The organism is Streptococcus zalophi (assembly GCF_016481285.1).
Classification (GTDB): domain Bacteria; phylum Bacillota; class Bacilli; order Lactobacillales; family Streptococcaceae; genus Streptococcus; species Streptococcus zalophi.
In genome coordinates, this window is record NZ_JAENBP010000003.1 from 115344 (window position 1) to 171979 (window position 56636).

General features: G+C 34.3%; 64 protein-coding genes, 1 riboswitch and 1 other annotated feature (2 of these 66 cut by a window edge). Of the genes, 7 read left to right on the forward strand and 57 right to left on the reverse strand.

The window, feature by feature from the left end:
* From JHK64_RS03305 to JHK64_RS03325, 5 genes are all read right to left on the reverse strand, one after another.
* Window positions 1–319, reverse strand: the 5' portion of a protein-coding gene (locus JHK64_RS03305) for a GNAT family N-acetyltransferase (RefSeq protein WP_199567699.1). It extends 11 nt beyond the left edge of the window; the window shows 319 of its 330 coding nt (coding positions 1–319); its start codon is at window positions 317–319; the stop codon falls past the left edge of the window.
* 254 nt (window positions 320–573) lie between these two features.
* The gene (locus JHK64_RS03310; protein WP_199567584.1) at window positions 574–849 is read right to left on the reverse strand and encodes an HU family DNA-binding protein; all 276 of its coding nucleotides are present in this window, start codon (window positions 847–849) and stop codon (window positions 574–576) included.
* A gap of 88 nt (window positions 850–937) precedes the next feature.
* Window positions 938–1543, reverse strand: a complete 606-nt coding sequence (locus JHK64_RS03315) for a YpmS family protein (protein ID WP_199567585.1) — start codon at window positions 1541–1543, stop codon at window positions 938–940.
* A complete protein-coding gene (locus JHK64_RS03320) occupies window positions 1521–2357 on the reverse strand; it encodes an SGNH/GDSL hydrolase family protein (protein WP_199567586.1) in 837 nt (278 codons plus the stop codon). The genes JHK64_RS03315 and JHK64_RS03320 overlap by 23 nt, the downstream gene beginning before the upstream one ends.
* On the reverse strand, window positions 2350–3186 hold the full coding sequence (locus tag JHK64_RS03325; RefSeq protein WP_199567587.1) for a DegV family protein: 837 nt from the start codon (window positions 3184–3186) through the stop codon (window positions 2350–2352). The genes JHK64_RS03320 and JHK64_RS03325 overlap by 8 nt, the downstream gene beginning before the upstream one ends.
* Before the next feature lie 75 nt (window positions 3187–3261).
* On the opposite strand from JHK64_RS03325, the gene trhA reads away from it, so the two are divergent.
* On the forward strand, window positions 3262–3900 hold the full coding sequence (trhA, locus tag JHK64_RS03330) for a PAQR family membrane homeostasis protein TrhA (RefSeq protein ID WP_199567588.1): 639 nt from the start codon (window positions 3262–3264) through the stop codon (window positions 3898–3900).
* A 33-nt stretch (window positions 3901–3933) separates the two neighbouring features.
* On the opposite strand, the gene recN is transcribed toward trhA, so the two are convergent.
* From recN to JHK64_RS03365, 7 genes are all read right to left on the reverse strand, one after another.
* The gene (recN, locus tag JHK64_RS03335) at window positions 3934–5601 is read right to left on the reverse strand and encodes a DNA repair protein RecN (RefSeq protein ID WP_199567589.1); all 1668 of its coding nucleotides are present in this window, start codon (window positions 5599–5601) and stop codon (window positions 3934–3936) included.
* A gap of 121 nt (window positions 5602–5722) precedes the next feature.
* Window positions 5723–6541: a TlyA family RNA methyltransferase gene (locus tag JHK64_RS03340; protein WP_199567590.1), complete on the reverse strand. Its 819-nt coding sequence runs from the start codon at window positions 6539–6541 to the stop codon at window positions 5723–5725.
* On the reverse strand, window positions 6534–7394 hold the full coding sequence (locus JHK64_RS03345) for a polyprenyl synthetase family protein (RefSeq protein WP_199567591.1): 861 nt from the start codon (window positions 7392–7394) through the stop codon (window positions 6534–6536). Before JHK64_RS03345 ends, JHK64_RS03340 begins: the two co-directional genes overlap by 8 nt.
* A gap of 12 nt (window positions 7395–7406) precedes the next feature.
* Window positions 7407–7622 (reverse strand): exodeoxyribonuclease VII small subunit, encoded by a 216-nt coding sequence (locus JHK64_RS03350; protein WP_199567592.1) that lies wholly within the window; start codon window positions 7620–7622, stop codon window positions 7407–7409.
* The gene (xseA, locus tag JHK64_RS03355) at window positions 7609–8940 is read right to left on the reverse strand and encodes an exodeoxyribonuclease VII large subunit (protein WP_199567593.1); all 1332 of its coding nucleotides are present in this window, start codon (window positions 8938–8940) and stop codon (window positions 7609–7611) included. Before xseA ends, JHK64_RS03350 begins: the two co-directional genes overlap by 14 nt.
* Before the next feature lie 99 nt (window positions 8941–9039).
* Window positions 9040–9891 carry a bifunctional methylenetetrahydrofolate dehydrogenase/methenyltetrahydrofolate cyclohydrolase gene (locus JHK64_RS03360; protein ID WP_199567594.1) on the reverse strand — a complete coding sequence of 284 codons (852 nt, stop codon included), beginning with the start codon at window positions 9889–9891 and terminating at the stop codon, window positions 9040–9042.
* 90 nt (window positions 9892–9981) lie between these two features.
* On the reverse strand, window positions 9982–10212 hold the full coding sequence (locus tag JHK64_RS03365) for a DUF1797 family protein (protein WP_199567595.1): 231 nt from the start codon (window positions 10210–10212) through the stop codon (window positions 9982–9984).
* Between the two features lie 341 nt (window positions 10213–10553).
* Here JHK64_RS03365 and JHK64_RS03370 point away from each other — a divergent pair, with 341 nt between their 5' ends.
* From JHK64_RS03370 to JHK64_RS03380, 3 genes are all read left to right on the forward strand, one after another.
* Window positions 10554–12803 (forward strand): ATP-dependent Clp protease ATP-binding subunit, encoded by a 2250-nt coding sequence (locus tag JHK64_RS03370; protein WP_199567596.1) that lies wholly within the window; start codon window positions 10554–10556, stop codon window positions 12801–12803.
* 201 nt (window positions 12804–13004) lie between these two features.
* Window positions 13005–13460, forward strand: a complete 456-nt coding sequence (locus JHK64_RS03375; RefSeq protein WP_199567597.1) for an NUDIX hydrolase — start codon at window positions 13005–13007, stop codon at window positions 13458–13460.
* A gap of 61 nt (window positions 13461–13521) precedes the next feature.
* The gene (locus tag JHK64_RS03380) at window positions 13522–13824 is read left to right on the forward strand and encodes a DUF1827 family protein (protein ID WP_199567598.1); all 303 of its coding nucleotides are present in this window, start codon (window positions 13522–13524) and stop codon (window positions 13822–13824) included.
* 83 nt (window positions 13825–13907) lie between these two features.
* Here JHK64_RS03380 and ileS read toward each other — a convergent pair whose 3' ends face one another.
* From ileS to metG, 16 genes are all read right to left on the reverse strand, one after another.
* Window positions 13908–16706, reverse strand: coding sequence for an isoleucine--tRNA ligase (gene ileS / locus JHK64_RS03385; protein ID WP_199567599.1), 2799 nt, complete (start codon window positions 16704–16706; stop codon window positions 13908–13910).
* Window positions 16707–16738: 32 nt separating this feature from the next.
* Window positions 16739–16950 (reverse strand) — a binding site (T-box leader).
* A 4-nt stretch (window positions 16951–16954) separates the two neighbouring features.
* The gene (locus JHK64_RS03390) at window positions 16955–17713 is read right to left on the reverse strand and encodes a DivIVA domain-containing protein (protein WP_199567600.1); all 759 of its coding nucleotides are present in this window, start codon (window positions 17711–17713) and stop codon (window positions 16955–16957) included.
* Window positions 17714–17723: 10 nt separating this feature from the next.
* On the reverse strand, window positions 17724–18521 hold the full coding sequence (locus JHK64_RS03395) for a YlmH family RNA-binding protein (protein WP_199567601.1): 798 nt from the start codon (window positions 18519–18521) through the stop codon (window positions 17724–17726).
* Between the two features lies 1 nt (window position 18522).
* Window positions 18523–18768, reverse strand: a complete 246-nt coding sequence (locus JHK64_RS03400) for a YggT family protein (RefSeq protein ID WP_199567602.1) — start codon at window positions 18766–18768, stop codon at window positions 18523–18525.
* A 3-nt stretch (window positions 18769–18771) separates the two neighbouring features.
* A complete protein-coding gene (locus JHK64_RS03405) occupies window positions 18772–19329 on the reverse strand; it encodes a cell division protein SepF (protein ID WP_199567603.1) in 558 nt (185 codons plus the stop codon).
* 13 nt (window positions 19330–19342) lie between these two features.
* The gene (locus tag JHK64_RS03410) at window positions 19343–20014 is read right to left on the reverse strand and encodes a YggS family pyridoxal phosphate-dependent enzyme (RefSeq protein ID WP_199567604.1); all 672 of its coding nucleotides are present in this window, start codon (window positions 20012–20014) and stop codon (window positions 19343–19345) included.
* A gap of 2 nt (window positions 20015–20016) precedes the next feature.
* Window positions 20017–21315: a cell division protein FtsZ gene (gene ftsZ, locus JHK64_RS03415; protein ID WP_199567605.1), complete on the reverse strand. Its 1299-nt coding sequence runs from the start codon at window positions 21313–21315 to the stop codon at window positions 20017–20019.
* A 24-nt stretch (window positions 21316–21339) separates the two neighbouring features.
* Window positions 21340–22683 carry a cell division protein FtsA gene (gene ftsA / locus JHK64_RS03420; protein ID WP_199567606.1) on the reverse strand — a complete coding sequence of 448 codons (1344 nt, stop codon included), beginning with the start codon at window positions 22681–22683 and terminating at the stop codon, window positions 21340–21342.
* Between the two features lie 173 nt (window positions 22684–22856).
* Window positions 22857–23567 carry a 5'-methylthioadenosine/adenosylhomocysteine nucleosidase gene (locus JHK64_RS03425; RefSeq protein WP_199567607.1) on the reverse strand — a complete coding sequence of 237 codons (711 nt, stop codon included), beginning with the start codon at window positions 23565–23567 and terminating at the stop codon, window positions 22857–22859.
* Between the two features lie 8 nt (window positions 23568–23575).
* Window positions 23576–23863, reverse strand: a complete 288-nt coding sequence (macP, locus tag JHK64_RS03430; protein WP_199567608.1) for a cell wall synthase accessory phosphoprotein MacP — start codon at window positions 23861–23863, stop codon at window positions 23576–23578.
* Entirely contained in the window at window positions 23863–24417 is a 555-nt protein-coding gene (locus JHK64_RS03435) for an NUDIX domain-containing protein (RefSeq protein WP_199567609.1), read from the reverse strand. The genes macP and JHK64_RS03435 overlap by 1 nt, the downstream gene beginning before the upstream one ends.
* A gap of 8 nt (window positions 24418–24425) precedes the next feature.
* Window positions 24426–25805: a bifunctional UDP-N-acetylglucosamine diphosphorylase/glucosamine-1-phosphate N-acetyltransferase GlmU gene (glmU, locus tag JHK64_RS03440; RefSeq protein WP_199567610.1), complete on the reverse strand. Its 1380-nt coding sequence runs from the start codon at window positions 25803–25805 to the stop codon at window positions 24426–24428.
* A gap of 59 nt (window positions 25806–25864) precedes the next feature.
* Window positions 25865–26830: a Gfo/Idh/MocA family protein gene (locus JHK64_RS03445; protein ID WP_199567611.1), complete on the reverse strand. Its 966-nt coding sequence runs from the start codon at window positions 26828–26830 to the stop codon at window positions 25865–25867.
* A gap of 12 nt (window positions 26831–26842) precedes the next feature.
* On the reverse strand, window positions 26843–27541 hold the full coding sequence (locus tag JHK64_RS03450; protein WP_199567612.1) for a 3-oxoacyl-ACP reductase: 699 nt from the start codon (window positions 27539–27541) through the stop codon (window positions 26843–26845).
* Complete coding sequence (locus JHK64_RS03455) at window positions 27534–27770, reverse strand: DUF2829 domain-containing protein (RefSeq protein ID WP_199567613.1); 237 nt, start codon at window positions 27768–27770, stop codon at window positions 27534–27536. The genes JHK64_RS03450 and JHK64_RS03455 overlap by 8 nt, the downstream gene beginning before the upstream one ends.
* A 114-nt stretch (window positions 27771–27884) precedes the next feature.
* A complete protein-coding gene (gene metG, locus JHK64_RS03460; protein ID WP_199567614.1) occupies window positions 27885–29873 on the reverse strand; it encodes a methionine--tRNA ligase in 1989 nt (662 codons plus the stop codon).
* 180 nt (window positions 29874–30053) lie between these two features.
* On the opposite strand from metG, the gene JHK64_RS03465 reads away from it, so the two are divergent.
* Window positions 30054–30881 (forward strand): exodeoxyribonuclease III, encoded by an 828-nt coding sequence (locus tag JHK64_RS03465; protein ID WP_199567700.1) that lies wholly within the window; start codon window positions 30054–30056, stop codon window positions 30879–30881.
* A 37-nt stretch (window positions 30882–30918) separates the two neighbouring features.
* On the opposite strand, the gene JHK64_RS03470 is transcribed toward JHK64_RS03465, so the two are convergent.
* The 5 genes from JHK64_RS03470 to serC all read right to left on the reverse strand — a co-directional run bounded on the left by JHK64_RS03470 (window position 30919) and on the right by serC (window position 34665).
* Window positions 30919–31272, reverse strand: a complete 354-nt coding sequence (locus tag JHK64_RS03470; RefSeq protein ID WP_199567615.1) for an arsenate reductase family protein — start codon at window positions 31270–31272, stop codon at window positions 30919–30921.
* A 98-nt stretch (window positions 31273–31370) separates the two neighbouring features.
* Window positions 31371–31862: a methylated-DNA--[protein]-cysteine S-methyltransferase gene (locus JHK64_RS03475; RefSeq protein WP_373880471.1), complete on the reverse strand. Its 492-nt coding sequence runs from the start codon at window positions 31860–31862 to the stop codon at window positions 31371–31373.
* A 3-nt stretch (window positions 31863–31865) separates the two neighbouring features.
* Window positions 31866–33044, reverse strand: a complete 1179-nt coding sequence (locus JHK64_RS03480) for a 3-phosphoglycerate dehydrogenase family protein (protein ID WP_199567617.1) — start codon at window positions 33042–33044, stop codon at window positions 31866–31868.
* 20 nt (window positions 33045–33064) lie between these two features.
* Window positions 33065–33574 carry a GNAT family N-acetyltransferase gene (locus tag JHK64_RS03485; protein WP_199567618.1) on the reverse strand — a complete coding sequence of 170 codons (510 nt, stop codon included), beginning with the start codon at window positions 33572–33574 and terminating at the stop codon, window positions 33065–33067.
* Window positions 33571–34665 carry a 3-phosphoserine/phosphohydroxythreonine transaminase gene (serC, locus tag JHK64_RS03490; protein ID WP_199567619.1) on the reverse strand — a complete coding sequence of 365 codons (1095 nt, stop codon included), beginning with the start codon at window positions 34663–34665 and terminating at the stop codon, window positions 33571–33573. The genes JHK64_RS03485 and serC overlap by 4 nt, the downstream gene beginning before the upstream one ends.
* A 125-nt stretch (window positions 34666–34790) precedes the next feature.
* On the opposite strand from serC, the gene JHK64_RS03495 reads away from it, so the two are divergent.
* Entirely contained in the window at window positions 34791–35432 is a 642-nt protein-coding gene (locus JHK64_RS03495) for a copper homeostasis protein CutC (RefSeq protein ID WP_199567620.1), read from the forward strand.
* A gap of 55 nt (window positions 35433–35487) precedes the next feature.
* On the opposite strand, the gene rsmI is transcribed toward JHK64_RS03495, so the two are convergent.
* From rsmI to JHK64_RS03570, 15 genes are all read right to left on the reverse strand, one after another.
* Entirely contained in the window at window positions 35488–36354 is an 867-nt protein-coding gene (rsmI, locus tag JHK64_RS03500; RefSeq protein WP_199567621.1) for a 16S rRNA (cytidine(1402)-2'-O)-methyltransferase, read from the reverse strand.
* Between the two features lie 5 nt (window positions 36355–36359).
* Window positions 36360–36680, reverse strand: coding sequence for a DNA replication initiation control protein YabA (gene yabA / locus JHK64_RS03505; RefSeq protein ID WP_199567622.1), 321 nt, complete (start codon window positions 36678–36680; stop codon window positions 36360–36362).
* Between the two features lie 70 nt (window positions 36681–36750).
* Complete coding sequence (locus JHK64_RS03510) at window positions 36751–37632, reverse strand: DNA polymerase III subunit delta' (RefSeq protein ID WP_199567623.1); 882 nt, start codon at window positions 37630–37632, stop codon at window positions 36751–36753.
* Window positions 37629–38270 carry a dTMP kinase gene (gene tmk / locus JHK64_RS03515; protein ID WP_199567624.1) on the reverse strand — a complete coding sequence of 214 codons (642 nt, stop codon included), beginning with the start codon at window positions 38268–38270 and terminating at the stop codon, window positions 37629–37631. The genes JHK64_RS03510 and tmk overlap by 4 nt, the downstream gene beginning before the upstream one ends.
* Window positions 38271–38355: 85 nt before the next feature.
* Window positions 38356–39027 carry a CBS domain-containing protein gene (locus JHK64_RS03520; RefSeq protein ID WP_199567625.1) on the reverse strand — a complete coding sequence of 224 codons (672 nt, stop codon included), beginning with the start codon at window positions 39025–39027 and terminating at the stop codon, window positions 38356–38358.
* Between the two features lie 147 nt (window positions 39028–39174).
* A complete protein-coding gene (gene lacB / locus JHK64_RS03525; protein WP_199567626.1) occupies window positions 39175–39690 on the reverse strand; it encodes a galactose-6-phosphate isomerase subunit LacB in 516 nt (171 codons plus the stop codon).
* A 19-nt stretch (window positions 39691–39709) separates the two neighbouring features.
* The gene (gene lacA, locus JHK64_RS03530) at window positions 39710–40138 is read right to left on the reverse strand and encodes a galactose-6-phosphate isomerase subunit LacA (RefSeq protein ID WP_199567627.1); all 429 of its coding nucleotides are present in this window, start codon (window positions 40136–40138) and stop codon (window positions 39710–39712) included.
* Window positions 40139–40344: 206 nt separating this feature from the next.
* Window positions 40345–41100, reverse strand: coding sequence for a DeoR/GlpR family DNA-binding transcription regulator (locus JHK64_RS03535; protein WP_199567628.1), 756 nt, complete (start codon window positions 41098–41100; stop codon window positions 40345–40347).
* A gap of 168 nt (window positions 41101–41268) precedes the next feature.
* The gene (locus JHK64_RS03540; RefSeq protein WP_199567629.1) at window positions 41269–42720 is read right to left on the reverse strand and encodes a PTS transporter subunit IIC; all 1452 of its coding nucleotides are present in this window, start codon (window positions 42718–42720) and stop codon (window positions 41269–41271) included.
* Window positions 42721–42747: 27 nt separating this feature from the next.
* The gene (locus JHK64_RS03545; RefSeq protein ID WP_199567630.1) at window positions 42748–43053 is read right to left on the reverse strand and encodes a PTS sugar transporter subunit IIB; all 306 of its coding nucleotides are present in this window, start codon (window positions 43051–43053) and stop codon (window positions 42748–42750) included.
* On the reverse strand, window positions 43046–43516 hold the full coding sequence (locus tag JHK64_RS03550; protein WP_199567631.1) for a PTS sugar transporter subunit IIA: 471 nt from the start codon (window positions 43514–43516) through the stop codon (window positions 43046–43048). Before JHK64_RS03550 ends, JHK64_RS03545 begins: the two co-directional genes overlap by 8 nt.
* 315 nt (window positions 43517–43831) lie before the next feature.
* A complete protein-coding gene (locus tag JHK64_RS03555) occupies window positions 43832–44353 on the reverse strand; it encodes a folate family ECF transporter S component (RefSeq protein ID WP_199567632.1) in 522 nt (173 codons plus the stop codon).
* A 100-nt stretch (window positions 44354–44453) separates the two neighbouring features.
* Window positions 44454–44562: riboswitch (THF riboswitch) on the reverse strand.
* Window positions 44563–44674: 112 nt separating this feature from the next.
* Window positions 44675–45565, reverse strand: a complete 891-nt coding sequence (locus JHK64_RS03560) for an aldose 1-epimerase family protein (protein WP_199567633.1) — start codon at window positions 45563–45565, stop codon at window positions 44675–44677.
* 18 nt (window positions 45566–45583) lie between these two features.
* Entirely contained in the window at window positions 45584–46564 is a 981-nt protein-coding gene (gene lacD / locus JHK64_RS03565; protein ID WP_199567634.1) for a tagatose-bisphosphate aldolase, read from the reverse strand.
* 2 nt (window positions 46565–46566) lie between these two features.
* On the reverse strand, window positions 46567–47496 hold the full coding sequence (locus tag JHK64_RS03570; RefSeq protein ID WP_199567635.1) for a tagatose-6-phosphate kinase: 930 nt from the start codon (window positions 47494–47496) through the stop codon (window positions 46567–46569).
* Window positions 47497–47783: 287 nt separating this feature from the next.
* On the opposite strand from JHK64_RS03570, the gene JHK64_RS03575 reads away from it, so the two are divergent.
* Entirely contained in the window at window positions 47784–48554 is a 771-nt protein-coding gene (locus JHK64_RS03575) for a DeoR/GlpR family DNA-binding transcription regulator (RefSeq protein ID WP_199567636.1), read from the forward strand.
* 56 nt (window positions 48555–48610) lie between these two features.
* On the opposite strand, the gene JHK64_RS03580 is transcribed toward JHK64_RS03575, so the two are convergent.
* The 9 genes from JHK64_RS03580 to JHK64_RS03620 form a co-directional block, all read right to left on the reverse strand.
* The gene (locus JHK64_RS03580; protein ID WP_199567637.1) at window positions 48611–50008 is read right to left on the reverse strand and encodes a C69 family dipeptidase; all 1398 of its coding nucleotides are present in this window, start codon (window positions 50006–50008) and stop codon (window positions 48611–48613) included.
* Window positions 50009–50019: 11 nt separating this feature from the next.
* Window positions 50020–50931, reverse strand: coding sequence for a DNA-binding protein WhiA (gene whiA, locus JHK64_RS03585; RefSeq protein ID WP_199567638.1), 912 nt, complete (start codon window positions 50929–50931; stop codon window positions 50020–50022).
* Window positions 50928–51905, reverse strand: coding sequence for a YvcK family protein (locus JHK64_RS03590; RefSeq protein WP_199567639.1), 978 nt, complete (start codon window positions 51903–51905; stop codon window positions 50928–50930). Before JHK64_RS03590 ends, whiA begins: the two co-directional genes overlap by 4 nt.
* A complete protein-coding gene (gene rapZ, locus JHK64_RS03595) occupies window positions 51902–52792 on the reverse strand; it encodes an RNase adapter RapZ (RefSeq protein ID WP_199567640.1) in 891 nt (296 codons plus the stop codon). The genes JHK64_RS03590 and rapZ overlap by 4 nt, the downstream gene beginning before the upstream one ends.
* A gap of 83 nt (window positions 52793–52875) precedes the next feature.
* A complete protein-coding gene (locus JHK64_RS03600; RefSeq protein ID WP_199567641.1) occupies window positions 52876–53433 on the reverse strand; it encodes a TlpA family protein disulfide reductase in 558 nt (185 codons plus the stop codon).
* A 15-nt stretch (window positions 53434–53448) separates the two neighbouring features.
* Window positions 53449–54162, reverse strand: coding sequence for a cytochrome c biogenesis CcdA family protein (locus JHK64_RS03605; protein WP_199567642.1), 714 nt, complete (start codon window positions 54160–54162; stop codon window positions 53449–53451).
* A gap of 60 nt (window positions 54163–54222) precedes the next feature.
* On the reverse strand, window positions 54223–55413 hold the full coding sequence (locus JHK64_RS03610) for an MFS transporter (RefSeq protein ID WP_199567643.1): 1191 nt from the start codon (window positions 55411–55413) through the stop codon (window positions 54223–54225).
* A gap of 139 nt (window positions 55414–55552) precedes the next feature.
* A complete protein-coding gene (locus JHK64_RS03615) occupies window positions 55553–56164 on the reverse strand; it encodes a CPBP family intramembrane glutamic endopeptidase (RefSeq protein WP_199567644.1) in 612 nt (203 codons plus the stop codon).
* Window positions 56165–56412: 248 nt separating this feature from the next.
* A protein-coding gene (locus JHK64_RS03620) for a helicase BlpT (protein ID WP_199567645.1) crosses the window boundary here: on the reverse strand, window positions 56413–56636 show its 3' portion. Its footprint extends 112 nt past the window's final position; the window shows 224 of its 336 coding nt (coding positions 113–336); its start codon lies beyond the right edge, outside the window; it ends in the stop codon at window positions 56413–56415.

Consider the following 56636-nt stretch of genomic DNA (forward strand, 5'->3'; position numbering starts at 1 on the left):
GTTGACTTCTAAAATAGTGATTAATGGGGTAGCCATCAAGAATTTTAGAAAATCCTAACGATTGGTAAAAAGCATTAGAAACATCATCATTTTTGTCGGTGATTAACATCAATTGACGAATGGTAGGGTATTGCAAAGATAAGCGTCTCATCAATTCTCTACCAATTTCTTTTCTATGGTCTAAGGGTTTGACAATAATATCATGAACGTAAAGGATAAATTCTCCATCACCAATACACCTCGCAAAACCAACCAATTGATTCTTTTCTAAAGCGCCTAGAATACAAAGAGAATGCTCAAAAGCACGAGAAAGTTTTATTTTATTGCTTAAATAATTTGACTAGTGATTTTCACGATAAATCTGGTATACCTCATCAATACGTTCTGATCTAAATGTTTTATAGTCAATCATTCTTTCCTCAATAGTGCAGTTCTTTCATTTTAATATTAAGAAGACTATTTATAAAATAATTCTAGCTCTTTTACTATTCACTAGAATCTGCCCCTTTTCCAATAAAAAAAGCCAATCACACAAGCGATAAAGCTTGATATGATAGGCTTTTTAATGTTCTATTATTTAACAGCGTCCTTAAGAGCTTTACCAGCTTTGAAAGCAGGTACTTTTGAAGCTGCGATTTGGATTTCTTTACCAGTTTGTGGGTTACGACCTTTACGAGCTGCACGTTCACGAACCTCAAAGTTACCAAAGCCAATTAATTGAACTTTTTCACCTTTTGCAAGGTATTCTGAAACTGCTCCGAAAACAGCATCTACTGCTACTGCAGAGTCCTTTTTAGTTAATTTAGTAGCTTCTGCCACTTTTGCAATCAAATCTTGCTTGTTAGCCATTTAACAATTCCTCCAATATATTTATGAGCCTACTGCTCTAACAAGTATTATCATACCTAAAAATTACTATTTGGTCAAGTATTTAATGTTATTTTATTATTTTTTTATAAATATCAAAATTAATAGTATCATTAATCAAATCCAAGGCTGCCGCTTTTAAATAAATTTTATTATCAATTATCATCGATTGAATATTGACATTAATAGTTGCTTCATCTGGTAGTATCTCAACGAACTCAGGAATATCATAGGTATTATTAATATACTTTAAAACATCTTTTTCTGGCAGGGGTAGCGTTCCAGCAGAAATAGATGTGATTTTTAGTTGAATAGCACCACTAGATAATTTATAGGGTTCAAAATAGACATAAAGTGGCACATCATAACCCAAAATTTTATAGGTTCCTTCAAACAAAATAGATTGAGATCTGATATAAATATTATAGGTTAAATCTGACGTTTGATAATCTTTAAGATAAGCAGTTAAAGTTTTATTTAGTTGATCTTTAGTGGTTGAAATTTGACCGATTTTAAAATCATCAGTTGTTTGTATAGAGACTGCTCTTTTTTCTGGCTCCCTATCTTGTAAAACTCTCGAAGCGATGACACCAATAAAACTGAGATTTAAAGCAAGTAGGATTAAAAAACCATACTTCCAATAATTTCTTAATTTACCATCTGTCTCTTGTTTCATTAATTTTCTCCATCATTGCATTGGCTATTATTTGATAGCCTATATTATTGGGATGAAAATGATCCTCCTCAAATAGGGCATTATTAATCACAGGTGTTGATGAATCATCTGTTTCAACAATTCCTTCTTTTCCATTATATCCTTTATAAAGCAACTCATTAATTGGCACAAAGTAAATGTTTTCGTATTCTGAAACGACAGTCGCCGTTGCTTCATTCCATCTGTCAATAATTTCCTGCATCTCAACAATTTCAGGGAAATTAAGATAAAAAGGATTATAAATACCAAGAATATAAATGGGCAAATCGTCATTTTCTTTTCTTGCTAAGTCAATGATTTGACGTAATCGTTCTTGATAATCTTCTTGAGGTTGATCAAATGAAGAAATCTCAAGATGACTTAAATTCTTTTTGATCACAGCCATTACATCATTTCCACCAACTGTGAGTGTCATAAAATCTGCCTCTTTAATAGCTGGTAATATAGTCTCGTCTTTGGTCATTCTTTTCAAAATTTGTTGACTAGTATTTCCAGCAACACCAAAATTACTAGAAGTGACTTGATACTTATTATCTGATTCTAAGCGATCAGATAGTAAAGAAACAAAGCCTCCTTGATTGGTAGTATCACCCGTTCCCTGTGTTAAAGAGTCTCCTAAAGCCACATAATGAAGCTGTACTGTTCCACTCTCTAAAAAATCATTTTTTGTTAGCTGAGCATCTGATTGAGGGATAAAAATGGATAATAAACTAGAAAAGACAACTATAAAACTGATAAAAAAGAGAATGTCTCTGACTACTGTTTTTTTATTCATAACGAATCATGATGGCAAATGCACCTTCTCCTGTATGGGTTTGGATGATAGAGCCAGTTTCTAAAACAACAATATCAGTTTCAACTAGTTTTTGTAATTGTTCTTTTAATTGATAAGCAAATTCATCAGTACCAGCATAAGAAATTGTAATTTCAGCAACAGCTTTATTTTCCAATTTCTGGCTTAACTCTGTTAACCATTTAAAGAAGGTTTTAGTCCCTCTTCCTTTAATCACTGGATGTAGTTCATAGTTTTGCAATGCCATAATAATTTTAATATTAAAAAGAGAACTAATCATGCCTGCAACTCTGCTCACACGACCACCTTTGATAAGATTTTCAAGTGTTGACAAGCCAATAAACAATTCTGTTTTATTTTTGACTTCTTCTATTCTAGCCAAAATATCTTCACGGCTTCTACCTTCTTGAATGAGTTTGGCTGCCTCAACCACTTGATATTTCATTGCTTGATCAGTAAAAGATGAATCTAAAACAATAATATCTCCACCAGCAAGAGTTGCACCTTGACGAGCTGCTTCAACCGTTCCAGACAAGGAGTGTGTAATGTGAATTGAAATGATAGTGTCGTAGCCTTCTTTAAAAATATTTTCGTAAGTCTCGGCAAATAAGCCTACTGGAGGTTGACTAGTCTTAGGAAGATGAGTACTGTTTTTCATCATGTTCAAAAATTGACCTTCTTTAAGATCATTATCAGAATAAAGTGTTCCATCAACCATTACAGATAAGGGAACTACAGTAATATTGTATTTTTCAAGAAGTTCAGACTCTATTGTGATAGAAGAATCTGTCACTATTTTAATATTTGCCATTTTAACCTCTTCTTTATGCTTTTTTTGTTGTTTATGTTATCATTATAACAAATAAATATTAAATTGGGGGATTTTATGGCATCTAAACGTTATAACATCATTAACGAAGTCTTAAATACCATTACTCACTCATTTGGTGTTATTCTAGCAATTATCGGCTTAAAATTGTTACTAGATAAAGCATCAACTCACCAATCTCAATTAGAATTAGTTGCTTATAGCATTTACGGTGCTACCCTCATTGTTTTATTTCTTTCTTCAACACTTTATCATGTCTTATCTTTTAGTAAATACAAAAGTCTTTTTAAGGTGTTTGACCACTCTGCTATTTTTTTGTTAATTGCTGGCACTTATACACCATACTGTTTAATAACTCTAAAAGGGTGGATTGGCTGGACACTACTTAGTCTCGTTTGGATCTGTGCTATTAGTGGCGTTACAATGAAGATTATTTTCTTAAAACCTCAAAAAAATATTTCCAGACTATCTACTTTATTATATATTATTATGGGATGGTTGATTGTTTTTGCTGCAAAACCTCTCTGGGATAGCCTGCCTTTTGATGGCGTTTTGCTTCTCTTTTTTGGAGGCGTCACTTATACAGTAGGAGCCATCATTTATGCCATAAAATTTCCCTTTAATCATGTGGTTTGGCATTGTTTTATCCTAGTTGCTGCTTATTTAATGTGGGTTTCTATTTATTACTATGTTTAATGACATTTCCATCAAAACAACCTCTAAGTTTTCTTAGAGGTTGTTTTTTTCTAGTAATTCTTTTGCCTGAGCTCGTGCTGTATCGGTCACGTCACTACCCGCTAACATTTTGGCAATTTCTTCAATGCGTTCTTCAGTGTTTAATAATCTTACTGTTGAGACGGTTGAGGTGGCATCACTCATTTTTTCAATGAAAAATTGATGATCTGCTCTAGCAATGACTTGTGGCAAGTGAGAAATGGCTAGTACTTGACCGTATTGAGAAATGAGATGAATTTTTTCAGCAATAGCTTGTGCTACCCTACCTGAAACGCCTGTATCTACTTCATCAAAAACAATACTGGTTCTTTCAAGTGTTTTAGAAAAAACAGCCTTGATGGCTAACATCAAACGAGACAATTCTCCACCAGATGCAATTTTAATAAGAGGTTTAAAAGTTTCTCCAGGATTTGTTGAAATATAAAATGCAACACTTTCATTACCCAAACGATTAAATTTACTTTCAGAAAAAACAACCTTAAAATCAGCTTTTTCCATATAGAGATCTTTTAATTCTTGTTTGATATTTTTTTCCAATTCTTTCGCAAGTTCATGACGTTTTTGACGCAACGTTTTAGCCGTTAAAACGAGTGATTGTTCCAAGGCTTTTAATTTTGCTTCACTATCATCCATTGTCTCATCATTAGCTGTTAAGAGTTGATATTCCAAAATGATATTAGAAAGATAATTCAGTACATCATTAACACTACCACCATATTTTCGTGTGATGGTATTGATAATATCTAGGCGACTATCAATCCTTAGTAAATGATTGGCGTCATAGTCCAAATCATCAATAATATCAGACAAACGCTTTGAAACATCCTCTAAAACATAATAGGATTCCTGAATGTCTTTTGAAATTTCTTGATAACGACTATCATAATTTTCAATGCTTTCCATTTCATTCATGGCAGATCTAATATTAGCCAAACTCGAAAATTCGTCATTATCCAATTGTTGATAGGTTTCAGAGAGAGCATCAGCAATCTTTTTATGATTCATTAAGCGATTTCGTTCTTCTTGTAAGAGCTTATCTTCGTCTTTTTTTAAGTCAGCACTTTCTATTTCAGAAATCTGATAAGCTAACATTTCAATTCTAGCTTTATTATCACTTTCATTCTTTTTTTGAAGAAGAACATGTTTTCTCAATTCTTTATAATCATCAAAGAGTTTTTGGTAGTTTTCTTTGATATCTTGAAATACTTTTGAGCCAAACTGATCTAACATGATAATGTGCTGTGATTGTTTCATTAATTCTTCTTGATCATGTTGACCATGAATATCTACCAATTGTTGTCCAATAGTTTTTAAAATAGCTAGATTAACCATTTGACCATTGATACGGCTAATGCTTCTGCCATTACTATGAATTTCTCTACGAATAATAAGCTCATCACTGCTGTCAATACCATTATCAGCCAATAACTGCTTAAGCCCAGTTTTATGACTAATATCAAATAAGCCTTCTATTTCAGCCTTTGGCGAACCATGACGAACAGCATCAGAGTTAGCTCTAGCGCCAAGCATCATATTCATGGCATCAATGATAATTGATTTTCCTGCTCCAGTTTCACCGGTTAAAACAGTCATGCCATTGGCAAAATGTAGAGAAATATCTTCTATAATGGCAAAATGACGAATAGAAATTTCTAATAACATGCTATTCTCCTTGTCGTTGTGATACTTTCATCCATATCTTAATTCATTAGACTAAAATCAAACTTTGCTATTGTCACTAATCAAATTAATAACACTTTTTACAGAGAACACTTTAGATTATCTAGTTATTGTTAAACACCTTGTGCGCTTTTTCAATAACTGTCTTGATATCATCTTTCAGAAAATTAAGAGGTGAATTCGCTTTTTCTAAAAAAAGAAGAAATTCTATATTGCCGTGACCACCTTGGATAGGTGAAAAATCTAATTGTTTCACACTGAAACTATTTTCTAAGGCAAACTGACAAACTGAAATAATCACTTTTTCGTGAATCGTTTTATCTTTGACAATACCATTTTTTCCTATTTGCTCTCGACCAGCTTCAAATTGTGGCTTCACTAAAGCAACAACCTGAGCATTTTCTGGAAGGATTTGAGACAAGGCAGGTAAAATTAAACCTAGCGAAATAAAACTGACATCAATAGAAGCAAATACTGGTTGATTTTCTATAAAATCTTTGGGATCTGCATAGCGAAAATTGTACTGTTCCATACTTTTAACACGCGCATCCTGTCTTAGTTTCCAAACCAACTGATTTGTACCAACATCAACAGCATAAACCATACGAGCCCCATTTTGAAGCATGACATCTGTAAAGCCACCAGTAGAAGCACCAATATCAAGTGTTGTCTTATCAGCCACAGAAAGATTAAAAACCTGTAAAGCTTTTTCTAATTTTAAACCACCACGACTGACATATTTTAATTTTTCACCTTTTAATTTTAATTCAGTGTTCTCATCAATTTTTTCACCTGGTTTATCAAATCGCTCACCATTTAAAACGGAAACCACTAAACCAGCCATCACACCACGTTTAGCTTGTTCTCTTGTGTCAAAAAGACCTTGACGATAAGCTAGTACATCTACTCTTTCTTTAGGCATGAAGTCGTAACCTTTCTATAATGGTTTTGATTGCTTGACGATCAAATTGATAGGCCTTCTCAAAACTTTCAAAAATACCTAAGGCATCATCCAAGGCTTGATTTAAAATGCTGGTTGACTTTTCTAAGCCAAATAAACTAGGATAAGTGGTTTTCTCAGCAAAAATATCTTTTTTAGGTGTTTTTCCCAATTCAGAAAAATCAGCAGTCACATCTAAAATATCATCTCTGACTTGAAAAGCTAAACCAACCAATTGACCTGCTTTTTGTAGTAAAGTCATCCCTTTTTCATCTAAATCAGAAACAATTCCTGCAGCAATAAATGGAAAAGTTAACAATTTTCCTGTTTTATTGGTATGAATGGCAACTAAGTCTGCTTCTTTTAAGGCTTGATGTTCTCCTTTAACATCAAGCATTTGTCCTCCAACCATACCTCTACTACCTGAAGCATCTGATAAAAAACTAATCAGTTGTACCACTTTATCAGGAGCTAATTTGGAAGAAGCTAATAAGCCAAAAGCATCTAAAAACAAAGCATCCCCTGCTAAAATAGCAGTGGCTTCATCAAATTTTTTATGATTGGTTAATTGGCCACGACGATAATCATCATTATCCATAGCTGGTAAATCATCATGGATTAAACTCCCAGTATGAATCATCTCTAAACTAGCTGCAATACTATAGTGATCATTATTTAGAGCAATGCCAAAACCTTCTAAAAGCATCAAAAATAAAAGTGGACGAAGGCGTTTACCGCCTGCATCAACAGAATAAAGAATAGCTTTAGTTAAATCAGATGAAACGATTAGTTCTTTATAGTAATTTCTAATGGCTTCATTAGTATGTTCAATCACTCTACGTCTCCTTTAATCCATTTCTTTTTCAGTATCATCAGTTTGCATGACTTTAACTAATGTTTTTTCAGCTTCATTGAGTGTTTTTTGCAATTCTTTTGATAAAATCATTCCTTTTTGGAATTCTGAAATGGCTTCTTCTAATGGCACATCACCATTTTCTAATTTTGAGACAATAACCTCTAAATCTTGTAAATTTTCTTCAAATGTTTTATTATTTTTTGACATTTTTAACCTCCACTTCAATTTGACCATCACGCATATTGATGTCTAAACTATCTCCTTTAACTATTTTTTCAACAGAACCTATCACTTGGTTTCCCTTATGAACAATAGCATATCCTCTTGCAACAATCCTTGACGTATCAAGAGACAACAATGCTTCTTGAGATTTTTCAAATCTTGTTAATTTTTGCTGATAATGAGTTGTTATCTGGTGTGACAACAAACGATTGGTCTGCTCAATATAATCTTGAAAAGTTTTAATTCTTTTTAATAAATCAATTGCCACTAAGCGATTAACCAACAAATGCGTTTGATGCTCTTTTTGACGGTAAGATTCCTTAAAAAGATTAGCCATTTGATTGGTCAATTTATCGAGTTTTTGCAGATAACTATCATAAAGTCTTTCAGGCTGTCTGAAAATAACTGATCCTGCCAATTGGTTGAGACGGTCTTTTTTTATTTTCAACTGTTGCATCATGATATTATAAAGACGTGTCTGTCTCTCATTTAAGTATTGATAAACATCTGCCTTTGTAACTGGTGTTGCAAGTTCAGCCGCTGCAGTTGGTGTCGCCACTCTTTGATCTGCCGCAAAATCAGACAAGGTAGTGTCCGTTTCATGACCAACACTTGAAATAATTGGAAGTCTAGATTCAAAAATCGCCTCTACAACTATTTCCTCATTGAAACTCCACAAATCTTCAATCGAGCCACCACCACGACCAATAATCAATATGTCTAAATCACTTCTTAAATTAGCTTTTTTAATATTGTCAACAATTTCTTCGGCACTACCAGGCCCTTGAACCTTAGTTGGAAATAACAAGATTTCAACACCAGGAAAACGTCTTTGGACGGTCGTAATAATATCTCTAATAACCGCACCACTTTGACTGGTCACCACGCCAATTTTTTTAACAAATTGGGGAAGCTGTTGCTTGTGTTTTTGATCAAAATAACCTGCTGCAGTTAGTTTTTTCTTGAGTTGTTCAAACTGAACAGCAAGTGCACCAACACCGTCAGGCTCAGCTTTTTCAATTAAAATAGAATAAGACCCATTTGGCTCATACAATTGAATACGACCAATAACATTTAGCTTCATTCCTTCTTCAATCTCAAACTTAAGAGATTTGAAAACACCAGCCCACATTGTTGCTTGAATAACGGCTTTATCATCTTTCAAAGAAAAATATTGATGCGTAGGCCGTTTTCTAAAATTTGAAACTTCACCTGTCAGATAGACTCTCTCCAAATAAGGATCGCGGTCAAATTTTAATTTTAAATATTTTGTCAAATGAGAAACTGATAAATACTCTGACATGCTCTCTCCTTAATTGTTTTTATTACTCCCATTATATCAAAAAAGTGTCTATTAGACACTCTTTATCTTATTAATGACTAGTCAATTAAAACACTTGATTTATTTGACTTTTCTAAGTGCTGATTCGTAGGTTTGTTCAAGAAGCATAGTAATCGTCATTGGCCCAACGCCTCCTGGAACAGGTGTGATATAGCTGGCAATTTCAGCCACCTCATCATATTTGACGTCACCAATTAATTTACCATTTTCATCACGATTCATACCAACATCAATAACAACAGCACCTGGTTTGACAAATTCTTTAGTCACCAAATGACCTCTACCAATAGCAACAACCAAGATATCAGCAGTTTTTGCTAATGCCGCTAATTGTTGTGTACGAGAGTGGGCGATAGTTACTGTCGCATTTTCATCCATCAAAAGTTGTGCCATCGGTTTACCAACAATATTACTACGACCGATAACCAGAGCGTTTTTACCAGATAAAGAAATATTATATTCCTTAAACATTTCCATAATACCTGCTGGCGTACAAGGCTTCATTACCCCATGACCACTCCATAATAAGCCCATATTAACAGGATGAAACCCATCAACATCTTTTTCTGGAGAAATAGCCATTAAAACAGCTTCTTCATCAATATGACCTGGCAATGGCAGTTGCACTAAAATCCCATGAAAACTCTCATCATCATTGTAGGTTGACACTAAGGCCAATAACTCTTCTTGACTAATTGTTTCAGGGACACGAACAACCTCACTCTTAAAGCCAGCAGCAAGTGCTGAACGCTCTTTATTTCTCACATAAACTTGACTGGCTGAATCTTCACCCACAAGAATAACAACGAGACCTGGTACAATCCCATGCGTTTGTTTTAATTCCTCAACCTTTTGAGCGAGATTCGTTTGCATTTTTTGTGCAAGACCCTTACCATCTATTATTGTTGCCATTATCTACTCCTATTATCTATCTCGTTATAATCTTCTTATGCTATTTTAAAAGACAAAAGCACACTTGTACCCTTGCCTTTTTGTACATTATTAATAAAGTAAATCAAAAATCTCAATTGCAATTAAATCAATACTATCAAACGTATATGTTTCACGAGCAGCAACATCACGAAGGGTAAAAGTAACCCCTTGTTCAGGATCATTGTTATAAGCTACTTCAGCAACAACAACACCATCACGCTCAAAATTACGTTTAAAATTTCCGCCATCATTTGCCATTAATTCAAGACGATTAATAATTCTCACTAAATGTGATTCCATAGTTCTCTCCTATTCACTTTTAATCTCTACTATTTTATCATAAAAGATAGAAAACTAACAAACAAAAGTGATTTAAAAGGCAATTTCTCTATGATTATCCTTCTAAGTAAGCAATTTTAGCTTTGAAATCGTCTTGAGTAAACAATAATAATTATTTTCAAATGACAAATTTGCAGATTAATTCTTTTCAACTTAACAACTATTAGACAATAAAGAGGTCTCAAATCTTTTTACTTGATTTCTTTACTTATGGTGATATAATAAACTTATAAAAAGTTTGACCAAAACTGACCAAAACTTTTTATACTATTTTAAATGTCAAAATGAAAGAGGTAAAAACTATGCTTTGTCAAAATTGTCACTTAAATGAAGCCACTATCCACCTTTTTACCAATGTTAACGGAAAGAAAAAACAAATTGATTTATGTCAAAATTGTTACCAAATTATGAAGACAGATCCAAATAATCAAATGTTACGTAATTTATCTCAAACATCTTCAATCAATCCACTTTTTGATGATTTCTTTGGCGATTTGAATAATTTTCGTGCCTTTAATAACGATCTTCCTAATACGCCAAAAACACAGGCTGGTGGAAATGGGATTAACAACAATGGTAACAATCGTTACCGCAATACTCCACCAACACCACCTAAACCACAAGGCGTTTTAGAAGAATTTGGAATTAACCTAACAGAAATTGCTAGAAATGGTAATATCGATCCTGTGATAGGTCGTGATGAGGAAATCACACGAGTGATTGAAATTCTTAACCGAAGAACAAAAAATAATCCTGTTCTTATTGGTGAGGCTGGTGTTGGTAAAACAGCTGTCGTTGAAGGCTTAGCTCAAAAAATTGTTGATGGCGATGTGCCACAAAAATTACAAGGCAAACAAGTTATTCGTTTAGATGTTGTTAGTCTTGTTCAAGGTACTGGTATTCGTGGCCAGTTTGAAGAACGTATGCAAAAATTAATGGAAGAAATTCGTAACCGTAATGAGATTATTCTCTTTATCGATGAAATCCATGAAATTGTTGGTGCTGGATCTGCTGGAGAAGGCAATATGGATGCTGGTAACATCTTAAAACCAGCACTAGCACGTGGGGAACTACAACTGGTTGGTGCTACTACACTAAAAGAGTACCGTGTGATTGAAAAAGATGCTGCTCTTGAGCGTCGTATGCAACCTGTTAAAGTTGATGAACCAAGTGTTGAAGAAACCATCACCATTTTAAAAGGTATTCAAAGTAAGTATGAAGATTACCACCATGTCAAATACACTGATGAAGCGATTCGTGCTGCTGCCGTTTTATCAAATCGCTACATTCAAGATCGTTTCTTACCTGATAAAGCCATTGATTTACTTGATGAAACAGGTTCAAAAATGAATCTAACTCTAAATTTTGTCAATCCACAAGAAATCGATAAGCGTTTAACTGAGGCAGAAAATCTTAAAAATCAAGCCACTCGTGATGAAGATTATGAGCGCGCTGCTTATTTCAGAGATCAGATTGCTAAGTATAAAGAAATGCAACAAAATCGTGTGGATGAACAAAACACCCCTATCATCACCGAAAAAAATATTGAAAGCATTATTGAGCAAAAAACCAATATTCCTGTGGGGGATTTAAAAGAAAAAGAACAAACTCAATTAGTAAACTTAGCTAAAGATTTGAAAGCGCATGTTATCGGACAAGATGAGGCTGTTGATAAGATTGCCAAAGCCATTCGTCGTAACCGTGTTGGTCTAGGATCACCAAATCGTCCTATCGGAAGCTTTCTCTTTGTTGGACCAACTGGGGTTGGTAAAACAGAGTTATCAAAACAACTCGCAATTGAACTTTTTGGTTCAGCAGATAGCATGATTCGCTTTGATATGAGTGAATACATGGAAAAACACGCTGTTTCTAAACTTGTTGGAGCTCCTCCAGGATATGTTGGCTATGATGAAGCTGGACAATTAACAGAAAAAGTGCGTCGTAATCCATACTCTGTCATTCTCTTAGATGAAATTGAAAAAGCTCATCCTGATGTCTTACATATGTTCCTTCAAGTACTAGATGATGGTCGTTTAACAGATGGTCAAGGACGTACCGTTAGCTTTAAGGATGCCATTATCATTATGACATCAAACGCAGGTAGTGGTAAAACTGAAGCAAGTGTTGGTTTTGGTGCAACGAGAGAAGGACGTAAAAATTCTATTCTCGGACAACTTTCTAATTTCTTTAGTCCAGAATTTATGAATCGATTTGATGGTATTATTGAATTCCAACCATTAAGTAAAGAAAATCTACTCCACATTGTAGACTTGATGTTAAATGATGTTAGTGAACGCCTTCTTAATAATGAGATCAAACTAAGTGTTACTGATAAGGTCAAAGAAAAATTAGTTGATCTTGGCTATGATCCAAAAATGGGAGCTCGTCCACTTCGTCGAACTATTCAAGAATATATTGAAGATGCGATTACTGACTTTTATCTTGATAATCCATCTGAAAAAGATCTTAAAGCTATTATGACAAGTAATGGCAACATCATTATCAAATCAGCAAAAAAAACTGAAAATGATAACGATAGTGATAATGCTTAAGACCAAAAGGCTAGATACAAATTTGTATCTAACCTTTTTATTTATTCTAAATACTATAGTTAAGTCAGACTATTTCATAACATTTTTCTTAGTCATTAATTTTTGTCTAATCATTTTTTAAAGGTCAAAAATAGTCTTATTAACCATAAGACAATAGTCAAACTAAAAAGATTTTAGTATAATGTTAAAAAGGAGTTTATTATGACAAATCCCGTTTTTGGAACCAAAGAAGAAAATATTGACTACGTTGCTAGATATGGTGTTTATGCCGTCATTGCGGATAGTGAAAAAGAAAAAATAATACTCGTCCAAGCACCAAATGGCGCATGGTTTTTACCTGGTGGTGAAATTGAGGCTGGTGAAGACCACTTCCGTGCTTTAAAACGTGAATTAATGGAAGAACTTGGTTTTGAAGCTACTATTGGTAACTTCTTCGGTCAAGCAGATGAATATTTCTACTCATCCCATAGACAAACACATTATTATAATCCTGCCTATCTATATGATGTTATAAATTATGAAAAAGTTTCACAGCCTTTAGAAGATTTTAACAATCTAAAATGGTTTTCCATCAAAGAAGCTATTTTAAAATTAAAGCGAGGTAGCCATCGTTGGGGAATTGAACAATGGCAAAAAAAATACAAAATAGAACACTAATTTAAGTCATATTTATAAAATCGTGCTATAATAATAGAAAAAGATATGACGGAGGAATAAGATGAGATTAATTAATACTACAAGTAGCCATCCTCAATTGGTTAAAAACCAATTGAAACATACTGATGCTAAACTCGTTGAAGTATACTCAGCAGGAAATACCGATGTTATCTTTACGCAAGCCCCTAAACACTATGAATTATTGATTATTAATAAATACCGAGCTATCAAAGATAGTGAATTAGAAGCTATTCGTGAATTTTTCTTAAAACGTAAAATAGACCGTAAGATTACCATCCCAGATAAAATTAAAACTATTCATTCATCTAAGATGATTGAGATATCTATTCCAACGACTATTTAAAGCAGTGTGACACTGCTTTTTATTTATCATTAAATGAAAAAACGATGTATGGCTTTTAGATAGCAACATACATCGTTTTTTCTTTATTTTGTTTCAAAACCTTCTTTTACAGCATCAGGGAAATGGACTTCTAAGATGCTTGCACAAGAATCGCAAATCATACTGAGATTTGGATTAGTATTTGTACCAACTGTCTCATCTAATCGACGACAACGAGCACAGACATCACCTGTAGCATGAGAAACACTAAAAGCAATGTCCTCGAAAATAACAGCATCTTTAGGTGCTTCTTGTTCAGTTAAGGTTAATTGTGACACAATCAATAATTGAGCAATATTACTGTCTAAACTATCCAAGAATGTTTTTGTCTCATCATTTAGATAAATTGTTAAGTGTGCTTCAAGAGATTTACCAATCACTTTTTCATTACGTGCTTCTTCAAGTGCTTTTTGCGCTTGAGTACGAAGGCTCATAAAGCGTTCCCACTTCTTGATAATTTTATCTTGATTATCAAAAGTAAGAGCTTTAGGCATTTCTGATAATTGGACAAACTCTTCTTTTTCAAAGGTTAAGTAAGACCAAATTTCTTCAGCTGTATGTGGTAAAATTGGTGTCAACAATTTCGTTAATTTTACCAAAATATCATAGAAGACAGTCTGCATTTGACGTCTTTCTAGACTATCAGCAGCCTGAATATAAACAACATCCTTAGCAAAATCAAGATAAAACGCAGATAAGTCAACCGTTACAAAGTTAACAACAGCTTTATAGATAGTCATGAAATCATATTGTTCATAAGCATCATTTATGGTTGCTACTAATTGATTAAACTTAATAGTAATGTATTGATCAACTGATCGTAGTTGGTTATAAGGCACACGATTAGTTTCTGGATTAAAATCGCTCGTATTAGCTAACAAGAAACGAAGTGTATTTCTAACTTTTCGGTAGGTCTCTGAAACTTGACCCAAAATATCCATTGACACACGAACGTCATTTGAAGAATCAACAGAAGTCACCCAAAGACGAAGAATTTCAGCACCGTATTGTTTTGCCACATCGTTTGGTGAAATAATGTTTCCTTTTGATTTAGACATTTTCTCGCCCTTGCCATCAAGAACAAAACCTTGTGATAAAACAGATTGATATGGTGCATGATTGTTAACCGCTACTGAAGTGATGAGAGACGAATTAAACCAACCACGATATTGGTCACTTCCTTCTAAATAAAGATCAGCTGGATAAGAAAGACCTGAACGACTATTCATAACACCATTCCATGAACTACCAGAATCGAACCAAACATCCATGATATCTGTTTCTTTTGTAAACTCTCCATTTGGGGAACCTGGATGAGTAAAGCCTTCAGGGAGCAATTCTTTTGCTTCTTTTTGCCACCAAATAGCTGAGCCTTCTTGTTCAAAAAGATCTGCAACATGATCAGTCACTTCTTTAGACATAATCGGTGTTCCATCTTCAGCATAGAAAATTGGTAGAGGGACTCCCCAAGCACGTTGTCTAGAGATAACCCAATCTCCTCGATCACGAATCATATTGTAAAGACGTGTTTTACCCCAAGCTGGATAAAAGATCGTTTTATCAATTTCTGACAGAATGTCTTCTCGGAATTTAGAAACAGAGGCAAACCATTGAGGGACTGCTCGCCAAATAATTGGTTTTTTAGTACGCCAGTCAAATGGGTAGGAATGGGTAATCGTATCAGTGGCTAAGAGTAAATCTCCTAATTGTTCAATAACAATTGGAGTTACTTTGGCATAAAATTGACCAGCAAAAGCTTCTCCGGCATTTTCCATCATCATTCCGCGTCCATCAACCGTAACCGCAACTTCTAAATCGTACTGAATTGCAACGTTGTAGTCATCCTCACCAAAACCAGGTGCCGTATGGACAATACCTGTACCAGAGTCAAGGGTAACATGGTCACCAAGGATAACCAATTCATCAACTTCTTTATCCCAAGGATGTTCTGTTACAATTCTCTCTAATTCTTTTCCTTTGTAGGTTTTTAATACTTCTGGCGATTCCCATAAAAATCGTTGAGCCAAATCATTTAACATATCATAAGCAACAATAAATTGTCTTGTGTCATTAGCTGGTTTGACAAGTGCATAGTCAAAATCAGGACCAACTGTTAAACCACGTGAAGCTGTCACAGTAAAAGGTGTTGTTGTCCAAACAACAATATAGGTATTAGTATCTAAAATACCTTTACCATCCTTGACCTTGTTAGCATAATAGATAGAGGTTGATTCTACATCATGGTATTCAATTTCAGCTTCTGCCAAAGCTGACTCAGATGACCAAGACCAGTAGACTGGTTTAGCACCTCGATAGATATAGCCTTTATCAGCCATGGCACCAAAAACCCTAATTTGTGCGGCTTCATAATCTTTTGTTAGTGTAATGTAAGGATTTTCCCAATCAGCAGAAATACCTAAACGTTTAAAATCTTCCATTTGTTTATCAACTTGGCTCAGTGCATATTGACGACACATTTCAAGATAATCAGTTAGGTTAATTTCTTTACGCTTAACACCTTTTTTAGCCAATACTTGCTCGATTGGAAGACCATGCGTATCCCAGCCAGGAACATAGGGAGCCTTGTAGCCTGACATTGACTTAGAACGTACAATAATATCCTTTGAAATTTTATTTAATGCATGACCCACGTGAATATTCCCATTAGCATAGGGAGGACCATCATGGAGATGGAATTCTGGCTTGTTGGCATTTAATTCTTGTCTTTTTGCATACAAGTTAGCTTCTTGCCATGCTTTTTGCCATTGTGGTTCTTTATTGGGTAAACCTGCACGCATTGGAAATGCAGTATTGCCTAGATTAAGTGTTTCTTTTAATTTCATTTTTTCTCCTCATATATAAAAAAGCCCTCATCGAAAAGGACGAAAGCTCGTGGTACCACCTTAGTTCGAATACTAAAAAGTATTCCTCTTTGCTTGTAAGGTAAGCCAACCTTCTATCTTATAAAACTATTCAGATAGAAACAAACAAGATGATAAATAATTGATAAGGGATTATAGGACTCCCACCATCTCCTACTCGCTTTAAATATTATCAATATTTTGTGTTCTTGTTAATCGTCAATATTAAATTAGAAAGTATTGCTTGCATCATCAGATTGTTCTGAAATGATCTCAATTGTTGGCTTAGACACTTCTTCAGAAGCTTTTTTTGCTGCTTCAAGTTGAGCATTTCCTTCTGCCACACGTCTTTGTAACTCTTCCATTTCTTCAGGACTGAATTGACGAGTAGCATCCATAGAATTAGAATCATCTGTTTCAGGAACATGTTCTTCTAAAACTTTTTCAACAACTTCTTTAAAGGCTGCATCTGAGTTTTGAAGGTAAACAGCTGTAGGTTGTAACAAATCGTGCCATTCTGGTGCATTAACTAAGCCCATTTGTCCTTCAACCACTGATAGTAAGCGTTGGTGGAATAGGCGACTTTGACGTTTTAAGTCCTCCGTTTCAACCGCAACACGTTTAGCATCATCTGTTGCATCACGAATGATTTGATTAGCCTTTGCTTTTGCTTCCTCAATTAAAGTATAAGCATCGTTTTGTGCTTTATTTAAAATATTATCAGCTTCGATTTTGGCAGAACTTTTCACTTTATCTGACGTTTCTTGAGCTAAAATTACAGATTGTGTCAAAGACTCTTTCATATTATCAAAATAAGCTATTTTATCTTCTAAGTCTTTGATACGTTGTTCTTTATCATGGTTAGAGCGAATGATTTCTTCATAGTCATCGATAACCATGTCCAAAAACTCATTGACCTCATCAATACTATAACCTCTAAATTTTACATTAAATGTTTTATCTTTAATTTCGAGTGTTGTTAATGTCATCTACGTTTCCTCACTTATGCACTTTTCGAATAATTGTTAATTTATGTTTTTTTTGCTTTGACAGACCATTATCAGATGCAATAATAAATCGACCATAACCTCTGACACTAATAATATCAGTTGCTGAAATAGTATAGAATGCCTTATTAACAATCATATAGTTAATCTTTACTTTATCAGAAGTAATTAATGCCAATGCTTCATTTCTTGATATTTTTAAAACAGATGAAATCACTTTATCTACCCTGAGACTCGTCGTTAAAATATCAACTGTTTCATCCGAATCATCAGTTTGAATTAAATGATCCAAAGAATCTTCTGATAATATCACACTGGTACGACCAATTTTATGAATATTATTTTTAAAATAAGAGACCATTTTAGAATCCAGTAGGAGCTGAGCCTGACCTTTTTTGATAATAATATCTCCAATAACAGTTCTTTTAATACCAAGAGTATGAAGCAAAGTTCCAAGAATTTGAGCATGGGTTAATTGATTAAATTTATCATTATAACTGATATTCAATAATGAAATTCCAAAATGTGAAAAATCAAACTCATAATAAGGTGACGGAGGTGAAATAATAATTCTAGCATATTCCATAGCATAATAGTCACTACTAACATAAAAGATTGTTTTTCTTGTCGTTAACAGAATCTTTGCGATATAAACTTGCCTAGGATCTAAAAATTCTGTCACTTGAATATAATAGGAATCTTCAACTTTTTGAATTAATTCTTCTATTTTTTCGAGAAATAATTTTTCATCCCGTCTAAAATGCTGAAATAAAGAGTCTTTCTCTACCATTTTATAAAATCATATTGATTAAATTTTTTAAAATTCTTAGAGCAATCAAAGCTGCTACTACAGTGAAATCAATAGTTCCAAACTGAAGATTAAACTTTTTAAATATTTTCAAAATAGGTTCGACAGTTTGATACAAATATCCTGCCCAAGTACTGTTATGTGTTTCTGGGAACCAAGATAGTAAAGCATAAACAACAAGTAAAAAAGAAAAAATGTCAATTGCTTTATTTATTATAAATACTATCATTTATCATCTCTTCATATCATAGTCATAACTGATATCTTGTCCATTATGGGGAATACCAATTTCCTCAAAATCAACAATAACATTAGCTGGAGTTAATAAGAACATAGAAGAACTTACTTTTTGAAGATTACCATAAAGAACTTTACTAGCACCATCAATAAAATCTAAACAGCGACGTGCTTGAGCATCTATCATGTACTGAAAATCAATCAAAATACACTCATTAAGAATCAAAGCATCAACTATTTCTTGAGCATCTTCATATTTTTTAGGATATTTAATCACGATAGTCGTTTTTGCAGATTCTGCTGCCGTTTGAGCCATTTGCTCTCTATTAATCTTAGCATGTGAAGGCGAAACATTTGTCACAGGACGTAAGTGTGCTCTGTCTTTAACTTCACTTTCAGACGCTTCAACTCTAGAGTGATGTTCCCGTCTTTGTTGAGGTTGTTCAATACGAGGTTGTCTTACACTCTGTACAACCGTTTCTTCTTCTACTTCACTGATATCATCTGTATCAAAATAAGAAATAAGTTTGTTAAATTTATCTCTAAGTGCCATATTTTTTCTCCATTTAACTAAAAAATGCTGTTCCAATTCTAACATATGTTGAGTCATTTTGAATAGCAATTTTGTAATCTCTACTCATTCCCATACTTAAATCGGTAAAAGGCATATTTTTAAGTTCTTTGTTCTTTAAGGTTAACCTAAGTTCATTGGCTGTTTTAAAAATGTACGTTAGTTGTTCATCGCTAGCATCAATTGGTGCCATTGTCATAATTCCAACAATGGTAATATTATCATATTCTATTAAAGTATTAATCACATTGTCAATATCTTCAAGTGAAAAACCATGTTTGCTTTCTTCACCTGAAATATTAACTTGTAAAAAACATTTTACAGGATGTTCAGCCCTCTTTTGAATTTCTTTTGCCAAATTCAAAGAATCAAGAGCGTGGAAGTAATCAATTTTATTAATGATTTCTTTCACCTTTCGACGTTGTAAACTTCCAATAAAATGCCATACAATATCATCACTAGAAAGAGCCTCATATTTGGCTAAAAATTTGTCGACACGATTTTCACCAATATGTTTTATTCCTAATGCTATGATTTCTTTTGTTGTGTTTAAATCAACATATTTTGTAACTGCTATAATATTAATGTCCTCAGGAGATCTACCTGCCTCTCGAGCAACTCTTGAGATTTCCTGAAGAACATTAGTTTTATTTTTTTCTAAATCCATTTTTAACGATTTTTAAAGAATGGTGGTGTCTCTAATTCATCATCACCATCAGATTGATCTGAAAATGAAGACATTGTTAATTTTCTGTCTAATTCACCTTCAGTTGGACGAGTAATTGAGTCACGGCGAAGATCCCAGTTTCCAAAACCAGATGATTGTGGTACAGAATCTTGTGGACGACTTGCTCTAGGAACATCAGGTTTATCATTCATATCAAATGATTGATAAGATTGACGTCTCGCATTTATGTGATCTACAGCATATTGTGACCCCGCTTGTCTAAAAGCAGAAGGATTCGAACCATGAGGTTGGGCATGACCAATACCTGAGACACGTTCAACCTTGTCTTGACGAACTCCTGTTGCAACTACTGTAACTCTAATTTCATCAGACATAGTATCATCAATAGAAGTACCAAGCCAAATATTAACACCTTGACCCGCTGCTTGACTAACAATTTCAGAAGCTTCTTCTGCTTCAGTCAAGGTCATATCAAGACCACCAGTCACGTTAACAATGACATCTTCAGCACCATCAATAGTTGTTTCAAGAAGTGGTGAATAAATAGCTTTGCGAGCTGCTTCAACGATACGTTCTTCACCAGAACCAATACCAATACCCATTAAAGCATTGCCTTTGTTTGCCATTACTGTTTTAACATCAGCAAAATCAAGATTGATTAGTCCAGGGTTAGTAATTAAGTCAGATATTCCTTGTACACCTTGACGTAAAACATTATCTGCTTCACTAAGTGCTTCAAGAAGAGGTGTTTTCTTATCAACAATTTCTAAAAGGTTATTATTAGAAATAATTAATAGAGTATCTACTTGATCACGTAATTCGGAAATTCCTTCAATTGCAAAGTTGCTACGTTTATTTCCTTCAAAAGCAAATGGACGTGTTACAACTGCAACTGTTAATGCACCTAAGCTTTTAGCAATTCTAGCAATAACTGGTGCAGCACCAGTTCCAGAACCACCACCCATTCCTGCAGTGATAAAGACCATGTCTGAACCATTCAAGGCTTCTGTAATTGCTTCTTCACTTTCTTCTGCTGCTTTGCGACCAATCTCAGGTTGGCCTCCAGCACCAAGTCCTCTAGTCAATTTAGGACCAAGTTGAATAACAGTCTCAGCTTTTGAACTACTCAAAGCTTGTACATCAGTATTAGCTGCAATGAATTCAACACCAGAAACACCTTCTGTAATCATTCTGTTGATGGCATTGCCACCACCACCGCCAACACCGATAACTTTAATAATTGCACCTTGACTAGCTGCTGTATCAAATGAAAATACCATTTTATTTCCTCACTTATTTTATCTTTAATCAAACATACTTCCAAAAATGTTACGTACCTTATCCCCAATATTTTCTTTAGGTTTAGGTTCATCATTTTCATGTGGTCTTTTTGCATCTACTTTACTATTAGAATTCGAGTAGCTAACCGGCTCACTCATCACAGGAACTCTTCCTGTATCAATAGGTCTGCGACGCAACAACTCTTCACCTGTGACAGCTCTTTGAGCAATAATATCAACATCACTCATAGAACCAACATAATCAACTAATGAAATCACATTAGCAAACATTGGATTTCTAATGCCCATTTGATTTGGTACAAATAGTTTAACATTCACACCAAAAGTTTCCTGAGCCAATTCTACAACACCAGGGATAATCGCACCACCACCAGCAAGAATAATTCCTCCCGGGAATTCGATAGAACGATTGCGTTCTAAGTCTTGTTTGATATGATCAAAAATACTACGCACACGAGCTGAAATAATTTCTGAAATATAACGTTCAGAAACATCAATTGGTTGTGTTTCACCAACCACCTCAACTTGAATGGTTTCTGTAGTACTACTTTCACTAACATTGGCATTACCAAAATTATACTTAATAGCTTCGGCAGTATTAATAGATGTCTTGAGAACTTTTGAAATATCTTTGGTGACATAATCACCACCTTCAGGATAGATATTTGTAAATTGAAGTACTTGGGAGCGCATAGAGGCAACACTTGTTTGTCCTCCCCCCATATCAATAACAGTTGCTCCAAATTCTCTTTCACCTTCGTTAAGAACGTACTTAGTCATAGCAAGAGGTGAAATGATAACATTATCAACAGCAATGCCTGCTTTTTCAACTGTTTTTCTAAGATTATGCAAAATGGTGCTTGGTCCTGTATACAACAAACCACGCATTTCTAAACGAATACCCATCATGCCTCGTGGATCTCTAATCCCTTTAAAACCATCCACAATGAATTCATCTGGAACTAATGAAATGACTTCACGTTCTGGTGTAATACTTTTTGTTAGTGCTGATTTAACAACACTATCAACATCTTCATCTTTAATTTCTTTTGAATCACTAGTTACAGGAATCATCCCTTGAGTAGGTTCAATCTGAAGAAGATTTGCCGGCAAACTAACATTAACCTTATCAATCGAAATGCCTGCTTTTTCTTCTGCTTGATCTACTGCGGTTCTTATCGCTTTTGAAGCGGCATCTATATCAATAATAATCCCATCTCGGACACCTGAACTCTTTACATTACTCACTCCAATAACGTTCATCTCATTATCAACAAATTCAGCAACAAGAACTTTAATCGAGCTTGTTCCTATATCCAATCCTGTAAAAAAGCCATTCCTAGCCATTCACTCGACCTCACTATCTCTCTTATCTATAGTACTGATTAAAAACAGTATTATTCCAAAATATTATAACATAAAAAAACGTAAAATGTTAGTATTTTACGTTTTTGATAATAAAAAATTTATTTAATCGTCATTCTTTAGAAACATTGTAGTTTTTTTAAAATCTACTTAGTTTAAATACCATTATTTTCAGATGTTAATTGTGTTAAAAAAGTGACAAGTATTTCTGCTGAGGTTCGACCTGCTTTTTTGATAAATTCTGCAAAAGTAATATTGGCATCGTGTGAGGCGGTATCACTAATAGCACGAACAACAATAAATGAACACTTGGCATTAAAGGCTGCTTGAGCTACAGAAGCACCTTCCATTTCCACTGCCAAAACTTCTGGAAAATGTTCAATGATGTTATCAATTTTTTCTTGCCCAGCAATAAAACTATCTCCTGTTGCAATCAGACCGATTTTTGAAGAAACAGCTTCATCTTGTAAAACCTTCTTGAAAGCCTTAACCAACCACGGACTTGATTGATAATAGAGTGGTTGGGCTGCCATTTGACCATATTGATAGCCAAAAGCCGTCACATCGACATCATGATAAACCAATCGATCTGATACCACAACATCTCCTATTTTTAGGTCTTTAGCAACTGCACCAGCTGATCCTGTATTAATAATCACTGACACTCCAAAGTGGTCTGCTAAAATAGCAACACTCATAGCACTCATGACCTTACCAATACCACTTTGAACTAGAATCACTTCATGTTGGCCAATTTTCCCAGAAAAATAAGGTTGATTTAAAACAAGGGTTTCTTTTTTTTCTGTAAGATTATTCACTAAACAGTGTATTTCTTCTGCCATTGCAGCAATAATTCCAATTTTCATTTTTTCTCCTAAATCTTAAAAATGGCATACATTAAAACAGCTAATAATAAAATAATAATGATCAAAATTAGATTTAATTTCTTACTAAACGCATGACGCTTAGCATTTTCTATCCGACGACTTTTAATCATTTGTTCTTGTTCTTTAGAAGAATCTTCTTGCGAAAAATAATCAGAATAATTATCAGAAATCACTGGAATAATTTTGGTGTCCTCGTCTTCTATCAACTGACTATCCAATGGTTTTTTGGCGTTGGCGCGTCTAATGATGTCATCAGTTAATAAAGGTTTTCCCATCAGAGTATCCTTTCTTGATTTAGAGTTAGGTATTGAACGGCAATAATCGTTTTGGCATCCGTAATTTGACCGGTATTAATCATTTCTTGACAATCTTTTAAACTTAATTCAAGAATTTCAATCGTTTCGTCATCATCTTTTGGTTTTGGATTTGGTACTTTTTTAAGATTGGTACCTAAATAAAGTTTTATCTTTTCGTTGCAAAATCCGATAGCTGTATAAAATTCGTGAATAAGCGAAAGATCACCAACATAACCCGTTTCTTCTTCTAATTCACGAAGAGCAGCTTCTTTTTCAGAACCATCTTCACCAACTTCTAATTTCCCAGCAGGAACTTCATAACTAATCATTTCAATAGCTTTACGGTATTGCTTAACAATAACTAATTTATTTTCAGGTGTTATTGCTAGAATGGCAACAGCACCTTTATGAAAAATGAGCTCACGTGTTGATGTTCCTAGACCATTTGGTAATTCAACCTTATCGACAGCAACGTCAAAGATATGTCCTTTGAAAATGGTTTCTCTCTCAATTGTTTTTTCAATAAATTCCATAAAAACACCTATTTCTGATTTGAGTGATGTGGTTTACCAATTGCGTAACCTTCTTTATTAACTTGACGGCCGCGACCAATTGCTAAACTATCTTCTGGTACATCTTGATGAATGGTTGAACCTGCAGCAGTTAGAGCATTTTTGCCGATAGTAACTGGTGCGATAATAGTTGAATTACTGCCGATAAAGGCATGGTTTTCAATGGTTGTTTCAAATTTGTTTTGACCATCATAATTAGCAATAATTGTCCCAGCACCAACATTGACATCACTACCAATGGTAGTATTGCCGATATAAGTCAAATGACCTGATTTTGTGTTTTTACCTATTGTTGATGCCTTAACTTCAACAAAATTACCAATATGAACATCTTTTGAGAGATGCGATTGGGGACGAATGTGAGCATAGGGACCAACTGTAACACCATCTTCTATCACAGATTCTTTGATGGTTGAATGAGTGATTGTCACATTTTTTCCAATAGTAGTATCTACTAGGTAGCTACCATTAGTAATTGTACTTGCTTGCCCTACTTTGGTTTTCCCTTTTAATGTGACGTTTGGCTCTAGAACAACTTCTGGTGATATAGAAACATCAACATCAATATAAGTTGTCTTAGGGTCGATGAAAGAAACACCATTAACCATGTGATGATGATTAATTCTATGACGCATAACTTCTTCTGCTTTTGATAAAGCAACGCGATCATTGACACCTAAACTCTCATCGAAATCACGCAGTTTATAGGCACCAACTTTTTCACCTGATTGTTTAAAAATACCAATGACATCAGTCAGATAATATTCTCCCTGAGCATTATTTGTGGTGATATTTTTAAGAGCTTCAAACAGGCGTTTATTATCAAACACATAAGTCCCTGTATTAATTTCTTTGACTTGTTGTTCAAAATCAGATGCATCTTTTTGCTCAACAATTTTAGTGACTTCATCATTTTGATTGCGAATAATACGACCATAACCAAAAGGATTCGCTGCTTCAGCCGTCAAAATAGTAGCAACGTTCTTATGATTACTATGAAAATCGACAAGATTTTTTAGACTTTCACCTGTAATTAAAGGTGTATCACCAGCAATAACTAGAGTTTGCCCATCTAAACCAGCCAACTCTTCTTCAGCCATCATAACCGCATGTCCAGTTCCTAATTGTTCTTTTTGCAATACAAAATGTGCTTGTTCACCCACTACCGCTTTAACTAAATCTGCCTTGTGACCAACAATCGTTACTTTCTTTGCAGGATTGATAGCAGCAACACTTCTAAACACATGTTCCACCATTGAAATACCTGCCACTTGATGTAAAACCTTAGGAAGATCCGATTTCATTCGAGTGCCTTTTCCAGCTGCTAAAACAATTGCATAATTTGTCATTTCTTTTCCTCACAATACTTTTTAAAATCACTCCATTATAGCATATTTAACAAGAGTTGTTAAACAGTTGTTGCTAATGCTTGTTCAAGCACTTCCATCACTTGTCGACTATGTTTAAGTCTTTGTTTTGCTTCTTTCAAATCTTTTAATCTAATGATTTCTTCAAATGCAACAAATTCAGACCATAGACGAGGCTGGTTAGAATTTTTATTAATAAGGCTTGTCTTTTCTCCATTAAGCGTTAGAGCAACTGATGGAATGATGCTTGTGGCACCGTTAATTTCAAGATAGCCTTTATTCCCTTGAATGGTTGTTTTGATGTCAGCGCTTGAGTCTTTAGAACCGATACAAGAGACTTTAAATGTTTGATAATCTAAAAGTAAGATACCTGATGTATCAATACCTTTTTCCATATTTGCCAGATAATGAACTGATTTGGGTAAGCCAAATAAACCAACGACAAAATGAATATTATAGACATTTAAATCACGAAGAGCTCCCCCACCTTTTTCAGGGTCAAAAACAGGAGCTATCTCGCCCTTTTTAAAAGCATCGTAGCGGGAAGAATATTGAGAAAAATTACAGGTAATAATTTTAACATCCCCTACTTTTGGCAATAATTCTTTGATATAAGTATAATTTTCCAAATATTGATTAGTAATAGCTTCTAATAAAATGAGTTGTCTTTCATTTGCTAATTGAGAAAGATCTTCTAATTCTTGAGCAGTCATTGTAAAAGGTTTCTCACAAATGACATGCTTATTTGCCATTAAGGCTTTTCTTGCAAAATCAAAGTGAAGATGGTTGGGCACAGCAATATAAACAGTGTCTATCGTATCACTATCTAAAACTTCTTGATATTGACTTGTAAATGTTTTGATACCATATTCTTGTGATAATGCTTCTGCTAGTTTGATACTACGAGAAGTAGAGACTATCATCTCTAAATCAATGCCGTCAATTGTTTTTAAAACAGGTAGAACTTCTTTGACAATCATGCCTGTTCCAATAATTGCTAATTTCATTGTAAACTCCTTTCATTTCAGACTCCAACCACCATCAATAGTAATAATGTCTCCTTGCATGGCAGAAGCTTTTCCTGAGGCCAAAAACAAACTCAATTCCGCCACTTCTTCCGGTAAAATCCAACGTTTGATTGGTGTTTCATTGGCTACCCATTCTGATAATCCACCTGGTTCAAAATCTGCCTTAGTCATAGATGTTTTAACGGCTCCAGGAGCAATACCAAAAACGGAGATGTTTTCTTTAGCGTAATCAAGAGCTAGTTGTTTTGTGAAACCTGCTAAAGCGTGTTTTGAAGACGTATAAGCAATCCCACCACCCCCTGCTAAAAAAGAGGCGATTGAGCACATGGTAATGATGCAACCAGCTTGTTTTTCCACCATTTTTTTCAAGTAAAAAGATGTGATATTTACCACAGCAAAAAAATTAGTCGCAAAGACATCAGTTATTTCTTGCCTATTTGTTTCTAATAAAGGTTTGTAATCATCTAAAACACCAGCTGTCAAGCACAAAATGTCAACCTCTTTCACTTTTGTAAATAAAGCCGTTAAGTCCCTACTGATATCTAATTGCAAGAAATCAAAGCTACCTTCTAGTATTGGTGCAGGATTCTTATCAACACCATAAACATGATAACCTTCTTTAAGAAATAAACGTGCTTGCTCATAGCCAATGCCACTTGAAACACCGGTTATTAAAACGGTTTTAGTCATTGACTTCAATCCAATCTGTTGCTAAAACATCACACGGTGTTGGACTCCACATCGAAAATCCTTCACCTTCTCCTGAAACATTAATTAAAAAGTAAGGTGTAACCTCTAAAGATTTTCCAGCTTGTTCAATACTATCAAATAATTGAACATAATTTTCAGCACCACCCCAACCTGTTCTAACATACTTTTTCTTTTCTTTTAAGCCTGGTAAAATTTCTTCAAATGTCATGATGTCCTCCTTTATTCTATTGTCATTATATCATAAAAAGATAGCTTTTCTTTGCTTGAATCCGTTATTCAGATATCAAAAAAGAGAACATTGTGATGTTCTCTTTTGACATGATTAACCAATTTGACTGCCATTTGGCACTTTTTGATCCACTGTTAGTATGGTTAGTTGCCCATCGTGTTCTGCTGACAAAATCATTCCTTGGCTTAGTAAGCCCATCATCTTACGCGGTTTGAGGTTGGCAACAATTTGCAGTTTTTGTCCAATTAATTCTTCTGGATTTGGATAGTACTTGGCAATTCCTGAAAGAATTTGACGGTCCTCCCCATCACCAGCATCTAATCTAAATTGTAATAATTTATCAGAACCAGGTACTTTTTGAACGTCTTTTACTTCTGCAACTCGAATTTCCACCTTGTCAAAGAGATCAAATTTAATGGCATCTTTTTCATTGACTAACTCTACTTCAGCAGGATCCCAAGGTTTTTCTGTGGTTTGTTTTCCTGACATTTGCTCTTTGATATAGGCAATTTCTTCTTCCATGTCAAGTCGTGGGAAAAGAGGCTCACCTTTTTTAACAACGGTTAGGTTAGCTGGTAAACTCTCCAATGAAATCGTCTCTAGGTGATAAGTATTATCAAGACCAAGTTGCGTCATAATGCCAGTAGCTGTTATCATCATAAATGGTTGGATAAGGTGAGCAACAACTCTTAAACTGGCTGCTAGATGGCTCATGACACTTGCCAACTCTTGTGTTTTCTCTTCTTTTGCGAGAATCCATGGTGTTGTTTCGTCGATATATTTGTTAGTTCTAGCAATAATTTGCCAAATACTGTCTAGAACTTTTGGAAAATCAACAGCTTCCATATAATTGTGATAGGATTTGATATTTTCTGCTACTGTTTCAGCAAGTGAAGCATCAAATGATGTGACATTTTCTTGATAGCTAGGGATTTCCCCGTCAAAGTATTTATTAATCATCGCTACAGTGCGGTTGAGTAGATTTCCTAAATCATTGGCTAATTCATAGTTGATGCGTCCAACATAATCTTCTGGTGTAAAGGTACCATCACTACCAACCGGTAGACTTCTCATCAAATAATAGCGTAAAGCATCTAATCCATAGCGCTCTACTAGCATTTCAGGATAAACAACATTGCCTTTTGATTTTGACATTTTACCATCTTGCATGACAAACCATCCGTGAGCAATGAGGCGTTTTGGTAAGGGTAAATCAAGTGCCATAAGAAGAACCGGCCAATAAATAGAATGGAAACGCAAAATATCTTTCCCTAGCATGTGGATATCAGCTGGCCAAAACTGATCAAAAGTTTTGGTATCTGATGTGCCATAACCAAGCGCAGAAATATAGTTGCTCAAAGCATCAATCCAGACGTAGACAACGTGTTTAGGATTTGAAGGTACCTTAACGCCCCAAGTGAAGGAAGTGCGTGACACTGCCAAATCTTCTAACCCTGGCTCGATAAAGTTTTTCAACATTTCATTCATGCGGCCATGTGGCTGGATAAATTCTGGATGTTCTTGATAGAAAGCAACTAAGCGATCTGCATATTTACTAAGGCGTAAGAAGTAAGATTCTTCTGAGACCCACTTAACCTCATGCCCACTTGGCGCAATTCCTCCTGTAACCCTACCATCAGCATCACGAAAAACTTCTGCTAGTTGATTTTCTGTGAAAAATTCTTCGTCTGATACAGAATACCAGCCTGAATATTCTCCGAGATAGATATCGTCTTGTGCTAACAAGCGCTCAAAGATTTGAGCGACAACGGCTTCATGGTCCTTATCGGTTGTTCTGATAAATTTATCATGGGAAATATCAAGCAATTGCCATAATTTTTGGACATCTTCTGCCACTTCATCAACATAAGTTTGTGGGCTTTTACCTGCTTCTGCCGCTTTTTCTTGAATTTTTTGACCATGTTCATCAAGACCGGTTAAATAAAAAACGTCATAACCCATGAGTCGTTTGTAGCGAGCTAAAACATCCGAAGCTATGTTAGTATAAGCGTTGCCAATATGAAGTTTTCCACTTGGATAGTAGATGGGAGTTGTAATATAAAATGATTTTTTGTCAGTCATTATAATTCCTTTCTGCGCAAATGAAACGCATGCATTATTTTTTTATTATATCATAAAAGAATGGATACGATAAGGTATTTGATAAGTTTTATCATCATCTTATCAAGCTTTTCAATTAGTCGCAGAAATGGAATTGTTTTGATATAATAAAAATACTAATCAATGAAAAGGAAAAAAATGATGAAATTAATCTCTTGGAATATTGACTCTTTAAATGCTGCCTTAACAAGCGACTCTAGCCGTGCTGTTTTGTCACGTCAAGTCATTGATACCTTAGTTGCTGAAGACGCTGATATTATTGCTATTCAGGAAACTAAACTATCGGCTAAAGGACCAACCAAAAAACATCTAGAACAATTAGATTTTTACTTCCCAAACTATACCAATACTTGGCGTTCTTCTGTAGAACCAGCTAGAAAAGGGTACGCGGGAACCATGTTCTTGTATAAATCAGAACTAACACCAAATATTACTTTCCCAGAAATCGGTGCGCCATCAACGATGGACAGTGAAGGACGTATTATAACTTTGGAATTTGAAGACTTCTTTGTCACTCAAGTTTACACACCTAATGCAGGAGATGGTTTAAAACGATTATCTGACAGGCAAGAATGGGATAGACATTACGCTGATTATTTAGTATCACTCGATCAACAAAAACCTGTTCTAGCAACAGGTGATTATAATGTTGCTCATAAAGAAATTGATTTGGCTAATCCTAGCAGTAATCACCAATCACCTGGCTTTACTGATGAAGAAAGAGAAGGCTTTACTAATCTTTTAGCCAAAGGCTTTGTAGACACTTTTAGACATCTTCACGGTGATATTCCTGATGTTTATACCTGGTGGGCACAACGCAGTAAAACCAGTAAAATCAATAATACTGGCTGGAGAATTGACTATTGGTTAACTAGCCAAAGACTGGTAGATAGAATTAAGAAATCAGAAATGGTTGACTCAGGCAGCCGTCAAGACCATACACCTATTGTCTTGGAAATCGATTTATAATAAAAAACAGGGAGAGAAATCCCTGTTTTTTTATTCTCTAAATGCCTAGATCTTTATAGTTGGTACGATAACCCACTTGTAACAACTGATCATCCTTTATTAACAAAGGACGCTTAATTAACATGCCATCACTTGATAACAAGTCCGCCGCCTCATCAATTGTCAACTGTTGGAGTTTGTCTTTTAATCCTAAAGCACGATAACTCATACCACTGGTATTGAAAAAAGATTTCAAAGGTAGTCCACTATTTGTCATTAATTGCTTCAACATTTCAGCACTCGGAGGCGTTTCTTTAAGATTAATATCATTAAAGTCAACACCCAGTGCTGTTAATTCTGCTTTTGCTTTACGACAAGTACTGCATTTAGGATACTCATAAAAGGTTAACATGGTTATCTCCTTTTCGATTGTTTTTACGATGTACAAAATTCATTTGGTGATTAAATTTTGACATTTAAGAAAATTAGTTCGTAATCATTCTCATTATTTTAAGGGGTAAATGTTATTTTTTCATGTTCTAACAACCAACGTTTCTTATCTAAGCCACCAGCATAGCCAGAAAGTTTACCAGCACTTGATAACACTCGGTGACAAGGAATGATAATAGAAAAAGGATTTCTACCAATAGCCGTTCCTACTGCTTGTGGTGACTGACAACCTAGTTGTTTTGCTAATTCACCATAGGTTCTTGATTGTCCATATGGTATTCTTCTAAGCGCATTCCAAACCTTCTTTTGAAAAGAACTTCCCTTAATGATAAGAGGGAGATTATTTGTTGAGGGATTTCTACCTGAAAAATAATCGTTCAACCAGTCAATCACTAAATCAATTGCTTCAGTTAATCCTTCAATCGGTTTTTCAGAAATACCTTGTTCAAAATAGGTTTGCTCAAAAAACCAAATACCTATCACACCTTCTTTATTAGCAATGATAGACATATCTCCCAAAGGAGAATGATAGATGTGTTTGACAAGCATAATCACTTACTCTTTATTTTCAATTAAACGAACACGGATAATATTGTCATTTTCCTTAAATACACTGACTAACTTGTCTACTTTTTCTTTGTCACTTTCACCTAAGTCAATCAGAGTATAGGCAAAATCCCCTTTTGAACGATTAATAATATTATCAATATTGATTGACTCTTCTGATACCGCCGCTGAAATCTCTGCTACCATATTAGGGACGTTTTTATTGATGAGTGTGATACGATACGGTGATTTTAAAGCTTGATGAACATTAGGGAAATTGACAGAATGGGTAATTTCTCCCGTTTCTAAAAATTGACGAACGGTTTGGCTAGCCATTATGGCACAGTTTAATTCGGCTTCTTGTGTTGATCCTCCGACATGAGGAAAGACCGTAATTTGTTTTTTGTTTAGTAACTCTTCATTACCAAAATCAGTCACATAATGTTTAATAGTTCCTGATGAAATGGCTTCAAAAAGTGCTTCTTGATCAACCAGTTCAGCACGCGCAAAATTAATGAGTGTTGTACCTTTTGGCATCATGGCAAAAGTTTCTTTATTGAAAGTATTTTTAGTATCAGGAGTGAGAGGAACATGGATCGTAATATAATCTGCTTGTGTTAAAATATCCTTGATGTCTGAAACTCTTTTAACATGACTTGAAATACTCCAAGCTGTTTCGATAGAAACATAAGGATCATAACCTAAAACCTTCATCCCTAGACGTCTGGCATCATTAGCAATACGAGCTCCAATGGCTCCTAGACCGATAACGCCTAATGTTTTACCAGAAATCTCAGACCCAGCAAATTGACTTTTACCAGCTTCAATTTGTTTAGGAACGTCCTCTCCAGAAAGCGTATTGACCCATTGATTTGCTGAAACATAATCACGAGCTGATAATAAGAGAGCTGTAATGACAGATTCTTTAACAGCATTAGCATTAGCACCTGGAGTATTAAAAACCACAATCCCTTTAGCTGTCGCTTCATCGATTGGAATATTATTGGTGCCAGCACCAGCACGCGCAATTGCTTTTAGTGATTCTGGAAGGGGATAATCATGTAAATTTTGACTACGAAGAATGAAAGCATCCTCTTGCTTTTCTTCACTATTGACTTCAAAATCTGCTCCCAATTCTTTCAAGCCGATTGGATTAATATTGTTAAATGTTTTAATGTTGTATGTCATTTTGTCTCCCTAATCAATTATTATTTTAGACGATTGTTTGTTTTTATTTTTTGATAAGCAAGACGCTCACCATCTATAGGTACTTTTCCTTGGTAGCTAAAACCCAACTTATCTAGTATATGTTGCATAATCTTATTTTTTTCATGAGTGTCACATCTAAAATCACTCGCTTCAAAACCTTCAACTAAACCTTCCAGTAACGTTTGAGCAATTTGTTGTCCTCTATAAGATTGAGCAACAGCCACACGATGAAAAGTGATATAGTCTTGATTTTGATTTAACCACTTGCCATCATAAATAGCTTCATAAGCAGGTTCTTTACCTTCTATCACAGCTGCATAACCAGCAATAAGGTCATCCACTAAAATAACATAACCTTGACCTTTTAGGATATCCTCAATAATAGTCTCTTCATCAGGATAACCGTTTTGCCATTGATTGCTACCACTTTTTGCTAAGAAAGTTTTGGCTTCTGCCATAATAGCCATGATATCTTTGATTTCATTTGGAAAGGCTAATCTGATAATCATGCCTTATTTGCCTCTTCAAATGCTTTCATAAATTCTATTAAAGCATGCACACCTTCTTTAGGAAAAGCATTATATAAACTAGCTCTCATCCCGCCAACACTACGATGGCCTTTAATATTTTTAAAACCTGCCAAATCGGCCTCTTGATTGAATTTATCATCTAGTACTTTACTTGGCGTAGTGAATGGAATATTTGAGAGAGAACGATTTTCTTTGTTTAAAACTGGGTTTTGATAAAAGTCAGATTGGTCAATAAAATCATATAAAAGAGCCGATTTTTCTTGATTTTGTTTTGTCATTTCAGTGACACCACCAAGATCTTTTAACCATTCAAAAACCAATTTTGCCATATAAATACCAAAAGTTGGAGGGGTATTGTAGAGAGACTGACTGTCAGCTTGAATACGATAATCCAACATACTTGATAAAACGGGTTCTGTGTTTAGCAAATCTTCACGAATAATCACAATGGTAACGCCTGCTGGGCCAATGTTTTTTTGAGCACCTGCATAAATCATACCAAAATCAGAAACTTGATAAGGAAAAGCTAAAATGTTTGAACTCATATCTGCAATAATGGGAACTCCATTTGTATCTGGTAACTCATAAAGTGCTGTTCCTTCAATGGTATTATTCGTTGTTAAATGAAGATAAGCAGCATCTGATGCGATATCTTTAGCACTAATTTCAGGAATATGATTAAAACCGTCTTCTTCTGAAGAAGCTAATAAAATTGGTTCAAACGGAATTGTTTTAGAAAGCTTAACGGCTTCACTATAAGCTTTTTTTCCCCAAGAGCCTGCAACAAGATAATATGCTTTCTTGCCCTTAGCTAAATTCAAGGGAATCATTGAAAATTGAGTTGAGGCGCCACCTTGTAAAAAAAGAACCTTATAATTATCAGGAATTGCCATCAATTCTCTTAATAAGTGCTCGGCATCTTTAATTATCTGATCAAATGCTATAGAACGATGGGACAATTCCATAACACTCATTTGTGTGTCAGCATAGTTTAAAAACTCAGCTTGTGCTTTCTTTAACACTTCTTTAGGTAAAACAGCAGGACCCGCTGAAAAGTTATATATCGTCATCTGATAGCCTCCATAAAAAATTGCTTTTAGTATACCATAATTTTCAGAAAATTCACAACTATTTTACTTTTAAAAATCCAATATTTCATGATATAATAGGCCTAAGAAAAAATAGGAGAAAAGTAATGATTATTAAAGAATTTTGTGCCGAAAATTTAACAGATTTACCAAAATTGGTTGGAACCGATATTACCCGTATTGAACTATGCGATAATTTAGCTCAAGGAGGAACGACCCCTAGCTATGGTGTTATCAAAGAAGCGTGTCATTACCTACATGATAACAACATCACTGTTGCAACCATGATTCGTCCTCGAGGTGGTGATTTTGTTTATAACGATACTGAAATCAGAGTAATGGAAGATGACATTTTAAAAGCTGTTGAGTTAGAGAGTGATGCTCTTGTTTTTGGAATGCTTACTGAAGATAATGAGATTGACATTGATGGTATTGAACAACTTTTACCTGCTTGTCAAGGTGTTGATATGGTCTTTCATATGGCTTTTGATTTGATTCCTGAGGATAAACAAAAAGAGGCTATTGATACCTTAATCAATCTTGGATTTGTTCGCATTCTACTCCATGGTAGCAAGGAACGTCGTGATATTTTTAAAAACGTTGATCATTTATTAGATTTAATTGCTTATGCTAATAACCGTATTGAAATTCTTCTTGGAGGTGGCGTGTCAGATAAAAACTATAAGCAATTACTTAGCTTAACAAAAACAAACCAAGTTCATGGCACTGGACTCCTTGTCAAATCATAAACTAACTAGTCTCACTTGAATTAAAAAAGCGCTCAATTCTGAGCGCTTTTTCGTTTTAGTCCTTTAATTGGTGATAGCTATTATAAACATCTTGACGATTTAGTTGATGCTCTTTTGCTATTTTTTTAATCGCCTGATTAGGTTTCAAACCATCACTTATCAAATGTTTAACCATCTCTGCGATATCTAGATTCTCTATTGCCACTTCTTCAGTGATTTCTTTGGCACCTGAAACAATTATTAAACATTCTCCTTTTAAAGGATTTTTTTCAATAAATGCTATCACCTCAGTGATAGAACCTCTCTGATATTCTTCAAAAAGTTTTGTCAGTTCACGAACCACTACCACCTGTCTGTTGCCATAAACACTCAACATCGTTGTTAACGTCTCTTTGACACGATAGGGAGATTCATAAAAAATCTGTGTTTCTGGATAGTTTTGTTTTTCTAGAAAAAAAGCTTTTTGCTGGGAAGCTTTTCTTGGTAGAAAACCATAAAAAATATGTGGTTGAGGAGCTAAACCACTAGCAATAAGAGCAGTAATCCCAGCACTTGCTCCAGGTAAGGCGACAACATTAATCTCTTTTTCAATCGCAGCAAGTACTAAATCATGACCAGGATCTGAAATACTAGGAAGTCCCGCATCAGATACTTGCGCAATGGATTTACCCGATTCTAAAAAAGCAATTAAATCAGGTATTTTTCGAAAAGCATTATGTTCATGAAAACTGGTCTGTCTAGTTGAAATATCAAAGTGTTTCAATAATATGCCCGTATTTCTTGTGTCTTCAGCAGCAATAAGATCAACCGTTTTTAAAATAGACAAACTTCTAAAAGTCATATCTTCTAAATTGCCAATAGGCGTTGGAACGAGGTACAAAGTACCATATTGAGACGTTTTAAAACTTTTTTGTATTTGCATAGTTATCACTCTCTATATAATAATTCCATACAAAAAACACAATCGGCATTGCCTTCACGATGCTGACCATAAAAAGTATTACATACATGAAAACCTTCGTCATATATTTTTTCTAGATGATTTCTACTTTTTTTAGAGATTGTCTCACTGGTTATGACTTTCGTATGTTCTAATTGTTCTTTCAATTGATGGTTTTCAAGACGTAATCTAGCATTTTCCTCAGCCATTTCTCTAACAGTTTTTTTTAGAGCCTCAACTTCTGCTATTGATAACAACAAATCCTGAGATATCTCATCAAAATGTTCTAATAAATTTTTTTTATCCATTAATTGTCATTTCCTTTTAGACCTTGTTTTTGTTACTTAAATTCCTTAATTTCTAGAGGCTTAAAAGCTACTAATCAGCCAATGCCATAAATTCTAAAGCATTTTGAAAACTAACATTTGCTTGCCACATTTTTTGTGCTTGATAGATTTTTTTTAGCAAAGCATCTTTTTTGAAAAGGTCATCAACTTTACTTGCAAGATAAACCATTAACTTGAAAGTCATTAGTTGCTCATCTTTTTCTTGAATTTTTTCACTTAATTTAGCCATTCTTAAATAGACTTGTGGTTGATTAGTAAGTAAAGCACTTACTACAAGCTCTATTTCCCTCATATTGTCCAACCATTTTTGATTTTTTGATAATTTTTCTGCTTCAGAAATCGTTGAAACAAGTTCTGCTAATTTCATTGCTTGACTAGGAAGTACTCCTAGTGACTCTAAATAATCCTTAATATAATTATGGTCTTTTTTAAAGTAAAAAACTTGGCATCTACTTCTAATCGTTGGCAATATTTTATTAGCATCAGAAGTAATAAGAATGATGTAAACATCTTTTTGAGGATTTTCAATAAATTTTAAAAGACTATTAGCTGCATTAAGATGCATCTTTTCAGCTTCTTTGATAATAAAAACCTGCCTTTTTCCTTCAATACCAGAAAAAGAAAAATCATGAATAAAATCCCGAACCGTCTCTGTTTTAATCGTGTTTCCTGTTGGTTCAATAATTTTTAAATCTAAAAACTCTCGCTCATCAATCAATTGACAAGAACGACAAATCAAACAAGGTTGATTGTCCTTTGAAAGATTAGTACAAAATAAACTCTTAGCCACATATATGGCCATCTCAAAACTAGCAAATTCTCCTGAAAAAAGGTAAGCGTGACTAAGACGTTGTTCTTTTAAAATGGTTTTGAAATAAGCAAAAATTTTAGGTTGTTGTTGTTCTAAGTTCATGATGACAACTCCAAAAAGGCTTCTAAAATAGTCCGCGTTTCTTCAATGACATCTTCTAGACTTTGTGAGGCATCAATCACTTTAAAACGATCAGGTTCTTGGTTTGCTATTGTTAAATACCCTTGTCTAACACGCTGATGCATGTCCAGTTTTTCTAAATCTAAGCGATTCACTTCACGATTATTGTTTTTTTGAATCCTTGCCAGTCCAGTTTCTGATGGCACATCAAATAAGAGTGTTAAATCAGGCTTGATACCATCTGTTGCATAATCATTTAACCAATCAACATCAATAGTGGCAATCCCACGACCATAACCTTGATAGGCAACCGAGCTATCAATAAAACGATCAATTAAAACAAGATTTCCTTTTGTTAGTTCTGGTAAAATTTTCTCTACCAAATGTTGGCGTCTAGCTGCTGCGTAAAGAAGCAATTCCGTCTTACTATCCATACTGGTATGATTGACGTCTAAAATAATGTCACGAATTTTTTCTGCAATAGCTACGCCACCAGGTTCTCTTGTCATAATAACCTGACCATCGTATTTGTTTTGCAATACTGGTAACAAGGACTCTAAAACGGATGTTTTACCGGCACCGTCTGGACCTTCAAATGAAATGATTTTTCCTGTACGCATATGTCATCCTTAACTTTTTATTATTTCCATTTTATCAAAAAAACCGTTAAAAAGACACTGCTATTTTTCTAGCAGTGTTTTATTTTTAAAGTAATTCTTTTTTTGATGTTTGAACAATCGACTCTACATTGATATCAAATGGTTGTAATTTATCATTTAATTTTTTTCTCAATGTCTCAGTGTCAAAAACACCATCAATTTGAACTTCAATGACAACTTTTCCTGAGCCTTTGTTAGCTTCAACGGTACGGCCGATATTGAGATTTTCTTCTGAGATGGCTTGAATAATTTTAGCTAAGACTCCCACTTTGTTCTCTGCTTCAATCCGAATCCGAACACCCTCAACACCATAACCAGAAACTTCTAAGAAAGTTTTAAACACATCTTTGTCAGTGATGATTCCAACTAATTGGTCATCTTCTAAAACAGGAAGAACACCTATCTTGTTAGTCATCATTAGATAAATAGCATCTTCTAAACTTGCTTTTGGATCAATTGTTATGACTTTTTTAACCATCACATCTTTTAAGCGTGTTTTATTTAATAGGTAATTCATTTCATAGATAGATAACGTTGTTGCTTTAGAAGGTTTAGCATCAGCTAGTGTCCCTTCAGTAACTAAACCAACCAACTTACCATTTTCAACAACGGGCAGACGGCGAAAGTTTTTTTCTCTCATCAAATCTGCAGCTTGAGCAACTGTTGTATCTGGTGAGACATGAATCACAGTATCAGTCATAAAATCTCTTACAGCCATAATGTTCCTCCTTATGATTTTGTCACTATTATAACATAAATGACAACTTTTATGATAAAACTCAATAAAATATCACAGATAAAAAATAAAAACTATAAATAAGTTAAATGGTGGCCGATAACTTATTTATAGTCTCATTAACAATAATTAATCGTGATATTCTCCGCGATCCCATTTTTCCAAAAATTCTTCAAAGAATTTTGGATCAGATTGATCTTTGTTGATGCTTTCTACATGAGCGATTTTTGCAATTAATTTTTTATTTTCTGGTGTTTCTTTGTATTCAGCATTGATAAATGCTTCAATAATATCATTCATCAAAAGTCCACCAGTAATTTTACCGCCAAAACCGATAACATTAGCATTTAATTCTTCTTTAGCGTATAAGGCAGTTGTCATATCACGTACCAAAGCAGATCTGATACCAGGAACTTTGTTAACAGCGTTGTTGATACCAACACCAGTTCCACAAATACAAACACCTAAATCAGCTTCTCCACTAGCAACAGCTTCTCCAACTTTTTTACCAAAGATAGGATAGTGAGTACGAGTAGTATCATATGTTCCAAAATCTAGTACTTCATGACCAAGACTTTTTAAGAAGTTTGAAACTTCAATTTTTTCATAGGTAACAATGTGGTCACATCCAATTGCAATTTTCATTTTATATCACCTTTCTTTATTATCCCATTTTGTTAAGCATGTCAACACGAATTTGGTGACGTCCACCATCATAGCTTCCTGTCACAAATCCTTTGACAATATTTCTTGCTAGTTCTCTACCAACAATTTCAGCACCCATAGTAATCATACGTGCATTATTATGACCTCTTGTCATATAGGCAGAGCGTTCATCAGAAACCTCAGCACAAACCATTCCTTTGATTTTTGTACCAACCATGAAACTTCCAGCACCATAAGCATCAATAGCGATACCTAAGTTATCATCTGATTTTTGAACTTCTTGAGCAACTGCTAGAGTTGTTTCAACAAAATCTTTATCAGAAGCTTCGTTGACATCAAAAACATCGTAATCGTTACTAATAAGATAGTCTTTAACGATTTTTTTGAGTTCTTTTCCTGCTGGATCAGCACCAATTACAATAGTCATATTTTTCTCCTCATCTATTTATATATCTTTTTAATTAATTTTTTGTATAGATATATTATTCTACATAACTATTATAACGTTAATTAAACAAAAAGTCAACACATAGTGTTGACTTTTTGTTGTTTTATCTTAAGAACAGTCTTTATTTTCTCATAAAAGTCTGATTTTGGTTGTTTATATTAAATAATCAACATTTAATGCTTTGTTTATTGAATAATTTCCGTGTATGCTCTCAATCGTTTCATTGCCTCTGTTTCATGATCATCTATAATGATGCCTGTAATATTTGTCAAGGAGGCAAAAGTAGTAAAATCCTCTTTACCAATCTTTGAAGAATCAACTAATAGATAACGCTCAATAGAGTGACTTAAAGCTAATTTTTGGGTATATGCTTCTGCAACCGAAGATGTCATGACTGATTTGCCTTTAACACCATTTGCACTGAAAAACATTTTACTAAAATGCATCCTCTCTAAAGTGGTATTGGTGATATCACCAACAAAAGACTCAGTGATTTCCCTCATCTCTCCACCTAGAAGAAACACTTGAAAAGATGGTGATGTTTTTTGGAATAAAATATTAAAAACTGGCCAACAATTAGTCACAATTGATAAGGATTTATGAGTAATTTCTTCTGCTAATAAGGAAATGGTTGTGCCTGGACCCAAAAATATGGTATCTCCCTCTTCAATTAAAGAAGCTGCCTTTTGAGCAATTAAACGTTTAGCTTCAACATTTTGTGTATTTTTTTCACGGTGAGAAATTTCTCTATATTGAAAAGCTGTATTACTTCTAGCTGCCCCGTGTAGCTTTGTCAAGACACCCTGTTCTTCTAATTCTGCCAAATCTCTTCGAACAGTCATATCTGTGACATGTAGTTTTTTTACGATTTCCGAAATTCGCATGGTTCCTTTTTGATTAACCATTTTAGTGATTTCTTCTAGCCTCTGATATTTTTTCATTCACTTTACCCCTCCAGATTGATACTTTTATTATATAAACTTATGTTGAAATAAACAACAAATAACTCCTTGAAAAGTTAAAAAAACAACAAAAGGGATAAATAATTATTTATCCCTTTCATTATAGTAGTAAACATTTCGTTTCAAATTATTTAGAAACCATTAGTATTATTTAGCTGCTGCTTTAACATACTCTTCGTTACGAGCTTTCATTTGTTTTGCATACCAGAAGAAGATTCCTAGGTAGAATACCAAGTAGATAACAAAACCAAGAACGAAAGCAATTTGTCCAGTAGTTGCTTGTCCAATAAGGTAACCAAAGATTTTTTCCATTGGTCCTTCTAAAGTAGAGTGAGTGATTAAAGCATCTGCAGGAGCATTTGCTGGGAAAGCTTGAACATTTTTAGCAAGTTCTGTCGCAAATGGTGCAATCATGGTACCAGATAATAAGAATAATGGTAATAAAAGTGATCCGATTAAGATCATACGAAGAAGACGACCACGAGTAACCACAAGAAGCGCAGGAGTCATACCCATAGCGATGATACCTGCAAGAGGTAAGATACCATTACCAACATTTGAAAGAAGGATAGCTTCGATAAGCATAATTGGGGCTAAAATGTTAGCACATGCCCAAATTTCAGCACGACCTGCAATAAATGGCCAGTCGAGTCCAATATTGAAACGACGTCCACCCATTTTGCTGTTTGCAAAGTTTGTGATTCCTTGAGATAGTGGTTCAACAGAGGCGATAAACCATGAACCAATAATTGAGAATAATTCTAAGCTGGCACCAGCTGTGAATCCAAGACCAAACCATCCTTGAACGCTTTCAATAGAAATTGTTGGGTTACCCATAATACCGATAACGAAACCTAAAACCATACCGATAAAGAACTTAGAGCCCCAGAAGCCAATTCTTTGGTTCAATTTAGCAGCATCAAAGTCGTATTTGTCTAACCATGGGAAAACTTTATCAAAAATTTTGTCTAAAATCATGATAACAGGGTTCATCATGTAGTTAAGGTGAGTCGATGTCATTGGAGAGTTATGATCAGTATTTAACAAATCGTCAAATGTTGGTTTCATCAAGTCTGAGTTGATAATTTTTAGAACACCAACAAGAACAATGGCAGCGATAGCAACTAGTAAGCCAACAATTGTTGATACGTCATTACGTTCTGCGTACCACATAATAAGAAGTCCAGTAATAGATAAGTGCCAAATATTAAAGATATCCACATCAAGAGTATTAGTCTTATTAAGAATAATCATAACAATGTTGACAACAATCATAATTAACAAGAATAATAGGGTATATGGAGAACCCCAAGTGATTGTTGCAAGAGGTGCCCAACCAACGTCAATAATATTCAATTGGATACCTGTGTTTTCAACAAAGGCTTGAAGTGATTCAGAAAACGCGCCAGTAAGCATACCAATGATAGCTCCAATACCTGTAAGAGCAATCGCTAATTTTATACCCCCCTCCAAGGCTTTTGAGAACTTAACACCGAATAACATGGCTAAACCTGTCATAACGATTAACATAATAACAGGGGCACCCAATTTGATAATCGGGTCAAAGAAATTATTAACTAATTCAATAAACTGTTGCATGATATTTTTTTCTCCTTAATTTATAAATTATTTTAAATCATGTTCTTTGATGATTTCTTCAATTTTGTCAAAAACTGGTTTGCTCATCGCTGGAATACGATAGAGAATTGGTCCTGCTTCAACCATTGGGATTTTTAAATCAAAGCTTAAATCAGTTTTTGCAATTGGAGTAAAGATATCATAGCGGTTAACCATTTCTTCAGTAATATCTTTCACCATCACAGCATCTGCTGTTACAGAATAGCCTTTAGCTGATAATTCTGTTTCAAGTGCACTTTTAATTTGGTGACTAGAGTTAACACCAGCACCACAAGCTGCTAATATTTTAATCATAATGTAATACTCCTTTTTGTATTAAATATTTTTTGATAACATCTTTAGAATCCATCTTCCCTAGTTCTTCTAAATTACCTTTTTCAACAAAGAATGACATTAACTGAGACAATACATCAGTTTGTCTGTCATTTTTATCATTGATGATAAAGAAAAATGAATTAACATAACACTCTTCCTCAGGGTTAATCATATGTTTAAAAACTAAAGGTTTACTATTTTTAACATAGACAATCCGATCGGTTAAACAATATTTTGTTTCTGTGTGTGGAATAGCTGCATATAGAATATCCGACCCATCCATAAGATCAATTTTAAGCCCAGTAGGAAATTCTTTTTCTCTTTCTTTCAAGGCATCTTTATATTCTTTTGTCACATAGCCAACTTTTTCCAGTTCATTGGCAACGCTTTCAAAGAGTTGTTCTTGACTGGATACATCCGTTAATAAAATATCTTCAAACATTTGTTCTCCTTTTATACGTGAAATAGTGATAAAAATAGTCTAAAACAGTGTTGTTTTTATTTGACCTTGATTTTATTTAATCAAATAATAACACAAATGTAACACTTTGTCAACCTATTTTGTTGTTTTATTGTTGTTTTATTGTTGTTTTATGTTTCGTTTTCAACAAATAACGTTTTCATTGTGAACAGTCAATAAAATCAACAATTTTAAGCATTTAATGTTAAAAACTCCTTATTCGTTTGACTTCTTTAAAAGGTGTTTTTTAATAAAAAACACCTTCAAAATTCTAAGAAATTGAAGATGTTTTAGATGTTATTTTTCAATAATATATTGGAATAAATTTAATCGTTCAATACCTTTTAAAAGAAGTGTCAAAATAATAATATGTATCGGTAATTGTATCGCACTTGTAATTAAACGAGCGATAAAGGTTTCATAAAATGGTAACTGATAAAGTGTGGCTAACCATATCGTGTTTAACAAAGCACTAATTGCTATGGTATAAACTACTTGAGCCATGATAATTCTCTTTAAACTGAAAGGTTTCTTATATAAAAAATAACCATAGATTAAGCCTGTTAGAGCTGCACTAATTGTAAAACCTGGAAAAAATGGACCAGTTGGTTTGATAAAAAAACCACCAATATCTGAGATGACCCCAACCATCATTGCAACTACTGGTCCAAGAAGAGAGCCAGCAATAGCAATAACATGAGATGCAAAACGTAACTCCAAAATCTGTGAAATGGGTAGTTTAAAAAATCCCATCACAATAGCTAATGCAGCTAATATAGTAGCTAATGTCAGAACTCTGACATTTTTAAGTTGTAACATAAAGAATACCTCCAAGGCAGATGGTACCTGTTACTACATCAATGGCTATATACCTATCTAAAGATAAGAAAAAGTATCGTTACCTTATAGAAAAAGATGTAGCAGCGGGATGCGACTACGAAACCGCAAAAAGACAGTTCTCTCTTTTTTTCGTCCCAATGACAACTCCCCGTTCATCAGGCACTTAACGCTTCATAATCTACTCTGCTATTTATTTTTGAACTGTTATTTATTATAGTGTTATTTGAAAAAAATTGCAAGTTCAAAAAAAAGTATCTCACGGATGGTGAGATACTTTTTTAACAAACTCATTTTGATGTATTATCCTAAGATTGTAATATCAAAGGCATATGTTTTTAACTCATCTGGTTGAGCATACTGCACATGACGTTTTTCTTCAAAAACATCAGACTCTTCCAGTGATGTTGACAACCCTAACCAAGGTTCTAAAGCGATAAATGGCCCCTTATTAGGTGTTGTCCATAAAACAAGTGATGGGAAATCTTTAAATGCTACTTCAATACCCTTATCATGATTTTTAGATAATAACTTAACACTTTTCGACTCTAACTGGTCGAGAGTAATAGCATCTTCTTTGAATAAATCAAATGATAGTGGCAAGATTTTTTCTTGGTTTAAAAAGTCTTTTCTGTCTAACAAATCCAAAAGACCTGTCTCAGGAAATTGTTTTGGAATCGTTAAAGTTTCAACTTTTTCAAACTCTAAGTAGTAATCATCGTATGACTCACCGTCTTTAATTGGACAATTAAATCCTGGATGACCTCCAATAAAGAATGGCATTTGCTTAGCATCTTTATTCTTAATCTGATACTCTGTTGTAATTGTCTTTTCAGATAAGGTATAAAGAATAGTTAATTCAAATTGAAAAGGATAGTTGTCAAGCATTTCTTTAGTTGATTGAATGCTAAACGCAATACTATTGTTATCGTGATCTGTCACATCAAATACTTTTTTACGAACTAATCCATGACGAGGAAGAGTTCCTTCAACATGATCAGCTGAGGCAAAAATAGTTTTATCGTCTCTCACACTACCACAATTTGGAAATAGTACTGGTGCTTGTCCACTCCAATAGTTAGCATCCCCTTGCCAAAGGTATTCAATGCCTTCTTTATCTTTGATGGATGTTAAAGTGGCACCATTTTCACTAAAGGTTACTGTTAAAAAGTCATTACTTAAACTTAACATCATTTTTACCCGTAGTTACTTTTAAACTTTTTCAGTCCAAGGAGTAGCTGTTTTTTCAATGACTTTGTTTAATTCGTCAATATTATTAAATCCAGTTGTACGTAACCATTCAACAGCAGCGTCTTTACCTTCTTTAATATAAACTTCAACTGAGCCAGCCCAAGTAGCACGACCACAAAGAACACCGTTAAATTTAGCACCTGCTTCATGAGCAAATACAAGAGTTTCTTGGAAAAGTTTGCTACTTACACCTGCACTTAGGTAAATGTAAGGTAAGTTGCTTGCTGCTTCTTGATCACGGAAGTATTGTGCTGCTTCTTCTTTAGTGTAAACCACTTCACCAGTTGCAAATCCTTCAACATAGTTCATGTTAACTGGCACTTCAACTTTTAAAACATCAACATTGTAGCGATCTTCTGAGAAGACTTTCATTGCTTCAATCACTTTTCTTGGTTTTACTTTAGCGTATTCTGCACTTGTTGCATCTTTGATTTTTTCATCATATGAAACGATTTCAAGGTAGAAAGGAATATCTTCTGCCACACACTCAGAACCAATTCTTTCGATATATGCTTTCTTTTGAAGGTTAGTGTAATCATCACTATCTACATCATAGTAAAGAAGGAATTTAATGGCATCTGCACCTTGTTCTTTCAAACGTTTAACAGACCACTCAACCAAACAGTCAGGTAAGCGAGTTGTTGTTGTTGCGTCGTAACCTGTTTTTTCATAAGCAAGTAATAGACCTGCATTTTCATCTTTAACGTCAACTGCTGGAAGACCAAATTCTGGGTCTAAAAGGATAGATGAAGAATATTTAGTTAATTCTTCTGATACCAAACTCTTTAATTCTTCCATTTGTGACACACTTGGTTCTTCAGTTTGATGTTGTGACATCATTCTTCTTAATGCCCCACGTTGGTCAAAAGCAAGTGCTGAAATCACACCATCTTTGTTTGAAAGTTTTTCCATATAACGACGTTTTTGTTCTGTAAGTGACATTTTTATACCTCTTCTACTTTAATTTGTTTATATAAGTTATCATAGTTTGCCATGTTGACATGACCAGTCATTTTTTCTTGTGCATTAAGCATACCTAGAACATTAGCTTTTGTAAGGAGATCCTCATCACTTTCATTGTGTAAAAGTGCTGACGAAATCCCTGCTACTGTTGAGTCTCCTGAACCAACAGGATTCACAACAGAAATTTTTGGAATAGTGACGCGATAGAAAGTATCGTGATGTTTTGCAAAAGCTCCTTTAGAACCTAAAGAAACAACAATCCATTCAATTCCTGAGAATAAGTCATCATTTAGAACTGTTTTTAATTCTTCAATATCAGAAGAAACAGAACGACCCAATAATTGAGATAATTCTTCTAAATTTGGTTTAATAACCGTAGGTTTATTTTTAGATGCTAAAACAGCCTCCAAAGCTTTACCTGAACAATCTAACACCACTTTTTTATGATAAGTGTTAGCAATTTCAATCATTCTTGAGTAATAATCTTGCTCAAGACCATCTGGTAAGCTACCAGAAATAGCAACAACATCTGCTTGTTTTAGAATAATTTTAAAATGATTGAGGAAACCCTCACTCTCATCTAAATCAAGCATAGGTCCTTTTTCTAAAATTTCTGTTTGGTTGCCATCATGTAAAATAGCAACACAGTTTCTAGTATCACGGCTGATACTAAAGAAACATTTTTTTATACTATTATCCAGATGCTCAGTCAGATACTCACCAGTTGTGCCTCCAATACACCCACTGGCCATGACTTTATCACCAAGCTCAGATAAAACTCTAGTAACATTTAACCCTTTGCCTCCAGGTGTTTTAACAACTTCAGACACCCGATTGACCGTATCCAAATCCAAACGCTCTAAATGATATGAAATATCAACAGATGGATTCATGGTAATGGTTAATATCATTACATTCTCCTTTCATTTAATGGGAACTTATCTCATTTTTATGGCTTTAAAGCTAAGCAAACCTTAAAGTGATTAAATCATTCTAGTAGACAAATTGCCTAATAAAATAATCTCATTTCCACATTTATAATATAAACCAAAACAAACACAAAGTCAAGGTTTTTATGTTTGTATTTGTTTGTATTTATTTGTTTTTTATAAGAATAAAAATAAAGTGATTGAAAAAAACAAGCCTCTATGCTATTATAAATTTATAATCAGTCAATGACTATATGAAGGAGAATAGCATGTTAAAGAGAGAACGCTTACAAAGGATTCTTGAAAAAGTTAACAATGAGGGACTTATTACAGTGCAAGAAATCATTGCCGAACTAGATGTCTCTGACATGACTGTTCGAAGAGATTTAGACGAATTAGAAAAAAATGGAAAGTTAATTCGAGTACACGGGGGTGCACAAAGTATTAGTCAAAATAGTTTCTATGAACGTTCTAATACTGAAAAACTCACAAAACAAATCAACGAAAAAAAAGAAATTGCTGCTGTTGCTGCAACACTAATTAACGATGGTGAAACTATTTTTCTTGGACCAGGTACAACAATTGAATGTCTAGCAAGAGAACTTCGCCAACGTAAATTACGCATTATCACAAATAGCTTGCCTGTTTTTAATATTTTAAAAGATAGTCAGTCAGTTGACCTTATTCTTCTTGGCGGAGAATATCGAGATATTACAGGTGCTTTTGTAGGTAGCTTTGCTAATAACTATGTTAAATCTTTAAAATTTTCAAAATCATTTATCAGTGCGAATGCTATCTACAAAGATCGCGTGGCAACCTACAGTGAATCTGAAGGAGAATTACTTAATATTGTTTTAAATAATTCGATTCAAAAAATTCTACTTGTTGATTATACCAAATTTGGTCGCTATGATTTCTATGTTTTCTACAAAACCAATTATTTCGATTATTTGATTACAGATTCTAATATTTCTCAAGAAAATCAAAAAATTTATAATCAATACACTGAAATTATTATCCCAAAAAACACTATGAAATAAAAAAACATTGTTTGACAATGTTTTTTTATTTTTCTATGCTTATTTTAAACTACTCACTAGTCACTGACTGAAAAACGATTTGTCATTAAATTGCTTGCATCATGAAGAAGTTTTCCTAAGAGAATATTGGTTTTTTCTTCTACATAGTCACTCATAGATTGATTTTCTTGTTCAAAATCAATTGTTTCACCTTGAGCAAATGCTTTATCAACTGTTAAAAGTCGCTCATGTCCTTTTGCCATAATCTCTTGATTGTAGCTTTCAATATCTCCTTCATGTTGTCTAAAATGAGGGTCACTAATAGCTGCTATCAAGCGATTGGTCCAGTAAAAACTCTTGGTTGTCACTGTTTTTGGTGTATAAGCAAAATACTCTGGTGTGCTACTAATTTGCGTAAAGAAAGGCACCATAGTGTTAAAAGGCATGGAACCATAACTTAACCACTGAATCCCTGTTGTTTCTTTAGGTTTATCAGGACGAAGTTGTAACAGAGCAGTTTGACTGGTTCTATTGATACCAATAGGTCTAAAGGCTTTTTTAAAGTGCTCATCACCTTCCAGTCCATAAGGATCATAAACAGTGTTTTGATAATGCCCGCTTAAAACATACTTGATGTCCTCAACGGTAATCTTACGATAAGGTTTTTGACACCAAGGAATGAAAAAACTAGTTGGCTCTTGCTTTATTTCTGGATTTAAAAATCTTTGAATAGACCAAGATCTTGGAGTGTTATATTGTCTATCTTTATCTTTTTGACTACCAAAAGCTAGTCTCGGGTTAAAATGTTCATGACTATAATTCAAGTCAAGATGATTTTCTATAATAAACTCACGAAGACCTGTTGAGTAAAGAAAATGGTCAGGATTATTAAATTCAAAGTAATCAAGTCCAAGTTGATTAGGGTTGGTGACATAAGTATTGTCTGGTACACGTCTTGCAATCCAATGATGACCACCAACTGTTTCTAGCCACCAGATTTCATTGACGTCTGAAAAAGCTATCCCATTTGACTCATAGGTGCCAAATTCTTCAAGAATCTTTCCTAAACGTTTGACACCATCACGCGCTGAGTGAATATAAGGTAAAACTAGTGTCACCATATCTTCTTCACCAATGCCAGAAGGCACTAACGGATCTGCTCCTAACACACGACTATTGGTTGTGATGGTTTCTGTCGCACTCATGGCAATATTTTCTTCATTGATACCAGCTGCTGCCCAAAGACCATCTTTTCTAAGAGCATCTGGTACGGCTGTGTAGCGCATTGGTTCTTCATCAAGTGACATTTCAAATGATGATAAAACTGAACGATATTTCTTTGGTTGGTCTTCTTTATTAAAGACGACAAAATGCTTTGGTGTGAATTCCCCATTTTGCGAATCTTCTGTTCTAGCAATCATGGTAGAGCCATCATAACTAGCATTTTTACCAACAAGAATGGTTGTACATCCCATCTTTTTTCCTCCTATAATTCTTCTGCTATTTTATTTATTTTTCTTAAGCGGTGATTAACACCACTTTTGGTTAAGGGAAAATCTAAACTATCAGCAATTTCTTGTAGTGAATACTCTGGATGAGTCACTCTAATGTGAGCAATTTGTTGCAGTTCAATCGGAAGACTCTCTAATCCGATAGTATCTTTTATCTTACTGATATTATTGATAATTTTCATGCTGGCATTAATCGTTCTTGTGATATTTGCGGTTTCAACATTGTTGGCGCGGTTAATATCATTTCTTGCTTCTTTCATTAACTTAATTTCTTCAAACGTTTCTCTAGCTGCCATAGCATTAATGACAATCAAGAAATCCATGATGTCATCAGCTTTTTGAAGATAGGTGACAGCACCATTTTTTCGTTCAATGACTTTAGCGTCCAGTAAAAATTTTTTCATGAGATTAGCTAAGTCTTGTGCATGGTCTAAATAAATAGAAAAAATTTCCAGCTGGTATTTACCAGAATCTGGTTCTCTAATCGTTCCAGCTGATAAAAAAGCACCTCTTAGATAGGAACGTCCTGCTTCATCATCCACTAAAATCTGATGGTCAATACCTGTTGAAAAACCAAAGAAAGAGTCAGCTAATTGTAATTGTGATAAGATTTTATCAACTTGTTCTTCAATAAAGACATGATAAACACGATTTTTTTTGAGATTTGTTTTTTGATGATACCGAATATCAGGTTTGACGTGACATAATGTTTCAAGCATTTCATAGATGTGTCTTGCGACCTTAGCATTTTCTGTTGAAACAGATAAGGTTAAGCCATTACTTGTTAAGCCTAAATTTCCTGACATCTTAATAATGGCTGCTAATTCATAGCCATCAACAGTTGAAGTGCTTAAAATTTCTTCTTTAACTGTGGTTGTAAAACTCATAGTCCATGTCCTTTAATTAAACTCATCAACTCTTCTACGACTAAATCACCATGATGAAAGGCACCACCATTTTCTAATCGTAAAAAGTTAGAAGAGATAACACGTTTTACTTGTTTGGTTAAGCCTTTAAAATCATGATCAACTTGAACAAGATATTCGTCGAATTGGTGATTATCCATATAGCCTTTAGGAACAGGTTCGATGTTAACTAGTACTGTATCAATAATATCTTTTCCAAGATGTTTATTAAGAACAGCCACATGATCACTATCTGTAAAATGCTCTGTTTCACCGTACTGAGTCATGATATTACAAACATAGGCTATTTCAGCTGGTGTTTTTAAGAGAGCTTCTTTAATCTCTGGAATCACTAAGCTGGGTAAAATAGAGGTAAATAAAGAGCCTGGTCCTAAAACAATCATATCGCTTTCCATAATGCTTTCAACAACTTTGCGACTAGCTTTAGGCACATCATCATTATAAGCATTGGTCACGTAAACATAATCAATCATTCCTTTATAGTTAGCAATTTGACTTTCCCCTATCACTTCATGGCCATCTTGAAAAATAGCATGAAGTGTTAGAGCCTGCTCACTTGCTGGAAAAATTTTTCCAGTGACATGAAAGAATTTTGAAAGTAACTGAATAGCATTATAAGTAGACCCTTGCATTTCTGCAATTCCTGCAATGATAAGATTTCCTAGAGGATGACCTGCTAGAGCCCCATCATTTTCATTGAAACGGTACTGAAAAATCTTTTCATAGAATTTTGGCATGTCACTCATGGCCACTAAAACATTACGTAAATCTCCTGGTGGTACTAATTGCATGACGGATCTAAGCTCACCAGAACTCCCACCGTCATCCGCAACCGTTACAATCGCAACAATATCAACGTTTTGATGGCGTAAACTATTCAAAATAACAGGAATGCCTGTGCCACCACCAATAACGGTTATTTTCGGTTTTCTCATGAGCGGTTTAAGGTCTCCTTACGTTTTTGATAATCTCTATGGCTTTCATTAACAGGCCAGTCTTGTTTTAATTCTTCTGCAATTCGGTGGGCAAAAGCAACACTTCTATGTTGACCGCCAGTACAGCCAATAGCTATGGTTAGGGTTGATTTTCCTTCTTTACGGTAACTAGGTAAAATTGGTTGTAAGAGTGTCATTAAATGTTGATAGAACTCTTCTGATTCTTGATGATTCATGACATAGTCATAAACGGGTTGATCTAGTCCTGTCATCGGTCTTAGGTCAGGTTGGTAATGAGGATTTGGCAAAAAACGAACATCAAAAACAAGGTCAGCATCAAGTGGCAAACCATATTTAAAACCAAAGCTGATGACTTCAATACGAAACATTTTTTGCTGATTATCACCAGAAAACTGATCAACGATTGTTTGGCGCAATTGTCTAGGGGTGAGGGTTGTGGTATCAACAACATTTTGACTAAGACTTTTTAGGGGTGCTAAAAGTTCTCTTTCGAGCTTTATGCCATCTAACACACGACCATCCGCAGACAAAGGATGACTTCTTCTGGTTTCTTTGTAGCGAGAAATCAACTCACCGTCAGTGGCATCGAGAAATAGAATTTTAATAGAGATTTGATCATTTAATTCTAAATCATCTAAAATGTTGGTTAACTCAGAGAAAAATAAGCGACTCCTCATGTCTACGACTAAAGCAACCTTGTGGTTTTCATTAGCTTGTAATACCAATTCTAAAAACTTTGGCATGAGGGTTGGTGGCATATTATCAATGGTGAAATAGCCTAAATCTTCAAATGATTGAATGGCAACTGTTTTTCCTGCTCCACTCATTCCAGTGACAATAACAAGGTTAATGTTTTGATTAGACATAGCAACTCCTTCTCTCTTTTTTCTTTTTTATATTATATCAAAAAATTCACCATCCTTGTGGTGAATTTCTTTTTATGTTTGACTTATTTTAAAAGCGCCAATTGTTCTTCTAACATAGCTTCATTGATTTGACCTGGGTAGTATTTTGCCAAGCTACCATCGCTATTAATGAATACATGTGTCGGAAAAGCTCTTATGGCATAATCTTCCATAAAGTGATCATTACTGTCAAAGTAAACTGGATAAGTGGCACCAAGTTCTTTAGCTGCTGCTAAAATAGTGGCAGAGTCCTTGTCAGCAGGATTACTGTTTTTAAATTGTTTATCATTAGGTGAGGTGACAGATAAAAAGACAATGTCATCGTCTTCTTTAACGTTTTGGTAAACTTTTTCTAATTCTGGAAATTCTCGCTTACAAGGACCACACCAGCTCGCCCAGACATTAATATAAACTTTTTTTCCTTTTAAATCACTTAAGGAAATGGTCTCACCTTTATCATCTATCAAGGTGAAATCAGGTGCTGTTTCTGTCTTTGCTTCTTGAGTTGTTTCAACTTGACTCGATGATTGTTTATCTTCTTGTGTGGTTGAGCAAGCTGTCAGTAAAAAAAGTGACACTAGTAATAAAAAATATTTTTTCATGTTTTTGAACCTCTCTTATATTAAATAATTCATAAGAACGGTAAATGAGCCCATTAAAATACTAATACCAATGACAAGTAAAATAAGGCCTGAAACAATTTTAGTATAGCTGACAAATTTTACTTGATGTTTAAAGAATTGGAGCATTTTCTGAGAAAAAATAGCCACTAGTAAAAACGGGAGCATAAAACCAATAGAATAAACTAACAGTAAGATAATGCTAAGACTTCCTTGATGGGAACTAGCATAAAAGAAGACACTCGCTAAAATAGGACCGATACAAGGACTCCAAGAAAAACTAAAGGTAAATCCTAGTAAAAAAGCTAAGAGTGGGCCTACTTTTTGCCCTACTTTATATATCGATTGTTTGGCTGAAAATTCTCTCAGTAGAAAGTCAATTTTAAGCCATCCCATTTGAAACAGCCCCATTGCAATCATCAAAATGCCACTAATAATCTGTAAAAATTTTAAATGCTCATTTAAAAAACGACTTAAAAGGCTACTCGCAAAAGCTAAGATAAAAAAAGTTAAAGCAATGCCTGAAATAAAACATAATGTATTAATCAACACTCTTTTTTGCCGCTTGGCTAAACGATCTTGACTATCCTTATCACTATCTCCAGCTAAAATCCCAATATATATCGGCAAAATTGGTAAAACACAGGGAGAAAAAAAGGATAAGACGCCTTCTAAAAAGAGGGCGAATAGTGTGATGTTTTGGATTGCCATATCATCCTCCTTATGATTGTTATCGTTAAGACTAAACATTGACAAAATGATAGCGATTATTTACTCACTAACATCATCTGAAATAATAACATCTCTATTTTTAAAATAGAGTATCGGTGCTAGTAATACTAGCAATAAACCTAGCAAAATAAAGGTTCTTGCAAAACCACAATTATCAATCAACCAACCCGTGAAAGGAAAAACAATAATCATTGATAAGCTAAAACACATAGCATTAACACTTAACAGCGTTGCTCTCACTTCACTTGGTAAATTGTGTTGTAGATCGTTGTTGAAAATGGGTAAAAACAAGGCATATAAACCATTACTAAAGAGATAAATCAAAGCATAAAAGATGATATTCCCAGTGATGGCAAAAACAAAACTAAGTCCTGTTAGAAAGACCAAAATCGGAAAAATGCGTCTGGAATGCCATTTTTCACCAATACGACTAGCCAACCAAACGGCTAAAACATTGATGACACTCCCTAAAAGCATGATGAAACTAATTTGCCAAACGGTTAAATCGGGTAGCTCATTTTGATAGTAAAAATAAAACATACACATGATGCTTGCCACAAATTGAAAACTAATCATCCAAAAGAGCAGCCCTGGTTTTTCTTTAAATTCTTTTGAAACGACGAAGACAATCGATTTTAAAGTGGTTTGTTCACCTTCTTTAGCTTTTAACTGTGGTTCTTTCATCAGATAGATTAACCCAATACCAATCAATGACAAAACAATCATGATGTAGTAAGTATAGTGTAAAAGACCATGAACAAAAAAACTAGCCATAACACTTCCTAGTGCTAATCCTGCTTCAACAAAGCCAGCAATGACACTTGTGATTTTCAAATAGCGTGACTCAAGCCCCGCTTCTTTAGCCGACTCAAATAGCATGGCAGAATCCGTTCCTGAGCTAAAATTATAACCCAAGGCGGTCAGAATCATAGCAATAGCATAAATCCAGAAATGACCTTGTCCTAAAATCATTAAAAGACTGGATAGGATAGTCATCACTCGACTGATATAAAGATTGGTTTTATAGGTGAATCGATCTGCCAGCATGCCTGAAGGAATTTCAAAAAGAATACTGGTCCCATGAAATAGACTTTCCAAAAGCCCAACTTCTAATAAACTCATCCCATTTTGACTAAGAAACAAGACCCAAAAAGTAGTGATCCCAAAAAAGGAAAGAAAATCAAGTCCTCCAAGAAGGCTGATATTGCGACGATACTTTTTCTGATACATGCTGTTTTATTCTCCCTTACTATCAGACATTATATCATAAAAGACCCTGTCAATTCATTCCTGTCTGGAATAATTTTGAAAATTTTCATAAGCTAACTAATGTTGTTGCTGAATTTGTTAGATAGTCATTATTAAACAGTTATACTAGTAATAACGTTATCAAAAAGATTGTGTTGATCCCGGCATGACATAAGATTGAAATCCACAAATTATTGCTCTTTTTGTAGGCATAGCCAAAAATAAGGCCTGCAATGGCATAGTGAACAAACGAAACCAGATTTTCTGGGTAATGAAATCCCGCAAAAATACTTGCAGCTAATAAAACGCCAATCCAATTATTTTTAAAAGCACCTTTTTGGATAAACCCTCTCATTAACAACTCTTCTTGTAATGGTGCAAGAAAGACCAAACTTGAAACTAGAGATAGACTATAACCATTTTCTAAATAACTTTCTTTAAGTGCAGTTTCAGCTCCTGAGTAGATATCAAAAAAATAACTGTAAACACTGGAAAATATAAAAATTGTCACCAAAGACACAAGAAAAATTAACCATTGCTTTTTAGTTGGAAAACGAAATTTGTCTATCTCAGACTTTTGAAAATACCGGAAACTAAGCCACAATAAAATAATCTCTACCACAACTTGAACAACATCATTGATGGCTTGATTATCAAAATGAAACATATATAAAATAGCCCAAAAGAAAAGAGGACCTAATAATCCAATAAAAAAATATCCAACTCTTGCCAAGTTCTTCTCCTTTTTATAATTCATTCAGCGGTAAAGCCATCTAAGCACTCTCAACCAGATGGAATTCCCTTTTTTCTGTGCTAATTCTTTTTTGAAACCCTCACGCTCATCTTCCATAGTATAGTTAAATATAAAATAAAAACATTTCCTAAAAGATAAATAATTGGTTTTAACCATTGCATCATTTTTCTCCTAGTAATACTTTATTTTAATAGGACAAGTTAGTTGGTAAACTTGTCCTATTAGCTTTACATCATCGCAATTGGACCATATAATTTAAGATTTGTTTTGACGTATTCAAAATGGAAACGATCGTATGCTTTCCATGCTTGATAGGCATCTATTTCAAGTTTTAACTGCCCAATCCCAACCAAAAGACTCGCTTTTTGATGAAATTTTTCTAGTTCAAGCAAAATAACATTGTTAATCTTTTTAGTTTTTTCAATTGTTCTTATCATGTCATCTAAATTAT

Excerpts from the sequence above, each read along its gene's own strand:
- JHK64_RS03310 (WP_199567584.1), bottom strand. The coding sequence starts at position 849 with ATGGCTAACAAGCAAGATTTGATTGCAAAAGTGGCAGAAGCTACTAAA.
- JHK64_RS03315 (WP_199567585.1), bottom strand. The coding sequence starts at position 1,543 with ATGAAACAAGAGACAGATGGTAAATTAAGAAATTATTGGAAGTATGGT.
- JHK64_RS03320 (WP_199567586.1), bottom strand. The coding sequence starts at position 2,357 with ATGAATAAAAAAACAGTAGTCAGAGACATTCTCTTTTTTATCAGTTTT.
- JHK64_RS03325 (WP_199567587.1), bottom strand. The coding sequence starts at position 3,186 with ATGGCAAATATTAAAATAGTGACAGATTCTTCTATCACAATAGAGTCT.
- trhA (WP_199567588.1), top strand. The coding sequence starts at position 3,262 with ATGGCATCTAAACGTTATAACATCATTAACGAAGTCTTAAATACCATT.
- recN (WP_199567589.1), bottom strand. The coding sequence starts at position 5,601 with ATGTTATTAGAAATTTCTATTCGTCATTTTGCCATTATAGAAGATATT.
- JHK64_RS03340 (WP_199567590.1), bottom strand. The coding sequence starts at position 6,541 with ATGCCTAAAGAAAGAGTAGATGTACTAGCTTATCGTCAAGGTCTTTTT.
- JHK64_RS03350 (WP_199567592.1), bottom strand. The coding sequence starts at position 7,622 with ATGTCAAAAAATAATAAAACATTTGAAGAAAATTTACAAGATTTAGAG.
- xseA (WP_199567593.1), bottom strand. The coding sequence starts at position 8,940 with ATGTCAGAGTATTTATCAGTTTCTCATTTGACAAAATATTTAAAATTA.
- JHK64_RS03360 (WP_199567594.1), bottom strand. The coding sequence starts at position 9,891 with ATGGCAACAATAATAGATGGTAAGGGTCTTGCACAAAAAATGCAAACG.
- JHK64_RS03365 (WP_199567595.1), bottom strand. The coding sequence starts at position 10,212 with ATGGAATCACATTTAGTGAGAATTATTAATCGTCTTGAATTAATGGCA.
- JHK64_RS03370 (WP_199567596.1), top strand. The coding sequence starts at position 10,554 with ATGCTTTGTCAAAATTGTCACTTAAATGAAGCCACTATCCACCTTTTT.
- JHK64_RS03375 (WP_199567597.1), top strand. The coding sequence starts at position 13,005 with ATGACAAATCCCGTTTTTGGAACCAAAGAAGAAAATATTGACTACGTT.
- JHK64_RS03380 (WP_199567598.1), top strand. The coding sequence starts at position 13,522 with ATGAGATTAATTAATACTACAAGTAGCCATCCTCAATTGGTTAAAAAC.
- ileS (WP_199567599.1), bottom strand. The coding sequence starts at position 16,706 with ATGAAATTAAAAGAAACACTTAATCTAGGCAATACTGCATTTCCAATG.
- JHK64_RS03390 (WP_199567600.1), bottom strand. The coding sequence starts at position 17,713 with ATGACATTAACAACACTCGAAATTAAAGATAAAACATTTAATGTAAAA.
- JHK64_RS03395 (WP_199567601.1), bottom strand. The coding sequence starts at position 18,521 with ATGGTAGAGAAAGACTCTTTATTTCAGCATTTTAGACGGGATGAAAAA.
- JHK64_RS03400 (WP_199567602.1), bottom strand. The coding sequence starts at position 18,768 with ATGATAGTATTTATAATAAATAAAGCAATTGACATTTTTTCTTTTTTA.
- JHK64_RS03405 (WP_199567603.1), bottom strand. The coding sequence starts at position 19,329 with ATGGCACTTAGAGATAAATTTAACAAACTTATTTCTTATTTTGATACA.
- JHK64_RS03410 (WP_199567604.1), bottom strand. The coding sequence starts at position 20,014 with ATGGATTTAGAAAAAAATAAAACTAATGTTCTTCAGGAAATCTCAAGA.
- ftsZ (WP_199567605.1), bottom strand. The coding sequence starts at position 21,315 with ATGGTATTTTCATTTGATACAGCAGCTAGTCAAGGTGCAATTATTAAA.
- ftsA (WP_199567606.1), bottom strand. The coding sequence starts at position 22,683 with ATGGCTAGGAATGGCTTTTTTACAGGATTGGATATAGGAACAAGCTCG.
- JHK64_RS03425 (WP_199567607.1), bottom strand. The coding sequence starts at position 23,567 with ATGAAAATTGGAATTATTGCTGCAATGGCAGAAGAAATACACTGTTTA.
- macP (WP_199567608.1), bottom strand. The coding sequence starts at position 23,863 with ATGGGAAAACCTTTATTAACTGATGACATCATTAGACGCGCCAACGCC.
- JHK64_RS03435 (WP_199567609.1), bottom strand. The coding sequence starts at position 24,417 with ATGGAATTTATTGAAAAAACAATTGAGAGAGAAACCATTTTCAAAGGA.
- glmU (WP_199567610.1), bottom strand. The coding sequence starts at position 25,805 with ATGACAAATTATGCAATTGTTTTAGCAGCTGGAAAAGGCACTCGAATG.
- JHK64_RS03445 (WP_199567611.1), bottom strand. The coding sequence starts at position 26,830 with ATGAAATTAGCAATTATTGGAACAGGCATGATTGTCAAAGAAGTTCTA.
- JHK64_RS03450 (WP_199567612.1), bottom strand. The coding sequence starts at position 27,541 with ATGACTAAAACCGTTTTAATAACCGGTGTTTCAAGTGGCATTGGCTAT.
- JHK64_RS03455 (WP_199567613.1), bottom strand. The coding sequence starts at position 27,770 with ATGACATTTGAAGAAATTTTACCAGGCTTAAAAGAAAAGAAAAAGTAT.
- metG (WP_199567614.1), bottom strand. The coding sequence starts at position 29,873 with ATGACTGACAAAAAATCATTTTATATTACAACTCCCATCTACTATCCA.
- JHK64_RS03465 (WP_199567700.1), top strand. The coding sequence starts at position 30,054 with ATGAAATTAATCTCTTGGAATATTGACTCTTTAAATGCTGCCTTAACA.
- JHK64_RS03470 (WP_199567615.1), bottom strand. The coding sequence starts at position 31,272 with ATGTTAACCTTTTATGAGTATCCTAAATGCAGTACTTGTCGTAAAGCA.
- JHK64_RS03480 (WP_199567617.1), bottom strand. The coding sequence starts at position 33,044 with ATGACATACAACATTAAAACATTTAACAATATTAATCCAATCGGCTTG.
- JHK64_RS03485 (WP_199567618.1), bottom strand. The coding sequence starts at position 33,574 with ATGATTATCAGATTAGCCTTTCCAAATGAAATCAAAGATATCATGGCT.
- serC (WP_199567619.1), bottom strand. The coding sequence starts at position 34,665 with ATGACGATATATAACTTTTCAGCGGGTCCTGCTGTTTTACCTAAAGAA.
- JHK64_RS03495 (WP_199567620.1), top strand. The coding sequence starts at position 34,791 with ATGATTATTAAAGAATTTTGTGCCGAAAATTTAACAGATTTACCAAAA.
- rsmI (WP_199567621.1), bottom strand. The coding sequence starts at position 36,354 with ATGCAAATACAAAAAAGTTTTAAAACGTCTCAATATGGTACTTTGTAC.
- yabA (WP_199567622.1), bottom strand. The coding sequence starts at position 36,680 with ATGGATAAAAAAAATTTATTAGAACATTTTGATGAGATATCTCAGGAT.
- JHK64_RS03510 (WP_199567623.1), bottom strand. The coding sequence starts at position 37,632 with ATGAACTTAGAACAACAACAACCTAAAATTTTTGCTTATTTCAAAACC.
- tmk (WP_199567624.1), bottom strand. The coding sequence starts at position 38,270 with ATGCGTACAGGAAAAATCATTTCATTTGAAGGTCCAGACGGTGCCGGT.
- JHK64_RS03520 (WP_199567625.1), bottom strand. The coding sequence starts at position 39,027 with ATGGCTGTAAGAGATTTTATGACTGATACTGTGATTCATGTCTCACCA.
- lacB (WP_199567626.1), bottom strand. The coding sequence starts at position 39,690 with ATGAAAATTGCAATTGGATGTGACCACATTGTTACCTATGAAAAAATT.
- lacA (WP_199567627.1), bottom strand. The coding sequence starts at position 40,138 with ATGACTATTGTAATTGGTGCTGATCCAGCAGGAAAAGAACTCAAAAAA.
- JHK64_RS03535 (WP_199567628.1), bottom strand. The coding sequence starts at position 41,100 with ATGAAAAAATATCAGAGGCTAGAAGAAATCACTAAAATGGTTAATCAA.
- JHK64_RS03540 (WP_199567629.1), bottom strand. The coding sequence starts at position 42,720 with ATGCAACAGTTTATTGAATTAGTTAATAATTTCTTTGACCCGATTATC.
- JHK64_RS03545 (WP_199567630.1), bottom strand. The coding sequence starts at position 43,053 with ATGATTAAAATATTAGCAGCTTGTGGTGCTGGTGTTAACTCTAGTCAC.
- JHK64_RS03550 (WP_199567631.1), bottom strand. The coding sequence starts at position 43,516 with ATGTTTGAAGATATTTTATTAACGGATGTATCCAGTCAAGAACAACTC.
- JHK64_RS03555 (WP_199567632.1), bottom strand. The coding sequence starts at position 44,353 with ATGTTACAACTTAAAAATGTCAGAGTTCTGACATTAGCTACTATATTA.
- JHK64_RS03560 (WP_199567633.1), bottom strand. The coding sequence starts at position 45,565 with ATGATGTTAAGTTTAAGTAATGACTTTTTAACAGTAACCTTTAGTGAA.
- lacD (WP_199567634.1), bottom strand. The coding sequence starts at position 46,564 with ATGTCACTTACAGAACAAAAACGTCGTTATATGGAAAAACTTTCAAAC.
- JHK64_RS03570 (WP_199567635.1), bottom strand. The coding sequence starts at position 47,496 with ATGATATTAACCATTACCATGAATCCATCTGTTGATATTTCATATCAT.
- JHK64_RS03575 (WP_199567636.1), top strand. The coding sequence starts at position 47,784 with ATGTTAAAGAGAGAACGCTTACAAAGGATTCTTGAAAAAGTTAACAAT.
- JHK64_RS03580 (WP_199567637.1), bottom strand. The coding sequence starts at position 50,008 with ATGGGATGTACAACCATTCTTGTTGGTAAAAATGCTAGTTATGATGGC.
- whiA (WP_199567638.1), bottom strand. The coding sequence starts at position 50,931 with ATGAGTTTTACAACCACAGTTAAAGAAGAAATTTTAAGCACTTCAACT.
- JHK64_RS03590 (WP_199567639.1), bottom strand. The coding sequence starts at position 51,905 with ATGAGAAAACCGAAAATAACCGTTATTGGTGGTGGCACAGGCATTCCT.
- rapZ (WP_199567640.1), bottom strand. The coding sequence starts at position 52,792 with ATGTCTAATCAAAACATTAACCTTGTTATTGTCACTGGAATGAGTGGA.
- JHK64_RS03600 (WP_199567641.1), bottom strand. The coding sequence starts at position 53,433 with ATGAAAAAATATTTTTTATTACTAGTGTCACTTTTTTTACTGACAGCT.
- JHK64_RS03605 (WP_199567642.1), bottom strand. The coding sequence starts at position 54,162 with ATGGCAATCCAAAACATCACACTATTCGCCCTCTTTTTAGAAGGCGTC.
- JHK64_RS03610 (WP_199567643.1), bottom strand. The coding sequence starts at position 55,413 with ATGTATCAGAAAAAGTATCGTCGCAATATCAGCCTTCTTGGAGGACTT.